The organism is Tunturiibacter gelidiferens, assembly GCF_013410115.1.
Taxonomy (GTDB): Bacteria; Acidobacteriota; Terriglobia; order Terriglobales; family Acidobacteriaceae; genus Edaphobacter; species Edaphobacter gelidiferens.
The window spans coordinates 1-57,098 of sequence record NZ_JACCCV010000002.1 but is presented as its reverse complement, the minus strand read 5'-3'; the positions used below and the strand labels follow the sequence as shown (position 1 = coordinate 57,098).

Below are 57,098 nucleotides of genomic sequence, written 5' to 3'. Positions count from 1 at the left end.
AGCGACACGCCTCCGCCGGCGCTGGTGGACAGGATGGCGAACGCTTTTGTCGCGAGCGGGGGAGATATCAAAACGGTGCTGCGGACGATGTTCGATTCGCCTGAGTTCTGGTCGCCGGAGGTTTACCGGGCGAAGGTGAAGACGCCGGAGGAGTTTGTGGTGTCTGCCGTGCGGGCGAGCGGGGCCGAGGTGACGACGGCGATTCCGTTGTTCCAGGCGCTGGAGAAGCTGGGGATGCCGATGTATGGGATGCAGACTCCGAATGGTTATAGTTGGATGGCAGAGCCGTGGGTGAACTCGGGTGATCTGGTGAACCGACTGAATTTTGCAGTGTCGTTGAGTAATGACCGCATCGGGGGAGTGCAGACGGATTGGACGCGGTTGCTGGGAGAGCCTGGAGCGGCGCAGAGTTCGGGAGCGGGCGATTCGGCTGCAGAAAAAGAGAGGAAGCTGGAGGCGGTGCTTCTTGGTCAGGCGGTGAGCGACCGTACCCGCGAGACGGTGCTGGCGCAGTTTCAGGATCAGACGACCCAGCAGCAGGCAGAGAAGAGCTTTGGGATACGGGCGAACGAACAGGAACCGATGGCGCAGGTGTTGAATATCTCTTCGCCGAAGCAACGGGTGAGGCCGCCACTGGACCGCGAGGCAGCTGGGATGGCGGGACTGCTGCTTGGATCGCCGGAGTTTCAGCGGCGGTAGGCTGATTGCTCACGAAACGGCGGTCTCTTTGAGTGAAAACGAGATTGTGCAACTTCCTGACGGCAATCGCGTTTGTAAATGCAGAGATGTGGAGAGCGCAGTTGATCTGCGAAAGCAAGGACAAAGCAGATTCCTTCCCCTTCGGCTTCGCTCAGGATGCGGAATGACAAACAAAAGTACAGACAAAAGAAGACAACGGCTTTAGATAGGGGTCTAAGATGGCGAACATGAAGAATATGGCGGATCAGAGCGATTGGGGTTGCGATCTTCATGGGCGGGATCGAGCGCGGCGTGGGGTGACTCGGCGCGGGTTTATGAAGGGTGGGGCGCTGGCGCTGATCGGGACTTCGACGATTCCGGCGTTCCTGTCGCGAAGCGTTTTGGCCGAGGTGACGACGGCGGCGGCAAATAAGAAGAAGCTGGTGGTTCTGTTTCAACGGGGCGCGGCGGATGGGTTGAACGTCGTGGTTCCCTACAAGGAGAAGAACTATTATGCGATGCGGCCTTCGATTGCGATTCAGGAGAAGGACGTTCTGGATCTGAATGGATTTTTTGGGCTGCATCCGGCGATGTCGGCGTTCAAACCGCTTTATGAGCAGGGGCATCTGGCGATTGTTCATGCGGCGGGGTCGCCCGATACGACGCGGTCACACTTTGACGCGCAGGATTATATGGAGAGCGGGACGCCGGGGGTGAAGGTTACGTCGGATGGATGGTTGAATCGCGCGTTGCAGGCGGAGATTATGACGGGAAAGCCTACGGCGTTTCGCGCGGTGGCGCTTGGAACGCAGGTGCCGCGGACGTTGCAAGGTAAGGTGCCGGCTATCGCGGTGAGTAATCTGGCGGATTTTTCCGTGGCTGGGAAGGGACCGCAGACTTCGCAGATCAGCAACGCGTTTCAGGCGATGTACGACAAGAGCTCGGATGCGGTGCTGCATGGGACGGGGCAGGAGACGTTCGAGGCGGTGAAGATGTTGAAGTCGGCGGACCCGGCGAAGTATCAACCGGCGGCGGGGGTGGTGTATCCGAACACGCCGTTCGCCAACAGCATGAAGCAGGTGGCGCAGTTGATGAAGGCGAACCTCGGGGTGGAGGCTGCGTTCTCGGATGTTGGCGGTTGGGATACGCACCAGAATCAGGGGAGTGTGAATGGGCAGCTGGCGAATCGGCTGAAGGAGTTTTCGGACACGATTGCGGCGTTCTGGAAGGACATGGGAGACGATGCCGAGAATGTGACGCTGGTGACGATGTCGGAGTTTGGAAGGACGGCGCGGCAGAACGGCACGGGTGGTACCGACCATGGGCATGCGAACGTGATGTTTGTGCTGGGCGGCAGGGTGCGGGGCGGCAAGGTGTACGGCAAGTGGCCCGGGCTGGCGAATGAACAGCTGAACGAGGGGAGGGATCTGACGGTGACGACAGACTTCCGACGCGTCCTGGGCGAGGCGGCCTATAAGACTTTAGGGGTGAGGAATCTTGAGCTGGTGTTTCCGGGAGCTCGTGTGAATCCGAGCGAGTTTTTGAACTTCTCTCAGGGGTAACGGGACTCCAGGGTTGCGGATATATCTAGTGTGTCACTCTTCTGTTTATGGAATGTAAAAATCAACAAAATACAAAATAGTGGAAAAAGAACGGCAACTTTTCTTTAGATACTGCGTCTTATTGGATGTAACACACGACAGTCGGGCTTGCAGTTCCCACAGTTCCGGCTTCCCATATCCGCAACAAAAGAACTCCCCACCACAATGTAAGGCTCCCAGAATACCGGGAGCCTTCTCTCCGTTTGGGCAACTGTTTCTGACCTCATGAAGGCGTTTCAGTTGTAAGTGTTTCCGCTAGGCGAGGCCGATCTTGCGGTCGAGGGCCATGGCTCCCGCTCCGTAGAAGAGCAGCATGATGGCCAGGACGGCCAGGGCGAGGATGTAGTTGTAGAAGTCGAAGCCCTGATGGATGCCGACGGTGACGAAGGCTACCAGCATGTTGATTGCGACCAGAGCTGCGGTGAGGCGGGTGAGAAGACCCAGGATGAGGAGGATGCCGCCGATGAACTCGGTGTAGGCCGAGACGTATCCGAGCCAGTAGGGCAGGCCGAGGGTGGTGACGTAGTGGGCGTAGTGGTGCAGGGCGCTGAGAGGCAGGACCTTGTGGTAGCCGTAGACCGCCATGGAGACGCCGAGAATGAGGCGCATGAGGAGCGCGCCGGTGGGCTGCAGGCTGTTAAGCCATTTCGTCATAAAGATCCCTTTCAAAAATGGTATCGCGGAGGCGACGAGGGTGTGAGGGGATCTTAGTGGGTGGGTGCCGGGGAAGGTACGAGTTGTTGGGTTGGGGCGGGCGGGAGGTATTGGTCGAGAAAGCGGGCGAGGCTCTGGCTGTAGAGTGCGTCGGCGGGTGACGGGAGTTCTACGGTGAGTTTGGGATCGGCGGCGGTGCGAAAGCTTTGGTCGGGTGGGGCGGCGCGGGTGAGGAGAAGCTTGGGAGTTCTGAGGGCGGAGAGCGGTGCGGCGAGGGGGAAGTGCTCGTGAAAGATGAGGCGGACTGGAAGGAGGCGGGCGCGGGGGTCGTGTTGGGCTAGTTCGAGGAGGTCGGCGCGTGGAGAGTCAAGGATGAGGGCGGGAATGGTGTTGTGAGATGCGGCGAGCTGGGTGGCGAGGGAGGCTCCTACGCCGGTTCCGTAGGGAATGATCTGTTGCGGTGGGAGGGCGCGGGAGGTGGTGAGGTATTGCCAGGCGGAGTCGACGTCGTGGGTCATGTTTTGCTGGCTGGGGCGGGTTGCGGCGCTTTGGCCGTAGCCGCGGTAGTCGAAGGCGAAGACGTTGAGGCCGAGGTTGTGGAGGCTGGCGAGGGTGGGGATGGAGTCGGCCAGGGAGCCGTCGGCGCCGGGCAGGAAGAGGATGGTGGCGTGGGCATAGCGGGCTCCGGGTGAGGAGGGGATCCACCAGCCGGTGAGCTGTGGGGTGGCGGATTCGTCGGGGCCGAAGTGGATGAGTTCGTAAGGGATGCCTGCTATAGAGGTTGGTGCGGCGGAGGTGCGGATTGGGTGGAGGACGAGCTGCCACTGACCCTGGTAGAAGAGGAGGCAGAGGGTGAGATAGCCGCAGACGAGCGCCGCGATGATGGTTAAGGCGATGGCTTTGACGAGCCAGAGGGGGCTTACGACTTCAGGCTGGGCGTTGGTTGGCTGGGTGCGCTTGCTGGACTTCGGAGTGGGGCGGGGCATGAGTCGGGCTTCTGTATCGACTTTAGCATTCGAGGTGGAGGTGGTGAGTCGTTTGGGAAGCCCGAGCCTCTAAGATGTAGTTGGCGGAGGATTCGAGTGGCGCAGTGGGTGAGGTTGTGCGGGATGGCGGAGGCTCCGCCAGCGGGACGGGTGATGGAGGCAGAGGTAGAGGGTGTCGCGGTTTGCCTGGCGAATGTGAATGGAGAGTTGTCGGCACTGGATAACGTTTGTCCTCATCGGCAGGGGCCGCTGGGGCAGGGCTGGATCGAGGGCGAGGCGGTGGTTTGTCCGTGGCACTCGTGGGCTTTCAACGTGAAGACGGGGCTGGCGGAGTATCCGGCGCATGAGCGGGTGGAGGTGTTTCCGCTGCGGGTGGAGGGCGAAGACGTTCTGGTGGATATCGAATAACGGACCGATTGGGGAATCAAGGTCGGAACCTCGCTTCGATTGAGGAAAAATATGTCCCTTACCTACTGGAGGACGGGTTACGCTGCCACTTAGCTACACACCATTCGAAAGAGTGGCTAATCGAGAGGGAGTTTGTCATGAAGCTGCGTTCGTTATTTCTTGCTGTAGTTGCCTTCGTCGTTCTTGCCGGTGCGGTAGTACCTGCTAACGCGTCTACCTATCATCATCATCGTCACCATCATCATCACCACCACAGCTAGAGTTTGAACAGAATGTGAAAGGGCTCGGCGATTGTGCCGAGCCCTTTTTGCGTGCGAAGGGATTTGCCTGCGATCGGCGTTTTGCAGCGCGAATGCTGATAGAATCTATTAAATCCACTCCAGGCAGGAGAGGCAATGCAGGCAATACTGGCGCTAGAAGATGGGCGCGTTTTTCGGGGTAAGAGTTTTGGCGCGCGGGCGGAATGCTCGGGCGAGGTGGTCTTCAATACATCACTGACCGGCTATCAAGAGATCTTTACCGATCCTTCCTATGCGGGTCAGATCGTGGTTCTTACAAATCCACATATTGGGAACTATGGGACGACGCCGAGCGATGCGGAGTCGAAGAAGCCGTTCATCGAAGGATTGGTGACGCGCGAGTTTTCGCCGATGAGTTCGAACTGGCGTTCGACGCAGGTGGCGGATGAGTATCTCGAGCGCTATGGCGTGCCGGTGATTGCGGAGATTGATACGCGTGCGGTGGTGCGTCATCTGCGGGCCAATGGCGTGATGCGCGGGGTGATTGCTTCGGGGGAGAATCTCGATGTGGATTCCCTGGTTGCGAAGGCGCGAGCGATCAAGAAGATGGAAGGAACCGATCTCGCAAGCGTCGTGAGCACGAAGGTAGCTTATGAGTGGGATGCGAATGAGCCGAAGAATCAGACAGGCGATACGTTGCTGACTGCGGCACTCGGTGAAGACGCGAAGCAGATGCATGTGGTCGCGTATGACTTCGGGATCAAAGAGAATATTCTGCGGATGCTGACGCGGGAGAACTGCCGCGTGACGGTGGTTCCGGCGAAGACTTCGGCGGCGGATGTGCTGGCCATGAAGCCGGATGGGGTGTTCTTCTCGAATGGGCCGGGGGATCCGGAGCCGTTGGAGTATGCGGTTGAGAATGTGAAGCAGCTGCAGGGGAAGGCACCGATCTTCGGGATCTGCCTTGGCCACCAGATCTTTGGGCTGGCGCTGGGCGGTACGACCTACAAGCTGAAGTTCGGGCACCACGGCGGAAACCACCCGATCATGAATCATCAGACGGGGAAGGTTGAGATTACCGCGCAGAACCATAACTTCGCTGTCGATCCGAAGTCTCTGGATGAGAAGACGGTGGAGAAGACGCATACGAATCTGAACGATCAGACACTGGCTGGTTTGAAGCATAAAACGGACCCGATGTTCAGTGTGCAGTACCATCCGGAGGCTAGTCCGGGGCCGCACGACTCGCATTATCTCTTCAAGGATTTCCGGAAGATGATGGAAGAGTGGAAGAAGTAGATGATTTTGCGAGGTGGCACTTTTCTCATGGTGCTGCTTCTGTTTTCTTCTTCTGTTTTTGGAGTCAAGAGAAAGACAAAAGCTGTGTACTGCACCCGCGCGATGAACGGCGCGTGGAGCTTGCAGCGGTTTCAGCCACTGATCAATCCAAGGGCTGGGACAGTGTTTGCGGAGCTTTCCTTTGCGGGAACCGTGCTCGAAGCGGCTCGATTGCGGCAGTTTTATCCGGATCATGAAGTTGTCTTTGATTACAAGTTCGACAGCGCTGGGAAGCTGACCGCGTTGCTTGGAAGTGTGGAGATGTGGGGCCAGTGGCTGGGCGAGGCTAATCTTTACCCAGAAGCCGATGGAACGGTTGGAAGTTTTCACGTGAAGTACTACAAGCCGGATTCGCGGGATTTGATCAGCCATCCGGATGACGCCGAGGAGTATGCGGCAGAGTTGAGTCATGTACCGATTTACAGAACTATCGAATCGTTGCCTTGTGGCGGTTCGTTGCAAGAAGCGGAGAAGATGAATGCCACGCAGGAATGACATTGCGAAGATTTTGGTGATCGGCTCGGGGCCGATTGTGATTGGTCAATCGGCGGAGTTCGATTACTCGGGGACTCAGGCTTGTAAGGCGCTGAAGGCCGAGGGCTATGAGGTCGTGCTGGTGAACTCGAATCCCGCGTCGATCATGACCGATCCTGAGGTTGCGGATAGAACCTATATTGAACCGCTAAATGCCGCTTATCTCGAAGAGATTCTCCGCGTTGAGAAGGAGATGCTGGACCGGGATGGTCTTGGGGGCAAAGGAAAATTTGCTGTGCTGCCTACGGTGGGTGGGCAGACGGCGCTGAATCTTGCGGTGGATCTGGCGGACTCCGGTGTGCTGGATAAGCTGGGGATTGAGCTGATCGGCGCGAAGCTAGAGGCGATCAAGAAGGCTGAGGACCGGCTGCTGTTCAAGGACGCGATGACGAAGATCGGGCTGGATATGCCGCGGTCTGCGCTGATCAACAATATTCGCGATGGGTTGGAGTTTGCGACGAAGATTGGATTTCCGGTGGTGATTCGGCCTTCGTTTACGCTGGGCGGTTCGGGCGGTGGAATTGCTTACAACCGCGAAGAGTTGATGGAGATTCTTTCGCGCGGGCTCGATCTTTCGCCGGTGCATGAGTGTTTGCTTGAAGAGAGCGTGCTCGGATGGAAGGAGTATGAGCTGGAGGTGGTGCGGGATCTGAAGGATAACGTCATCATTATTTGCTCGATTGAGAACTTCGATCCGATGGGTGTGCATACGGGTGACTCGATTACTGTTGCTCCGGCGCAGACGCTGACGGATCGCGAGTACCAGGCGATGCGGGATGCGGCGATTCGCGTGATTCGCGAGATTGGTGTGGAGACGGGCGGGAGCAATGTGCAGTTTGCGGTGAATCCGCTGAACGGGCGCATGACGGTGATTGAGATGAATCCGCGGGTGTCGCGTTCGTCGGCGCTGGCGAGTAAGGCGACGGGTTTTCCGATTGCGAAGATTGCGGCGCGGTTGGCGGTCGGGTACACGCTCGATGAGATTCAGAATGACATTACGAAGGCAACGCCTGCCTGTTTTGAGCCGACGATTGACTATGTCGTGGTGAAGATTCCGAAGTGGCAGTTTGAGAAGTTTCCTGGCGCGGATGAGGTGCTGGGGCCGCAGATGAAGTCGGTTGGCGAGGTGATGGCGATCGGCAGGACCTTCAAGGAAGCGATGATGAAGGCGGTGCGGTCGCTGGAGACGGGTAAGAAGGCGACGGCGGATGAGATTGAGCCGCGGCGGTTGACGCAGCGTTTGGTGACTCCACATCCGGAACGATTGAACTATATTCGGTACGCGTTTGAGCGGGGGATGACGGTGCGCGAGGTTGCACGCATGACCTCGATGGACCCGTGGTTCCTGTATCAGATGAAGCAGATTACGGATGAGATCAAGGCGGTTGGCGGAGTGCCGATGGCGGAGGTGACGGCGGAGCAACTGCGGGCGGCGAAGCGGATGGGGATCTCGGATGAGAGGTTGGCGGCTAGCTGGGGTTTGACCGGCGCTGAAGGAACGGCGGCTGTGCGGGCGTTGCGGAAGAAGCTGAACGTGGTGCCGGTGTACAAGATGGTGGATACGTGCGCGGGTGAGTTTGAGAGCTACACGCCTTATCTGTACAGCTGCTATGACGAGGAAGATGAAGCGGCGCCGACGAAGAAGAAGAAGATTCTGATTCTGGGGAGTGGGCCGAATCGTATCGGGCAGGGAATTGAGTTCGATTACTGCTGCTGCCATGCGGCGTTTGCGCTGCGTGAGGATGGTTACGAGACCATCATGGTGAACTGCAATCCGGAGACGGTGTCGACCGACTATGACACGAGCGACCGGCTGTACTTCGAGCCGCTGACTTTGGAGGATGTGCTTGGGGTGTATGAGCACGAGGCTTCTTCGGGTGCGGAGATCGGGATGATCGTGCAGTTTGGCGGTCAGACGCCGCTGAATCTTTCGCTGCCGCTGAAGAAGGCTGGTGTTCCTATTATTGGGACGTCGCCGGAGTCGATTGATCTAGCGGAAGACCGAAAACGGTTTGGAAAACTGATTGAAGAGTTGAAGATTCCACAGCCTGAGGGCGCGATGGCGACGAGCGTGGAAGAGGCTGTGGCTGGCGCGAATCGTGTGGGTTATCCGGTGCTGGTGCGGCCTTCGTATGTTCTGGGTGGACGCGCGATGGTGATCGCGTACGACGATGAGGCAGTTGTGCGGTATATGTCGACGGCGATCGAGTACTCGCAGGAGCGGCCGGTGTTGATCGACCACTTCCTGGAAGACGCAGTCGAGTGCGATGTGGATGCGCTGTGCGATGGCGACGATGTGGTGATCGCTGGGATCATGCAGCACATCGAAGAGGCGGGGATTCACTCGGGCGACTCGTCCTGCGTGCTGCCTGCGGTTGATCTGAGCGATGACGTGCTGCGGATGATTCGCGAGTACACGCGCAAGCTGGCGATGGCGTTGAGCGTGCGCGGGCTGGTGAATATTCAGTTTGCGATTCAGCGCGGGATTGTTTACGTGATTGAGGTGAACCCTCGGGCTTCGCGGACGGTGCCTTATGTTTCGAAGGCGACGGGGATTCCGCTGGCGAAGATTGCTTCGCGGATTATGGTGGGACGGAAGTTGAAGGAGTTGTTGCCGGAGCAGACAGCCAGTGGTAAGGATCTGGAGACGGGCTCGCATTACTTTGTGAAGTCGCCGGTGTTTCCGTGGGGCAAGTTCCCGGGCGTGGATACGGTGCTTGGACCGGAGATGAAGTCTACGGGCGAGGTGATGGGGGTTGCGGATAACTTTGGCGAGGCGTTTGCGAAGGCGCAGATCGCCGCGGGGCAGGTGCTTCCGTTGCAGGGGACGGTGTTTCTGAGCGTCAATGATCACGATAAGGAAGGCGCAGTGTTGCTGGCGCGGGATTTTGTGGAGATGGGATTTCACCTGGTAGCTACGCATGGCACGGCTCTTGTGCTGGAACAGGCTGGGCTGCAGCCGGAGCGCGTCTACAAGGTGAAGGAGGGTCGGCCGAATGTGGTTGACCTGATCAAGGGAGATCGGATTCAGCTGATCGTGAACACGCCGCATGGGCAGGATACGTTCTTTGATGAGAAGGCGATTCGGCGCGCGGCGGTGATGGCGAGGATCCCGACGATTACGACGCTGGCAGCGGCACGGGCAGCGGCCGAGGGGATCTCCGCGTTGCAGGACGGTACCTTGAGTGTTGTGGCGTTGCAGACGCTTCACGCGAACAGGATTGCGGGCGAGGTCAAAGCGGTTGCGGTGGTCGACTAGAAGATATCAGGTGGGTTAGTAGGGCTCGCGGGCGATCTTTGCGCCGATGGCGTAGCTGATCATTGACAGGGGGAGCCAGGTGCCGATGAGGAGGCCGTCCCCACCCATGAGCCCGCTGCCATGGCGGAAGGTGAAGAAGGTGCGCCAGAGCTTTTCCACTGCTCCGCAGCCTTCGCAGAGACCTTTGCCGGTGGGCAGGTCGAGCACCCAGACACATACGATGGAGAAGATGACCAGACCTGAGATCCAGGTGTAGGGCGCGATGTCGTTTTGCAGGAGGCGAGTGACGATCGCTCCGCCGAAGAGGGGGATCAGGGCGGCCAGAATGGTGGCGAGCACTTTGGGAGTCGCTGAGTCTGGGTCTGGGTGGTTGAGCGAGATGACTACTATGACGATGGCGAGCATGAGGACGGCGATGAGGGTGTGGGTGAGAAACCAGGAGGCTTCGCGGCCAAGGTCGCCGAGAGATTTGCCCTGCGAGATGTCTCGTCCGTTGGTCATAGGTATCAAAAGGTTAGATTACTGCAATGGGGTTTCGTCGAGACGGCCCGTGGTTACGTCTTTCGGGGTATGGGGCACGGCTTCGCATGGTTTGGGCATTCGCTCTTAGAATAGAGAGATGCTGCTTGATGGGCTTCAACTACCGCTGACTACACCGTTCTATCCCGACGGACGCCTTAATCTCCATAAGCTGGAACACAATGTGTCTCGCTACTCGAAGACGCCTGCCGCCGGGCTTGTTGCGCTGTGTGATGCAGGGGAGCCGACTCTGCTGTCGGAAGAGGAGACACGACATGTGTTGCGGACTGTTGTTGCGGCAGCTGCGGCAGAGAAGGTGCTGATTGCAGGTGTGTCGCGCGATAGCGTGGTGGGAACGCTGGAGTTGGCGGAGTCCGCTGCTGAGTTTGGATATGATGTTGTGCTGGTGAAGCGGCCTTTGATGCTTCGGGGTACTGGAGAACGGACGAAGGAACTGATGAGCTATTTCCAGGCGGTGGGCGACCGGTCGGCGCTGCCGGTTGTGTTGTATTGCCCGGCGTCAGATGAGGGCTCTGTGTTGCCGGCGGAGGTTGTGATCGAGCTGGCGGGACATTCGAAGGTACTCGGGATGGTGGATGGTTTGGGCGACCGCGAGCGGATGGAGGCGATTAAGACGGGAACTGCGAGGTACAAGCGGGACGTGACGGTGACGGGGGTGTTCGCGGCCGTGACTGGGAGGATGCAGAGTCGAAGTGAAGGCGCCGAGGCAAAAGATTTGATTTTGGCGACTGCATTGACGGACGGGGGAGCTGCTGTGGCGACGCCGTCGAAGACTGTGGCGAAGACGCGAACGAAGGTGGTGGGATTTCAAGTATTGGCTGGAAGGACTGATGGGATGTTTGAAGGCCTGAAGAGTGGCGCAGTGGGAGCGATGCCGGCGTTTGCGGCGGCGGCTCCGCAGGCCTGCTATGAGGTGCTGGCGGCGTGGAAGGATGGGGATGAAGGGTTGGCACAGGAGAAGCAGATGAGGTTGCAGGATGTGGCGGCAAGGATAGAGAAACAGATGGGGGTTGGAGGCATCAAGTTTGGGTGTGATTTGAATGGGTACTTCGGAGGGAGGCCGCGTCTGCCTTGGCTACCGCTTAGCGGGGAAGCACGGGCCGAGATTGAGGCTCTGATGCAGGGGATACGTAACTGAGGCTTAGTGCTTGGGTGTGACGGGGATGCCCATGCCGCTGAGTTTGCTGCGAGCCTGCATCGACTCCGGCGCATTGGGGAAGCGTTGGATGAGGGCGCGGAGCTCGCGGGTGCCGGCTTCGTTCTCCTTGAGATTGAAGAGGGCGATGCCTTTGTGAAGGTGGGAGGCGGGGACCTTGTTGCTGTCGGGATACTGCTCGAGGACGGCATCGTAGGACTTGATGGCGGCGGGGTAGCGGCCGTCGCGGAAGTCGATCTCCGCCTGGTAGTAAAAGGAGTTTCCTGAGAGGGGATTGTCGGGGTAGTACTTGACGACGTCGCCGAACTCAGAGGATGCGAGGGGGTACTTGGCGGCCATGTAGTCGCCGAGGGCGGTCTTGTAGAGCTCGTCGGCGGGAGGGACGGCGGGACCGGGAGTGTCGGCTGCCTGGGGGATGTTTGCCGAGGGTTTGCCTTTTCTCACGATGGGGGCCGGGCCCGTTGGAGGCGCGGTTGTGATCGGTGCGGAGTTCGAGGGTTGGGGGGCCGCTGAGCCTGTCGGCTGCGGCATTCCGGCGCTCATGGACTGCTGCTGGCTCTGGACATCCTGCATGAGCTTCTGGAGGGTTGCGATGCGTGCCTTGATCTCGTCGACGGAGTCGTTGAGGGATTGAATCTGGCCGGAGACCTGGTCGACCTTTCCGCCTTGCGCCTCCTGCTGGGTCTGTAGCTGCTTGCGCATTGCGTCGACGTTTGCACCCATCTTGTTGATGGAGTCGGCGCTTTGTTGGATGAGGTCTTTCATGACGCCCATGCGCTCATCGTTGGACTGCTGAAGCCGGGCTACCGCGTCCTGCAGCTCCTGAATCTGGGTCTGCAGCTGCACCATGTCTTTGCTTACGGCGAAGGCTGGGGCGGAGGAGAATAGGATGACCGCGAGGAGAGCGGCTAATGGAATCGTCGGGATGGCAAATTTACGGTGAACGGGTTGAATTGGTTTGATCATGTCAGAGGCACTCGGCTTTCTGTCTTCCATCGACCCTCAGCGTGGTGGGCCGCGCGAGGAACTAAAAAGAGTTGGGGTCAGGTTAGCAGAAACCCCTGTCCTTGAATCAGGACAGGGGAAGGGATGGTTTTTGATTGGTTGCGTTGAGGCTAGCGGTCGAGGGAGAACTGGGCGCGGCGGTTTTGCTGCCAGCAGCTCTCGTTCTCTTCAGTGCAGAACTGCTTCTCTTTGCCGTAGCTGATGACGCGAAGACGGCTAGCCGGTACACCAGCGGAGACCAGAGCGGTGCGAGCGGCGTTGGCGCGGTTCTCGCCGAGGGCAAGGTTGTACTCTGCTGAGCCGCGGTCGTCGCAGTAACCCCCGATGACGACCCTGATGGCGGGGTGAGCGGTGAGGTACGCTGCTGCTTTGGATGCAGCTGACGTTGCGTCGGGACGAAGATCGAAGCTGTCGTAGTCGAAGAAGACGTCCTGAACGTTCTGGTGGAAGGCGGCTTCGGTGCCCATGTCCGTGTCTGCCGGAGGAGGCGCAGTGGGGGCAGCAGGTACGCGGACGGTTACGCGCACGCTGGCTTCGGTGGTGCCGCCGTCACCTTTGGCAGTGAGATGAAAGTTGGTGGAGGTGGACGGAGCGACGGTCTGGGTGCCGTTGGTGCTCACGTCGCCGATGCCGTCGAGGGTGACAGAGGCTGCGTTCTGTGTGCGCCAGTTGAGGACGACGGATTGGCCGACATCGATGGAGAGCGGATCTGCGGTGATGGTGGCAGTGGGGGCGGCCGCTGGAGGAGCAGGCGCCGGGCCGAGCGCATTCGGGTCAATGCCGCTGGCCTTCTTGTGGCAGCCGGTGACGGCGCCGATGGAAATGAGGGTTACTGCAATCACCAAGGTCTTGCGAATTCCTATTTGCATCGCGTTCATTTGATATCTCCTGCCAACGTTAGTGGATCAAAGATCAAGTTGCCTGCGAAGCGCTTCCGCAGAGACGATAAGAATGTTTACTTCCAGCTCCAGTTGGGCATGTCTGCGCCAGCGCCGGTGAGTTCATGTTTTTGCGTGCCGTCGGCCAGCATGGTCATGATCTTCATGTGGGTGGCTTTGCCATCGGGTGAGTTGGCGTAGACGATGTGACGCCCGTCTGGAGACCAGGAGGGGAAGTCGCAACGACCGCCGTCGTGGGTGAGTTGAATCCAGCGTTTAGTGGCGATCTCCATGACGTAGATATCCTGTCCACCGGGAGCGCCTGGGCCGTACTTGCGATCCCAGGCGAAGGTGAGGAACTGTCCGTTGGGAGACCATGAGGGGGACGTTGCGTATCCACCGTCGGTCATGCGCTGGATATTGGAGCCGTCAACGTCCATGACGTAGAGTTGGGGCAGATTGGTGCGTCCGCTGATCCAGGCGATCTGCGAGCCGGTGCGGGGGTTGAAGACGGGTGAGACGTCGGGGCCGCGGAAGCTGGTGACGCGGCGGGAGGTGCCTCCGTTGGTGTCGGAGATCCAGATCTCAGGGTCGCCGCTGCGGGAGGAGGAGTAGGCGATGTCCTTGCCGTTGGGCGACCATGCCGGCGAGAGATTGGTCCCGCCGGTTGCGGAGAAGTTCACCATGCGGTTGAGGACGAGAGAGAACATGCGGATTTGAAAGCCATCGCGGCCTAGTGAGGAGAAGGCCAGGCGGGAGTTGTCGGGCGAGATGCGAGGAGATAGGGAGACCGTGCCGAGGTGTGTGAGAGGGTGCTGGTTGGCTCCGTCGTAGTCCATCTGCCAGATCTCTTTGTCGGCGCCTGTGAGCTTGACGTAGTAGATCTTGGATTCTGCGATACCCTGACTTCCTCCGCTGAGACGGAAGATGATCTCGTCGGCGAAGCGATGGGCGATCTGGCGGGCTGAGTCGTCGGTGGCGTCCTCGTTGTACTGCTTGGCGAGGACCTGTGGGTACTGGAGATTCTTTGCGTCGAAGAGGAAGCCGTTGCAGGTGATTCTGTTGCCCTGAACGCTGAAGTTGCCGAAGGCCACCATGGCCGCGGACGTCGGTGCATCGGCCCACTGCTGAATCCTGATCTCGGCGGGTGCGCCTGGAGTGGATTCCGGGAGGAGACTCTTCGAGACGATGTCGAAGATGCCAGCGTTCGCCAGGTCCGCGTAGAGGGTCGCGTCGAAGGTGTGTTTGAAGGCGGAGGTTTGCGGATCTGCGGAGGCGGGTTTGAAGTCGGCGACTGCGATGCGGATGTTGGAGACTCCGCTGGAGGTTTCAGTCTTGAAGCCTTCCTGCGCTTGTAGGGCGAAGGCGCATGCAAGAAGAAAGAGCAGAGCTACTATATTGTGCCAATAAGAGTGCCGACTGACTGGCGTTCGTTTCGGTCTATGCATTATGTCTTATGTTAGACGCAAAGTTGTCTTGATGGGGTGCTTGGCGCAGGTTGCTCAGCGGAATCAAGGGAAGCACTCCAACAGGCGCAACTTTTTTCACTGGGGATGAAGGTGGAAGGTGTATTCGACGGTGATGTGATCGCCTTGCGGCAGAGGACCGAAGCCGTCGACTCGCTGCACGGCGCGCATGGCGGAGAGGTCTAGCGAGGGTGAGCCGCTGGGGGATTCGACGCGGGGGTTGGAGGGAACTCCTTCGCGATTGATATCGAAGATGATGGTGGTGCTTTTCCCAATGGAGGTACGCGGATCAGCCTCGGCGGTGTACCAGTTTTGCGCGACCTTGCTGTTGACGATGTTGACGTAGTAGGCGAAGCGCTGGCCGAAGGTACGGTCTTCGACGGAGACACTTGCGGTCCCGTTTTTTACCTCCAGCGTCGATTGCGCGATGCGGACGCCTGCGGTTTCGCCTGTGACTGCTTTGGTTGGCGGAGGGGTGACGGGCTGGATGTGTTTTGGTGGCGCTGGCGTGGGCTTTTCAGCTTCTTTGATTGGTTTGGTGATCTTTTCAGGGATCACTACTTCGTTGGGTGTAGGCGGCGGTTCGGTTCTTTCCTTGGTGATGACGGGCGCGGGGCTTGGCGCTTCCGATGTGAGGACGCCGGTGTCGAGGGTGCGTTGTGTGGGTGGAAGCGGGAGCGAGGAGACCATGGTGGCCTGAATGGCTCCTGCGTTGGAGGCGTTCTCGCCCCAGTCGTGGCCTCGTGTGTGGAAGAGAAAGGCCCAGCCCAGGATGGCCGCAGCGATGAGGCCGTGCAGCACGATGGAGCCGACGAAGTTCGCGCCGAGCTTATCGGGATTGCCATCGCTGTCGCGACCGATTGTGAGAGACGTATTTATGTCACCCTCCTCACTTCTGGATTGGTTGGGTGACGATGCTGATGTTGGTGATGCCGGCCTGCTTGACCGCATCCATAACCGAAGCGAATGCGCCGAAGGGCACGCGCTCGTCGGCTCGCAGGTAGATGATGCGCTTGGAGGGCTCGGCTTTGCCGGTGGATCTCAGCAGCGTGGGGAGCTGGTTGACGTTGACGGGCTTGTCCTGGAGGAAGACGTTCTGCTCGCGGTCAATGGTGACGACCATGCGTTCTTCGGTGAGCTGGTTGACGGAGCGCGTCTTGGGGATGGCAACCTCGACACCGGACTGGAGAACCGGGGCGGTGAGCATGAAGATAAGCAGAAGGACAAGAACGACGTCGACCAGCGGAGTGATGTTGATCTCGGCGAGCGCGGTCTGGGTGCGTCCCTTTGCAGAGAAGGCCATGGCTAGAAGGTTCTCCTGCGAACTTCTTCGGCTTGCGGCTGCGGCGAGCTGGGAGGACTGATCATGGCTGCGTTTTCGATGGCGTTGAGTAGCTCGCGTCCGAAGTCGTCCATCCGCGCGCCGAACTCGCGGAGACGGGCGGTGAGTTGGTTGTAGCCGACGACGGCGGGAATGGCGACGACGAGGCCGGCGGCGGTGGTGATGAGGGCCTCCGAGATGCCGGGGGCGACGGCGCGGAGGGTCGCGGCGCCAGCGGTGCCGAGGCCGTGGAAGGCGTCGATGATGCCCATGACGGTGCCGAAGAGGCCGATGAAGGGAGCGATGGCGGCGATGGTGGCAAGCCAGGTCATGCGGCTTTCCATCGCGGTGAGGGCTTCGCTTGAGGCAGTTTGAGCGGCGCGTTCGAGGGCGACTGGATTGCGGGGGAGGCCGCGTCCGCCGTTCTGACGCTGATACTCGTCGTGGATCTCCGTGAAGACGGCGACGAGTGGGCTGGGCCTGAACTGGTCGGCTACGGCGGCGATTTCGCTGAGGCGAGTCGATTTGCGAAAGGCCCGGACAAAGCGCTGGCTTTGAGTGTGGGCTCTGCTGAAGCTCGACCACTTGGAGAACATGATGGCCCAGGAGAAGATGCTGGCGAGAAGCAGGATGACCAGGACGGCAAAGGCAACGGGGCCGCTGTTATGGATCATCTCTACCAGGGCGCTGGTGTTGGAGGCCGCGGGGGGCGCGGCGGCAGAGGGGTCTTCCTGAAAAAAGTAGAGAGCTAAGGAAAGGGTCCAGACCATAGTTGTTGTGTACCAGAACTTAGTGTAAATCGTGGTTGGGGCAATGTGGCTGGCAATCGGGGCGGGGCATCTGCTGTGGTGCGAGTGTGTGCCCTGTTTTCTGGCGGAAATGGTGGGTGGGAGCGAGGTTTGCTATTCTCGCGATACGTGTTTGCCTGAGGGCCTTATGCTGCTGGAGTTGCGCGCGGAAAACTATGCTGTGATCGACCGTGCGGTCGCTACGTTCGGGCTTGGTCTTAACCTGCTGACTGGCGAGACGGGCGCAGGGAAGTCGATCTTGATCGACGCCCTGGCGCTGCTGCTGGGAGGAAAGGCATCGGCTGATTTCGTTCGCCATGGGGAAGAGAAGGCGGTGGTTAGCTGCGTCTTCGAGCTGACGCAGGGGGCGGCTGCGATTCTGGAGGCGAATGGGATCGACAGTGAGTCGGATCATCTTTTGCTGCGACGGGAGATCCTGGTGAATGGCAAGGGGCGGGTGTTTGTTAATAATCAGCCGGCGACGGTAGGCGTGTTGCGACAGCTTGCGCCCGAGCTTGCGCTGGTCCACTCGCAAGGGGAGACGATGGGCTCGTTTGACCAGGCGCAGCAGCGGATTCTGCTGGATCGCTTTGGTGGAGTGAATATCGATAGTGTGGCGGAGGCGTTTGCTGCGTGGCGTGCGACTACGGACAAACTGGACGAGCTGCAGTCTGCCGAGCAGGACCGTTTGCGGATGGCGGATCTGTGGCGCTTTCAGAGCAAGGAGATCGACCAGGCCGGGTTGACTGCGGAAGATGAAGACACGCAGCTTGAGGCAGAGAAACGCGTGTTGGGAAATGCGGAGAAGCTTTATACGGCTGCCATGAGCGCGCATGAGCTGCTTTATGAATCGGAGAGCTCTGCGGAGGGCGCGCTGGGTGCGGCGTTGAAGCATGTGGAGGAGCTGGCTCGGTACGATGCACGGTTTCAGGAGCCTGCGCAACAGTTAGCGGCTGCGAAGGCGATCGTTGAAGATGTAGATGCCGAGGTGCGGGATTTTGCTGACAATGTTCACGCTGCGCCGGGGCGCTTGGAAGAGATTGAAGATCGGCTGGCTGCGCTCGATCGCTTGAAGCGGAAGTATGGGCAGAGTTTGAAAGAGGTCATCGACTTTGGTGCCGAGGCGGCGCGGCAACTGGCTGAGGTTGAGAATCGCGATGCGCTGCTGATTGAACTGAAGGCGAAGCAGGAGCAGGACGCGGAGGCTTACAAAGTTGTCGCGACGAAGCTCACCGCTGGACGTGCGGAGGCTGCGAAGCGGCTGGAGAAGCTGGCCGAGGCGCAGATCAATGACCTGGCAATGAGCACTCGGTTTCATGTTCGGGTTACGGCGGAGAAGTCTTCGGAGAACTGGACCGCGCATGGATGGGATCAGGTGGAGTGTCTGATTGCGACCAACGCCGGAGAGCCGATGAAGCCGTTGCATGAGATCGCTTCGGGTGGTGAGATGTCGCGGGTGATGCTGGCGTTGAAGGTGACGGTGGAGGAAGCAGCGTCGGGAGGGGCGGGGAGGAAGAAGAAGTCGGCTCTTCCGCGGACGCTGGTTTTTGATGAGATCGATATTGGCATCGGCGGACGAGCGGCGGAGGCGGTTGGGCGGAAGCTGAAGACCTTGTCCAAAGGCCAGCAGGTGCTGTGTATTACCCATCTGCCGCAGATTGCGGCGTTTGGGGATCAGCACTTCCTGATTGAAAAGACGGAGAAGCGCGGCCGCACGCAGACCGAGGTTCGTCGGATGGAGAATTCGGAGCGAACCCACGAGATTGCACGCATGTTGAGTGGGGCGAAGCTGACGGAGACCAGTCTCAAACACGCAGAACACCTGTTGGAAAGCAGTCGATGATGGTTTGCCGCACATCTTGTGAGAGCGTATACGCATCCGAGTGAGGAGATGCTATCCAGGAGGATGAGATGTCGGACGATTCCAAGAAGTGCGCTATGAAAGGTTGTCTATGCACCCCACCTGCAGGACAGAAGTACTGTTCTGCGTACTGTGAAACAGCAAAGGGTGAGACAAAGCTGCAGTGCGACTGCGGTCACCCGGCCTGTGCTGGCCAGAAGCTCTAAGTTTTGGACGCATAGGAGGACGCCAGGACGATGCCGGAGACCTTGAGAAGGTTCCATTATTTGTGCGACTTTCGTTGCTTTCTCGATTTAGAATGCTGCACCTAGAATGGTTCAATTCTGTGCTTATGTGGGATTGAACGCGGTATACTAGGGACGTGACTACAACCACCCTTGATCACGCCGTTGTAACCGATAGCGGCAACAAAACGAAAACTAAGCGGGTTCTCCTCCTCAAGCCTCGCGGCTTCTGTGCCGGCGTCGTGCGTGCGATCGATATCGTGCAGATTGCGCTGGAGACCTTTGGCGCTCCGATCTATGTTCGCAAAGAGATTGTTCATAACAGCTATGTTGTGACCGACCTGGCGAAGAAGGGCGCTATCTTCGTCAACGAACTTGATGAGGTTCCAGAGGGCGCTCGGGTGATTTACTCGGCTCATGGAGTTTCGCCGGCGGTTCGTGACCGGGCTAAGGAACGCGGCCTGAAGGTGGTGGATGCTACCTGCCCGCTGGTGACGAAGGTTCACGTTGAGGCGATTAAATTTGCGAAGCAGGGGTACTCGCTGGTGCTGATTGGTCACCGTGACCATGACGAGATAGAGGGTACACAGGGTGAGGCTCCGGATGTGACTCAGGTTGTCTCGACGGTGCAGGAGGTTGCGGACCTTGTTGTGCCAGATCCGAATCGCGTGGCTTATCTGACGCAAACGACCTTATCGCTCGATGAGGCCCGGGATATGATTCAGGCGCTCAAGAATAAGTTTCCGAACATCGTTGGGCCGCACTCGCAGGACATCTGCTATGCGACGGAGAACCGGCAGGTTGCGGTGAAGAATGTTGCTCACGGAGCGGACCTGGTTCTGGTTGTCGGGTCGACCAACAGCTCCAACTCCAATCGCCTGGTCGAGGTTTCAAAGAATCTGGATACGAATTCATACCTCATCGACACGGCGGATGCTATTCGTCCGGAGTGGCTTGATGGGGTTGACACGGTTGCTGTGACGGCTGGTGCTTCGGCTCCAGAGGTTCTGGTAAAGGACGTTGTCGAGTATCTGCAGACGATGGGGTATGGTTCGGTCGATGAAGTTGAAGTGATGCCGGAGAACGTTCGCTTTGGCTTGCCGCCGGAGATCGTTCAGGCGATTGCATCTGCTCCACCAGTAAACCGGTAACGAATTTCGTATCGGTAACTAGTTTTGTAGACAGAGAGTTTGTTTTTCATGGGGATATCTGCAAGTAATACGAAGGGCGCCGATCAGCTGGCCCAGCCACGCTTTGGCCGGATGGATGTTGGCCTGGAGCGCATTGCCGAAGGTGTGACGCGCGCCAAAAAGTGGCTGTTCGAACAGCAACATCCCGATGGTTACTGGTGCGGCGAACTCGAAGCAGACAGCATGCTGGAGTCTGACTACATCTTCATGCATACGCTGCTGGGAACCGGCGAACCGGGCCGGATGGAACGCGCGATCAATGAGATTCTTCGTCATCAGAATGACGACGGGGGCTGGGGACTGTTCCCAGGTGGGCCGTCGAACATCAGTTATGGGGTCAAGGCCTATCTTGCTTTGAAGCTGATGGGATGGTCGAAGGATCATCCGGTGCTGGTGAAGGCCCGTGAGTGGGTGCTAGCGCACGGCGGCGTCGTCGAGTGCAACACGTTTACGAAGATCTATCTGTGCGCGCTGGGGCAGTACGATTACGACGCAGTACCGGCAATTCCACCGGAGATTGTTCTTTTTCCAAACTGGTGCTACTTCAACATCTATGAGATCTCTTCGTGGTCGCGCGGCATTCTTGTTCCGCTGTCGATCATTTATGCGAAGAAGCCGTTCAAGAAACTGGCTCCGGAGCAGGGGATTGAGGAGCTTTTCGTGGGTGGGCGCGAGAATGCCAATCTGCATCTTCGCTGGGATAAGAAAAAGCCATTTGGCTGGCGCAACGTCTTCCTTGCTCTCGACCGGATTGCGCACCTGGCGGAACGGGTTCATATTCGTCCGTTGCGCAAGATTGCGCTGAAGCGGGCGGAAGAGTGGATGCTGGAGCGTTTCGAGAAGTCCGATGGATTGGGTGCGATCTATCCGGCCATGTTGAACTCGATCGTGGCTCTGCGGTGCCTGGGACGGTCGGTGGATGATCCTCAGTTGATTCGTGCGCTTGATGAGTTTGAGAAGCTTGGTATCGATTGTCCTGATGGAACGGACGACTATTCGACGCCTACATTTCGGATGCAGCCCTGCTTTCCGCCGGTGTGGGATACGGCGCAGGCGATGTACGCGCTTGGTGAGGCAGGAGTTCGGAGAGACGATCCGCGTATGTTGAAGGCTGCGGATTGGATCCTGTCGAAGGAAGTGCGTCAGAAGGGCGACTGGGCGGAGAAGGTCAAGAATGTTGAGCCGGGCGGCTGGTACTTCGAGTTCAACAATGAGTTTTATCCGGATGTGGATGATACTGGACAGGTTCTTCTTGCGCTCAACTGCGTGGAAAACCCGCGCGAGCGGTATCAGTACGACGCTTGCCAACGGGCGCTGAACTGGATATGGGCGATGCAGTGCAAGAACGGTGGCTGGGCGAGTTTTGATCGCGACAACACCAAGATGATCTTCCAGTACATCCCATTTGCGGACCATAATGCGATGCTCGATCCGCCGACGGTCGATATCACAGGGCGCATGTTGGAGATGCTGGCGCTGTATGGCGTGACAAGAAGTGATCCTCGTGTGGAGAAAGCTATTCAGTTCATCCTGAAGGAGCAAGAGCCGGACGGGAGCTGGTTCGGGCGCTGGGGCGTCAACTATCTCTACGGAACGTTCCTGGTGCTGCGCGGGCTTGAGGCGATGGGCTTCTGGAATCATGAGCCAGCCGTGCAACAGGCCGCCGAGTGGATTCGCATGGTGCAGAACGCGGACGGCGGATGGGGCGAGACCTGCGGCACCTACGACGATCCGAATCAGCGTGGCATTGGACCGAGTACGCCCTCGCAGACGGCGTGGGCTGTGCTTGGATTGCTGGCTGCGGGGGATACACGCTCTGATTCCGTGGCGAAAGGTATTCGCTGGCTGGTGGATCGTCAGCATGAAGATGGAAGCTGGGATGAGCTGGTTCCCGGACGCAATGGCGAGAGCTACTACACGGGTACCGGTTTCCCACGTGTGTTCTATCTCGGATACCACCTTTACAAACAGTACTTCCCGCTGCTGGCATTGACAACCTACGAACGTGCGATGAAGAGCGGTACGGCTCACTAACCCAGTAAGTCGCGTGACAAGAATTTATCTGGAAGTTATCTGGAGGAGACATCGATGGCAGTGCCAGTCTCGCAAGCCTGGACGGTTGCAACTTATGTTTTGAAGCAGAAGCTGATGGGCCGGAAGAAGTATCCGCTCGTGCTGATGCTGGAGCCGTTGTTTCGCTGCAACCTGGCGTGTGCCGGTTGCGGAAAGATTCAGTATCCCGCGCACATCCTAAAGTCGGAGCTTTCGCCCGAGGACTGCTTCAAGGCTGTGGAAGAGTGCGGAACGCCGATGGTTTCGATTCCCGGTGGGGAACCATTGCTGCATCCTCAGATGCCCGAGATCGTTGCCGGATTGGTAGCGCGCAAGAAGTACGTTTATATGTGCACCAATGCGCTGCTTTTGAAAGAGAAGCTGCACTTGTTCAAGCCGAGCAAGTATCTTTCTTTTTCAGTCCATGTGGATGGTCAGCGCGAGCATCATGACTTTTCGGTTTGCCGCGAAGGTGGATACGACATTGCGATGGAGGGCGTGCGGGCTGCGGTTGCGGCTGGTTTCCGTGTTACGACCAACACCACCTTATTCGATGGGGCAGATCCGAATAGTGTTCGTGCCCACTTCGACGAGATGATGGCAGCCGGCGTCGAAAGCATGATGGTATCGCCGGGATATACCTATGATAAGGCGCCGGATCAGAATCATTTTCTCGGCAAAGCGAAGTCCCGCAGAATGTTTCGCGCCATACTCTCCAATCGCAAAAAAGAGTGGCAGTTCAATACTCATCCCCTCTTTTCCGAATTTCTGATGGGGAAGCAGAACTTTGAATGTACGCCGTGGGGAATGCCGACTTTCAGTATCTTCGGCTGGCAAAAGCCATGCTACCTGCTGCAGGATGGCTACGCGGATACCTTTCAAGAGCTGCTGGACTCCACAAAGTGGGAGAACTACGGCGCGAAGAGCGGTAATCCCCAGTGTGCGAACTGCATGGTGCACTCCGGACACGAAGCTTCTGCGGTGGACTATAACTTCGGCTCTCTGAAAGGCTTTTTGACCACGGCCAAGAGATATATGTTTGCGTCTCTCTATCCTGATGAGGGCGCACAGAAGCTGCTCAACGAGTGGCGGCCGGAGCACACCAGTCCGCTGATTCAGATTCAAGCTCCAGTCGGGACAACGAAGACAGAACTGCAATCGATCTCAGGAGACTAGGTGTCATGGCTACGGAACAACAGGAACATCTAAAGATCGAACAGTTGCGGCATCAGAGTGCTGACGAACTCGAGCACATTGCGGGTCGCGACCGCGAACAACTTGAAGGCTGGATTCCGACGCTTGCGACCGATCAAGAGATCACCGAGGCGTTGGAGAAGGCCTTTGACTATCGCGGCGATATTACAGTCACCCGTAAAGATGGGTCTCAGGTGATTGGCTACCTTTTCGATCGACGGACAGGTTCCTCTCTCGCAGACTCGTTTGTCCGCATTATTCCAGTGAATGAGAAGACGAAGGTAAGTATCGCTTACTCGGACATTGCGGCGATTGCGTTCAGTGGCCGCGATACGGCGGCGGGCAAGACCTTCGAAGCTTGGGTGAAGAAGTACTGGGAGAAGAAGGCAGCCGGCGAACAGAACATCCAGATCGAGCCGGAGAAGCTGGACTAAGACCGCGGTCGGGCGTAGAGTTTGCCGGGTAGCAGGTTGGTGTTTTTCCAGGGTTATCTGCCAGTTTGGCTGGAAAGAGCGAGAGTGCGCGTATTTATTACGGGAGCGACGGGCTTCATTGGAGGCCATGTGGCCAGGTGTTATGCGGCAGAGGGCGCCAGCCTTCGGTTGCTGACTCGGCAGACCAGCCGGCTGGACTCCCTTGCTGGCATTGATGCCGAGATGGTGACAGGGGATCTTCGTGAGCCGGAGAAGCTGCGATCTGCTTTGCTGGGCTGCGATGCTCTGGTTCATGTTGCCGCGGATTATCGTCTGTGGGTGCGTGATCCGGACCAGATGTATGCAGCCAATGTGACTGGTACGCGGGAGTTGCTAAAGCTTGCTTGCGAGACTGGGGTGCAACGTGTGGTCTATACCTCGAGCGTGGCGACGATGGGGTTCAAGAAAGATGGGACGATCGTAGACGAGGGGTCTCCGGTCTCGTTGTCGGAGATGATTGGGCATTACAAGCGGTCTAAGTTTCTTGGAGAGCTCGAGGCCATCAAAGCGGCGAAGGCTGGCCAGCATGTGATGATCCTGAATCCTACAACGCCGATTGGTCCTGGCGATTCGAAGCCTACGCCGACGGGAAGGATCATCGTCGATTTCCTGAATCGAAATTTTCCTGCGTATGTGGATACCGGATTGAACTTGGTTGATGTGGCCGAGGTGGCGCGGATGCATGTCGTCGCGCTCGAGCGTGGAACTCCGGGAGAGCGATACATTCTTGGCGGGGAGAATCTTACGCTGAAGCAGATTCTGGATCGTATGTCGGCGATCACTGGACTGCCTTCTCCGACTGTGAAGGTGCCGCATGCAGTGGCGATGGCCTTTGCGTTCTTCGATGAAAACTTTACCGGCAAGTTGAGGGGCAAGGAGCCGCGTGCGACCGTAGAAGCCGTCCGGATGGGGCAGAAGATGATGTTTGCTTCTTCGGCCAAGGCGGAGCGGGAGCTGGGATTTCAGGTGTTGCCTGTTTATAGTGCGCTGCGAGCAGCGATCGAGTGGTTCGTTGCACATGGTTATGCGCCGCCACTGGATGGGCTGGTGGCATGAAGGGAAACATTGCGATTATTGCTGCTCTGGAAGGCGAGCTGAAACCGTTTGTGCATGGTTCGGGTCCGCGAAATTGGAAGCGAATAGAGTCGGGTAAAGGGTGTTCGGTGTGGGAGTACCGCCACGCGGATGGGTGTTGGATTGCCGCTTGTGCGGGCATGGGTGAAGTGAGGGCGGCTGTGGCCTTTGTTGAGGTTGAGAAGGTTGCTGCGGTTGACGCTGTTTGCTCGGTGGGATGGGCGGGTGCTCTGGATGGAGCTGTTGCGGCGGAGTCTGTTTCCGGTGTCTCTTTGGTCGTCGATACGAAGACGGGAGAACGATTTCGTCCGGCGGATTTTCAACCCGCATGGCCGGTACTGGCAACTACGACGCATGTAGCTGATGAACGTGAGAAGAAGCGGTTAGCTGCGAGTTACGGGGCGGGGCTTGTAGACATGGAAGCGGCGACGATTGCCCGGATCGCGTTGGGGAAGAGCATTCCGTTTTATTGCTTCAAGGCGGTGTCGGATGATGCGGATGCGCAGTTGCCAGACTTGAATCTGTTTGTTGCAGAGAATGGGCGGTTGAAGATGCTGCCGTTCCTCGCGCACGTTGCGGTGCGGCCGGGCTCGTGGTCGGGTTTGATGAAGTTGGGAAGACATAGTTCTGCCGCGGCTAAGAATTTGGCAGAGGCGCTCTATGGATGGTTGGATGAGAGCGGTTCGGTGCGCACATCGACGGGCGACTACACTGAGAAGCGGAGATAAATAAGGATCGGTTGATGTCACAAATAATTCCTGAGACGATGCGTGCTGCGGTCTATCGCGGTATAGATGATGTTCGGGTTGAGACGATCGCAGTGCCGGAGATTGGTGACGGTGAGGTGTTGGTAAAGATCCACACCTGCGGGATCTGCGGGACGGATTTGAAGAAGATCCACACTGGTTCGCATGATGCGCCGCGTGTCTTTGGCCATGAAATGGCGGGGACGATTGTGCGAGTGGGCGCTGGAGTTGAGGGATTCGCTTTAGGCGATCGGGTGATGGCTTATCATCACATTCCTTGTGGTGAGTGCTACTACTGCCGGAAACAGACGTTTGCGCAGTGTGAGGTCTACAAGAAGGTTGGGTGTACGGCGGGTTTTGCTCCTTCCGGCGGTGGCTTTGCCGAGTACATTCGCGTGATGGACTGGATTGTGCGGCGTGGGTTGGTAAAGATTCCGGAGGATATTCCCTTTGAGCAGGCGGCATTTCTGGAGCCCGTGAACACCTGCTACAAGGCGGTCCAGTTGCTCGATTTGAAGGCAGATGAGACAGTGCTGGTGATTGGGCAGGGGCCGATTGGGATTTTGCTGGCGGCGCTGGCAAGACTGACAGGAGCTAATGTGTTGACCAGCGATCTTTATAAGGAACGCCATACTGTGGCGGCGAAGTTCGGGCTGGATCATCCAATTGACGTTGGTACGGATGTGGTGGGGGCTGCGAAGGCGGCTACTGAAGGGCGCGGGGCGGATGTGGCTTTGTTGGCGGTTGGAAGCGATGCGCTGATCAAGGTTGCCATGGAGGCGATTCGGCCGGGCGGGCGAGTAATGCTGTTCGCCTCGACGCAGCATGGAGAGGCGCCGTTCGATCCTGCGGCTGTATGTATGGACGAGAAGACGTTGATGGGGTCTTATAGTGCGTCGGTGGCGATACAGGATGAGGTGACGCGGTTGGTGTTCGATGGCTATCGTGACGGGTTCGACCTGACCAACCTGATCTCGCACCGGTTTTCGCTGGAGGATGCGGTGGCGGCGATCGATCTGGCGTCGCACCCCCAGGCGGACTCGATGAAGATTGTGATTCAGCCTGGCAGTTAGTCGCGGGTGCGCTTCTTGACCTCTACGCTGAGACGCTTGATCTTCTGGTTGAGAGTCGAGAGCGGAATTTTGAAGTACTCCGCGGCTTCGGTCTGGTTCCAGTGGCAGCGCTCGAGGCGGTCGGAGATGATGCGGCGCTCGATCTCCTCCATCAGGTCGAAGAGGCTGGCGTTGGGCTGGTGATCGAGCAGGCTGGCCGAGTAGGTGCTGCCGGTGAGTTGAGTTGGCAGCAGGTCGGGATTGATGCTGCGCGAGGTGGAGAGGACGACGCCGCGTTCCATCGCATTTTCCAGTTCGCGAACGTTGCCGGGCCACTCGTAGTCCATGATGATTCGCATCGCCTCGGGTGATAGAGAGCGAGTCTCAGTGCCATTCTCTTCAGCGTAAAACTTGAGAAAATGCGCAGCGAGGAGGGGGATATCTTCGCGGCGGGAACGGAGTGGTGGGAGTTCGAGACTGATGACGTTGAGACGGTAGAAGAGGTCTTCGCGGAAGCGGCCTGCGCGGACTGCATCCTGTAAGTTGACGTTGGTGGCGGCGATGATTCGGACGTCAACCTGAATCTCCTGCACACCGCCGAGATGCATGAAGCGGCGGTCTTGAAGGACGCGTAGGATCTTGGCCTGCATGTCCATGCCCATGGTGCCAATCTCGTCGAGGAAGAGGGTGCCACCGTTGGCGACTTCGAAGAGGCCCTTTTTCGCTGTGACTGCGGAGGTGAAGGCGCCTTTGACGTGCCCGAAGAGAGTGGATTCGAGCAGCTCGGATGGTACGGCGCCGGTGTTGACGGGCACGAAGGGGCGATCCCTGCGTGGGGAGTTGGCATGGATGGCCTTCGCGATGAGTTCTTTACCTGTGCCGCTTTCGCCCTGGATGAGAACGGTTGAGCGGCTAGGTGCGACCTGCGCGATGAGGTCGAAGAGGCGAAGCATCGGCTCGCTCTTGCCGACGATATTTTCAAAGTTGTAGCGCTGCTTGAGGGTGCGCTTAAGTTGAACGACCTCTTCTTCGGCGCGATGGCGGGCGACGGCGGCGCGAATATCGGCGAGCAGCTTCTCGTTGTCCCACGGCTTCTGGACGAAGTTTTCTGCGCCGGCGCGGATGGCGTCGACCACGTTGCCGACCGTTCCATAGGCCGTGATCATGATGACGGGAAGGTTCGGCTGCATCTCGACGATGCGAGGGAGGAGATCCAATCCGCTTTCGCCAGGCAGGGCGAGGTCGAGGAGGAGCAGGTCGTACTCGTTGCGTGAGAGAAGTTCGAGGCCGGAGGGGCCATCGCTTGCGATACTGACCGTAAAGCCTTCGAGGGTTAGCAGGGTATCGAGCGATTCACGGATGGCTGCTTCGTCATCGATGATGAGGATGCGGGGATCGCCGACGACTCGGGCGGTGCGTTGGAGATGGAGGGTTTCGGCGGCGAGCTCGGAGGTTTCAGACATGCATCGCCTTCCTGTCAACAATTGCAGACTCGCTCTTCGGTCCATCCGCTATCACGGCGGGGCGGGCGGCTGAGGTGGGGAACTCCAACTGGAAGGCGGTGCCAACGCCGATTTCGCTCTCAACGTGGATCTTGCCGGCGTGCTCCTGCATGATGCCGTAGCTGACAGCGAGGCCGAGGCCGGTGCCCTTATGCTCGCCCTCCTGGGGTTTGGTTTTGGTGGTGAAGAAGGGATCGTAGATGCGGTGGAGGTGCTCCTTTTCGATGCCGTTGCCGGAGTCCTGAATGCGGACGACGACGCGGCCGGCGCCATTGAAGGTTGCGATCTTGAGCGTTGCATTGGCGGTCCCGAACATCGCATCCTTTGCGTTCAACATGAGGTTCAGAATGACCTGTTGGAGCTTGCCCTGGTTGCCGTGAATGCGGGCCAGGTGCGGGTCGAAGTTAGTTTCGACGCGGATCTGAGCTGTTTTGAACTGATGCTCGAGCAAGGTTACGGTGTCGCGAAGAAGGTCGTTGAGGTTGAGGGGAGTGAACTCAGCTCCACTGGTACGGGAGAAGTTGAGCAGGCCGTTGACGATCTCGGAGGCGCGGAAGGTCTGCTGGGTGATCTTCTCGAGAACAGGCGCGAGGCGTTCGTCGTCGCGCATGTGCTTGGTGAGCATCTGGGTGTAGCTGGAGATGACTGCGAGAGGTGTGTTGACCTCGTGGGCGACGCCGGCGGCGAGCAAGCCGATGGAGGAGAGTTTTTCGGCCTGGGTGAGTTGCGCCTCGAGCTGGATGCGGTCGGTGATGTCATCCACAAGGATGATGCGACCTACGGCGACGAAGTTACGGGTGACGAGTGGGGCGATAGCGATGTTGGCGATGCGGACCTTTCCGTCGGGAAGGACGAGGCGGAATTTATAGAGTGTGTGGGTGCCATGTTCCTCGCGCACGCTGTTGAAGCGGGCTACGAAGTCCGGTGGGAGGACCGCCGAGATGGGTTGCCGCAAGACTTCGGTGCGGGACTTCGAGTACATGCCCTCCATCTGGGTGTTCCAGCTTTCGATACGGTCGTCTAGGTCGACGGCGAATACGCCGATGTTGATGGACTCGACGATATTTTCGTGGAACTCCTTGAGACTTTCGAACTCGGTAATCTTTTGCTCGAGGCGGCGGTAGAGCTGCGCATTTTGAATCGCGATACCGATGTACCCGGCGAGGGATTCGAGCAACTCCATGTCTTCGCTGGAGAGGAAGTCTCCATCGTCGGTTCGGCCGAGACCGATGACCGCGACGGTACGGGTTCCGCCACCCTCGCGATTAGCGACGCGGCAGGGGAGGTAGTAGTTGAGATCGAGGCGTCCGGCGCTCTGACGCTGGGCTTCGGGGAGGCGGAGAACCTGTTGGGGATTCTCGAGGAAGATATGGTTGTTTGCACCGGGACGGTCGAAGTCCAGGAAGCGAACGTCCAGGCTGCGGAGTTCGGCGGAGTGGAGGTTGGTGAGACCGTGGGAGGCTGCTAGATCAAAGTGACGCGGGGTAGAGCTGCCTTCACTCTCCGAGGCGAGAAAGACCGCGACGCGAGTGACGAGGAGAGTCTGGGGAAGACGTTCGACGATGGAGTCCAGCAGGGCACGAAGATCGGTTTGGGCGTTGATGCCGCGGCCAAATTCAACGAGGGTCTCGCGGTAGTCGAAGCGCTTCTGATCGAAGACGCGGTCGACTCGTGCTTGAATCATGCGCTTGAGCGGATCGAAGACGATTCCGGCGATGATGATGGCGGCGAGCAGGCCCCAGACGCCGAGGCTGGAGAGCCGTGTGTGAACGATCTCGCCGGTGAGCGCGATGATGCCGAAGTAGACGCCGACGAGAGAGGCGGTGGCCAGGGTGTAGGTGACGCCACGTTTGAAGATGAGATCGACGTCCATGAGCCGATAGCGGACGATGGCCCAGCTGAAGGTGAGAGGAAGGACGACGAGAGAGAGACCGGCGATCTTGGCGATCTGGCTGTTGACCGACCAGTCGGCCAGGTAGGGAATGACGTAGAGGAGAGTGAACGGCGTGACCGCGATGAGGGTACCGCGGGTGAGCCATTTGAGTTGCTGGCGCTCCAGAGCAGACTCGGCCCAGCGATAACGGAGGCGGAAGACGATGGCGGCGATTACATAGTAGAGGGCCAGGTAGCCGAGGGCGATCTGATCGAGCCGGTGGAGTAGGACCTCAGTCGCAGACCAGGAGCGGATAGCTGTGTACTGCAGACCGATGAGAAAGACCCCCGGGAGGTAGAGCAGCACACAGGCAATGCGGCGACCCAAACGTTTGCGTTGGTCGGAGGCGAAGTTGTCGGAGAAGCTGACTGCGAAGTGCAGAAAGAGCGCTGGTTGAAGCGCCTGCGCCGCCATGTTGCCCCAGTAGATATACCAGTCGAAGGTGCCCGGCTCGCCGGTAGATCGGAAGCTGTAGAGGACGAACGAGGCAAGACAGAAGACGTAAAAGTGGACAGACTTTGGAGCGGTCCAGCGCCGGAACAGGACGTAGATGCCGATGCAGAGATAGACCAGAGCGATGAAGCGTAGCCCCTGATTGATGGTGCGGTCTTTGGGTTCGAGGATGACCTGAATGTCGAGCTTAGTCGCTCCATGCAGATCAATAGACTGGGGAACCGGGCGGAGGATGGAGTAGGTGGCGTGGGCCCAGATGCCGCTGCGAAACATCTCCCGGGTGAGAGAGGCGACACGGGGGGTCGGCTGGTCGTCAACGCTGACCAGAATGTCGCCAGTGCGTATGCCGGCCCGGTGACCCGGGGAGACTGCTGGAACACGCTCGGCCCGGAGGCCCGTGGCAGCTTCGACCCACCAGATGCCATCAGTTGGGACGTCGAATCCACTCTCCCGATCAAAGTTCATGGCTGCAAGGACGCAGGCGGCGACGGTCGCTACGGCGAGCACGATTGCCAGAATGCGAGTTTGGGAGGCGTTTTTCATGAAAATCCGACAATCTGGAACATCATCAGCACATCAAGGACCAAACGATTTAGGCCTTTATGCACCACGGCGAAGGCATTTGCAGTCTCGGAGCCTACAAAAAATCATAACCTATTCCCTAATAGTCGAAGTTATTTGAAAGCTTACGCTGCCGATAGTGAATTTGTTCACATCCTACTCATCTATGTGATTGACCGGCCAAATCTCCAAACGGAACACGGGCAAGGGGAGATGGATTTACGGTGAAGGAATCTCTGGAGTGAGAATTAATACTCCTGTAATATTGTGAGATTGCGCTGGGATGAATTTGCTAATGAATGAGGCCGCCGGACAGTGACACGAAGAGATCTCAATCAGATTGCCGAGGGGTTTGTTGTGGTGGACGGGGTGAAGGTCCACTACGAACGCGCGGGTTCGGGACGGCCGCTCCTCCTGCTTCACGGCCTAGTGGGATCGGCCAAGAATTGGCGGCGAAACATCAGCTTTCTTGCGCAGAATTCCGAAGTGTATGCGATCGACCTGTTCAATATGGGGGAGTCGGAGCGGGTCCCCGGACTAGATGCCGGGCTTGAGGCTACGGCAGACCGGCTAGCGGCATATATGGACGCGCTTGGTTTGGACGAGGCCGATATAGCCGCCCATTCGCACGGCGGAGCAGTGGCTATGATGTTTGCCGCACGGCACTCGGATCGAGTGCGCAGGTTGATCCTGTTCGCGCCGGCAAATCCTTTCTGCGACCTGGGACACCAGTTGATTAGGTTCTATCAGACGAGATTCGGGATTTGGGTCGCTCGGCAGATTCCTTCCTTGCCGAGGATGTTGAAGGCGACAGCGCTCAGCCGCATGTATGGGGATCCCTCGCGGGTTTCGGACGGAGCTCTTGAGGGGTATATCGAAGGTCTGCATGTTCCGGGAACGATGGATCACGTGCTGCAGATTGTGCAGCGTTGGTTCGTTGACATGGGGTTGCTGCGATCTGTCCTTGAGCGGTTGGTGGCGAAGCCTATGTTGCTGATATGGGGAGATCGGGACAGAGCGGTTGGATTGAATTCTGCGCGGGAGTTGCAGCGGATTCTTCCGCAATCGAGTCTGATGGTGCTTCCGGGCGTGGGCCACATCCCGTTTGAAGAGATGCCTGAGATCTGCAACAAGGCGATGCGAGATTGGCTGCTAAAGCCGCTGCCCTCCGAAGCGCGCGTCACTGTGAGCCGGCATGCGGAGCCTGCCACGTTTGCCAATCACGTGGCGAAACGAGGCGCGGCTTAGCTCGCTAACTCAAGCTAAACACGCTCTGCAACCAGAGACGAATCTCGGCCTGCATCAGATCGAGCTTTGGGTTGGGGGACTCGGTGGTTCCCTGAAAGAAGTGGTCAGCGTCTGCGATCCAAACCAGACGCTTTGGTTCGGGCGCTCTGGCAAAGACGCCTTCCAGAGTGTCGCGTGGACCGTATCGGTCGTGGTCGCCGCTGATGAAGAGCTTAGGCTGGGTGCATTTAGGCAGAAACTTGTAGGTGTAGTCGCGACCCTCTGCGTGGACTGGAACGCCGAGGCCGACTAGACCCTTCACCCGGGGATCTCCACAGCATGCGCGCAGACCGACGTTGGAGCCGAAGGAGAAACCGGCAAATAGGATTGGTCGGTCGAGGTTGTGTTGCATCCAGTCGAGAGCTGCGAGAACGTCGTCCTGTTCTCCGAGCCCGTCATCGTGAGCGCCTTCGCTTAGACCTACACCGCGGAAGTTGAAGCGAAGGACGGGAAGACCGAAGGATGAGAAGGCCTTCATGGCGTGATAGACCACTTTGTTATGCATGGTTCCGCCGCCCGAGGGGTGGGGATGGCAGACGAGCGCAGCGTATGGGGCGTCGTCGCGGCCGGTGTTGAGAAGTGCTTCGAGGCGACCGGCGGGGCCGCGAAGATCGTCGATCGAACGGATCTGGGAGGTATTCGTTTGCGTCATCTTCTTCAGTTTATCGGGTGTGTTCGTTATCCGTTCTTTATGGGGGATATCGTATGCTGGAGGGCATGGCGATTGACCCTATCGAACTGACGAAACAGCTTGTAAATATTGAGTCCACTACGTATCACGAGGGTCTTGCCGGTGCTTTTCTCTATGAATATCTCGGGGCACAACGTTACGAGGTGGAGCGGACGGCGGTCGAGCAACCGGACCGCACCAGCACGCCGGGAGCGGGCGGCGGCGAGCGTTTCAACGTGTACGCCGCATTGCCCGGGGTTACTCCGGATGTGGTGCTCTCGACCCATATGGATACCGTCCCTCCCTTCTTTGGGTGCATAGAAGACGATGAGTTTTTATATGGCCGCGGGAGTTGCGATGCGAAGGGAATCATTGCGGCGCAGGTAGCTGCAGCGGACCGGCTTCGCGACGGGGGTGTGAAGGTTGGGTTGTTGTTTGTGGTGGGTGAGGAACGAGATTCGGCGGGTGCGGCCAAGGCTAACCTGTCTCCGAAGGGATCGCGGTTTCTGATCAACGGGGAACCGACTGACAATCGGCTGGCGCTAGCATCGAAGGGCGCGTTGCGGGTTGAACTCAGGGCGAAGGGGCGCATGGCGCACTCTGCTTATCCTGAACTGGGTGAGTCGGCTATCGATAAGTTAATAGAAGCGCTGCATGATGTTTTAGCGCTGCCTTTACCGATCGAGCCGGAGATCGGCCCTTCCACGTTGAACATTGGATTGATCGATGGTGGGCGTGCTCCGAACGTGATCGCGGACACAGCAGAGGCGCATATTCTGGTTCGTCTGGTGGGGCCGTCGGATGAAGTGAGGAGATCGATTGTTGCGACCGTCGGCAATCGGGCTGATGTTGAGTTCAGTTTAGATCTACCGTTCGTCAGGATGAGGAAGGTCGGGAATCTGCCGACGATGATTGCAAAGTTTACGACGGACATTCCCAAACTGACGGCCTGGGGCGAGCCTTTTCTGTTGGGGCCCGGGTCGATTCACGTGGCGCATACGCCACAGGAGAGGGTTGCGAAACGAGAGCTGTTGGACGCAGTTGATCATTACGTGGAACTTGCCACCAGTCTTGTTCAGAACGGTAGCTAAGCCTAAATGCAGTCGCTAAGAAGGATTCTGATCGTTTTGCTGGCAGTGGTCTTCGTCGTGATTGTCGACGCCGCGTTCGTGTATAGGAATATTCCGAATTCCAACACCGAGCTAAGGCATTTCGACGCTCTCATTGTTCTGGGAAATCCCGCCATGCCGGACGGAACACCTTCACCAGAACAGAGGGAGCGCACTTTGGAGGCGGTTCGCGAGTATAAGGCTGGCGTCGCTTCTCATCTGATATTTACTGGCGGGGCGGCGCATAATCGCTTTGTGGAAGCTGACTTGATGAAGCGTTTAGCGGTTGCGCAGGGTGTACCGAGCAGTGACATTACGGTAGAGGATCAGGCGCAGAACACCGTTCAGAATATTTACTTCAGCGACCAGATCATGGAGGCTCATCATTGGACCAGTGCGGAGGTCATTAGTTCGCCCAGTCACCTTCCTCGTACTGGGCTGATTCTTTCGCACTACTCCTTTGCTTGGCGGACGCAAGCGGCACCATGGCCGGCTGAATATACTTTGCTGCAGAGGGCGATGCATTTTTGTGTCGAGGCTGAGTATTGCCTAAGACTGCAAGTCTTCGGATTTCCGGCTTCGCGGTTCCTGCCGAAACCGGCCTGACTAGGGTCCGTGCGGGGGTTCACCCGGAGACTATACGGAAGGGTAGAGTGCCCTGGTTGTCTTCGGCGAATACGGCTGTCTCGTCTGGATTGGCAGGGTTATAGCGGATGTTTACCAAAGGGTTGCCGGTGGCCTTTGACTCTGCCTCGTGGTGAGTGAGAGCTACGCTGCGAAGATAGCCGCCGTAGTACTCCCCGTTGATCTTGAAGTGGAAGCCGGCTTCGATCTGGTAGGTGACTCCAGGTGAGGCGACGTCTTCGTCGGCGGAGAGGACTTGCCAGTGGTTGATTTCGGCCTGTGCGAGCGGCCATTGGGTGGCGAGGCGAAGTTTCTTCTCGCGATTTTTGCGGCGGAGCCTGCGACTGATTGCGTCGATGAGAAAGATGCCGGCCATACTTGGGTAACGATTCTAATACGGCAATTTGGTACGTGTTTTCCTACGGGTGGTGCGGCTCTAAACTAGAGAGATGGCAGCAGAGTTTACCCACCTTCATCTTCATACTGACTACTCCCTTCTTGATGGCGCGTGCGACGTCGATAAGCTTGCCGGGCACCTGAGCAAGATTGGCCAGACTGCGGCTGCAATGACCGACCACGGAAATATCTATGGGGCGGTGCACTTCTTCGACGCGATGCAGAAGAAGGGAATCAAGCCAATTCTCGGGTGCGAGCTTTATATCTGCAAGAACGAAGATCATCGCGCCGCGCCTGAAGGAGATAAGTATAACCATTTGTTGGTGCTGGCTGAAAACCAGGAAGGCTATCGCAATCTGGTTCGACTGACGAGCGAGGCGGCGTTGCATGGGTTCTATCGAAAGCCTCGCGTGTCGAAGGATTTTCTTGCGAAACACTCGGAGGGCTTGATTGGATTCTCGGGCTGTCTCGCGGGTGAGGTGAATCAGTTTCTGATGGACGACAAGTACGACGAAGCCAAGCGTACGGCTGGTTTCTACCAAGATCTCTTTGGGAAGGGCAACTACTTTCTCGAGATTCAGGACCACGGACTTGCGCCGGATAAGGACGTCTGCGATGCATTGTTCAAGATGGAGCGTGAGCTTGGTATCCCTCTGATCGCGACCAATGATAGCCACTATGTTGCTGCTGATGATTCGCGGGCGCATGAGATTCTGCTTTGCGTGCAGACGGCCGGCAGCATGAACGACCCGAAGCGATTCAAGTTCGACACGCAGGAGTTTTACATCAAGAGCGCGGAGGAGATGCTTCGGACGTTCTCGCAGAATCCTGAAGTATGCACGCGAACGATGCAGTTTATCGAGCGCTGCAACGTGAAGATGATGAAGGTCGACAACCCGTTTCCAGACTTCATTGTGCCGGAGAGAGAGACGCTTGACACCTACTTTGAGCAGATATGCCGCAGGGGTCTGGAGATGCGGCTGGAGACCGCGGTTGCCCACCTGCGTTCACGCGGGTTGCTGAAGAAGACGATTCCGGAATACCATGAGCGTCTGGACCGCGAGCTAAACATCATCAAACAGATGAAGTTTCCTGGGTATTTCATGATTGTCTGGGACTTTATCCGATATGCACGCGAGCAAAAGATTCCAGTGGGGCCTGGGCGTGGATCGGCTGCGGGATCGCTGGTGGCTTACGTGATGCAGATCACCGATATCGATCCACTGCAGAATGAACTGCTGTTCGAACGGTTCTTGAATCCGGAGCGTGTGTCGATGCCGGATATCGATATCGACTTCTGTATGAACCGGCGCGGTGAGGTGATTGAGTACGTCAATCGCAAGTATGGCCGGGATCAGGTCGCGCAGATTATTACGTTCAATACGATGGCGGCGAAGGCTGCGATCAAGGACGTGGGACGTGCGCTGGATATGCCGTATGGCGAGGTCGACCGGATTGCGAAGATGATTCCGCCTACGATTGGGATCACGATCGATCAGGCTTTGAAGGATTCGCCGACGTTGGCTGGGGCGTATGAGGGCGATCCGAAGATCAAGGAGTTGATCGATGCCGCGCTGCGGCTCGAGGGACTGGTTCGAGGTGCGGGCGTGCATGCGGCGGGCGTTGTGATTGCGCCGAAGCCACTAACAGAGCTGGTTCCGGTGACGCGCGCAAAGAACGACGATATCGTCACAGCGTATGACATGAAGGCCGTCGAGAAGATGGGTCTTCTCAAGATGGACTTTCTCGGACTGACGACGCTGACGGTGATCGATGATGCTTTAAAGCTAATTAAGTCTACGACGGGGACGGATGTCGATATGTCGACGATTCCGCTCGATGATGCGACTACGTATGAGCAGGTCTACCACCGCGCGTTGACCTCGGGGGTGTTTCAGTTTGAGTCGGGTGGGATGCGGGATGTGTTGCGACGATATAAGCCGAATACCGTGGAAGATCTTACGGCGTTGAACGCGTTGTATCGTCCGGGGCCGATTCAGGGTGGAATGATTGATGATTTCATTGAGCGCAAGTGGGGACGGCGTGCGGTGAGCTATGAGCTGCCTGAGCTTGAGATGATTCTGCGTGAGACGCTGGGGGTCATCGTGTATCAGGAGCAGGTGATGCAGATTTCAAACGTGCTGGCTGGGTACTCGCTGGGCGACTCGGACCTGCTGCGTCGAGCGATGGGTAAGAAAGATCCTGCGGAGATGGCGAAGCAGCGCGATCGCTTTATGAGTGGCGCTGCTGCGAATAAACATCCAAAGGATACGGCGGGGAAGATCTTCGACCTGATGGCGCAGTTTGCAGGGTATGGGTTCAATAAGTCTCACTCGGCTGCGTATGCGCTGCTGGCGTATCACACGGCGTGGCTGAAGACTCACTACCCGGTGGAGTTTATGGCGGCGCTGCTGACGAGCGAAACGTCAAAGCCGGAGAATGTGGTCAAGTACATCTCAGAGTGCCGCGAGATGAATATTTCGGTGGTGCCGCCAAATGTGCAGGTATCAGATGCGAACTTCACGCCGATCAACGGGGCGATCGGGTTTGGATTGGCGGCGATCAAAAACGTGGGTCATAACGCGATTGAGTCGATCATCGCGGCGCGGACAGCCCTACAGGCTACGGGAAAGAAGGGGTTCTCCAGCCTTTGGGAGTTCTGCGAGAAGGTCGATCTGCGACTGTTGAATAAACGCGTGTTGGAGTCGTTGATCAAAGCGGGCGCGATGGATGCCTTTGGCGGGCGGGCGGCGCTGTGCGCTGCTCTCGATAAAGCAATGGAGCGAGCGCAGAAATCTCAACGGGATGAGGCGGCGGGGCAGCACGGACTGTTTGGGATCTTCGATGCAGATATCCATTCTCCTTCTTCGAATAACGGAGAGGAGGCGCTGCCCAGCGTGGCTGAGTGGGACGAACACACTCGACTGCAGAACGAAAAAGAGGTGTTGGGATTCTTTGTGTCGGGGCACCCGATGGACAAGTACCGGGAGAAACTTCGAAACATGAAGGTCGTCGATACAGTGACAGCCTGCGAGATGAAGCCTGAGCCGCAGGTATTTCGACGCGGACGAAATGAAGAGCCTCAGAATGAAATATCCATCGCGGGCGTTATTACAGGCTTAAAGGTCGCGAAGTCCAAGCGCTCGGGGGAGATGTATGCACAGGCTTCGCTCGAAGACACCGTGGGCAAGATCGAGTTGATCGCGTTTCCGCAGTCGTACGAGAAGCTCGCGGAGAAGTTGAAGATTGATGTTCCCGTGGTGGTTCGGGGGGTGCTGCGTGGGGAAGAAGATTCAGCGCCGAAGCTTGCGATCTCGAGTATTCAGGCGCTGGAGGACGTGAAGATCAAGCTGCCGGATTCGCTGCGAATCAAGGTGCCCCTGCATAATCCGGACGCGGCGTTGCTTGAGAAGCTGCATGCCATCCTAATAGGCGCTCCCGGGAAAGGAAAGCTGCTGCTCGATCTCGAAGAGCCGGGGGAGTTTTGTGCGGTGCTGGAACCTCACAACTGTCTGGTAGCTGCAGATCGGCTTTTCATCGATCAGGTGGAGGAACTGGTTGGCCGAGGAGGGGTTCGGATCATCGACTAGCCCTCGATGTCATACAATCGTTATAGAAATTAGCGAAGCATACCTAGACAATGGCAGAACACGAAACCGGAAGAACAGCGCATTCCCAGGCAGCATCCGCACCGACTCCCGAAGCGTGGATTAAGACGGAGCTGGCGCGGCACCCTCAACGTCCCTACCCGATGGATTTCATTGCAGGATTGTTCACCGATTTCAGCGAGATCCACGGCGATCGGGCCTTTGGCGACGATGCAGCGATGAGCTGTGGCATGGCGCTATTTCATGGCGAACCGGTACTGGTGGTGGGAAATCTGAAGGGGCGGACACTGAAGGAGCGGGTCGCGCGGAAGTTTGGAAGCCCCGATCCTGAAGGGTATCGCAAGGCTTTACGGGCGATGAAGATTGCTGAGAAGTTTGGGCGTCCCGTCTTTACGTTCCTCGATCTGGCCGGGGCGAATCCTGGCATCGGAGCCGAAGAGCGCGGGCAGGGGGAGGCAATCGCACGGAATCTATTAGAGATGTCTCGGCTGCGGGTACCGACCATCGCCACCATTACCGGCGAGGGCGGTTCTGGGGGTGCGCTGGCACTGGCGGTTGCCGATCGTGTGCTAATGCTCGAAAACGCAATTTACTCGGTGATCTCCCCTGAAGGATGTGCGTCGATCATGTGGAAGGACGCCAGCAAGAAGCAGCAAGCTGCAGCGGCTTTGAAGTACACAGCCGTGGACGTCAAATTACTTGGTTGTGTCGATGAGGTGTTGCCTGAGCCGTGGGGTGGGACGCAAAACAATCCGGAAGAGGCCATGGTGCTCGTCGACGAAAGACTGCGGAACAATCTCGCAGATCTTCGCGCCTTGCCGCTCGAGTTGCTGATGGAGCAGCGCTACACCAAGTTTCGTAATATTGCCCAGTTTTATACCACCGCTTAACGGTACGACCGTTTCTGGAGTAGCCAGCGTTGCAAGCCTTCAATTCGACACACTCAGGCCGCTCTGAGCGCACCTTGCAACTGGCGCTCTTCGTAACATCTGCGACTTGGTTCGTCGCTTCGGATGTCCTGGCGGGACGCTCAGCGCGTGGTCTTTCGGAGCGATTTGGCCTTGACGCAGAGAGACCCTTGCTTGCCGCGCTATTTCTTCTTTTCTTGCTGGCTGTGGGGTTTTCGATCCTCCAGGCAATTGCGCATCGACACTCAACCCTTCGCGAGGTTTTGGGCCTCCCGAAGCGGCCGACATCGGTGCGGGAATGGACCCTGGGGGCCGCTGTTGGCTGGGGTTGCGTGGTGCTGGCCGTCCTTCCGATGACGCTTACCGGAAAGTTGGATGTCCAGCTATGGATGCAGCCGCGGGCGATCTGGCTGTTGCTTTTGAATCTTCTGACTCTTGGGATCGCGGCGCTTGCGGAAGAGGTCGCGTTTCGCGGCTACCCTTTCAGGCGTCTGATTGAGGCGATTGGGCCGGTAGCGGCGACTATTGGAATGTCTCTACTCTTTGGGCTCGGACACGCAATGAATCCGGGGGCAACATGGACGGGCGTGTTGGTGACGATGCTAGCCGGTCTGCTGTTTGCGGTGGCGTGGTTGAGAACGCATGGGCTGTGGCTATCGTGGGGACTTCACTTTGCCTGGAATGCCAGCATTGGGGTTCTGTTTGGCCTTCCAATCAGCGGAATCAGTGATTTCGCCAGCGTGGTGCAGACGAGGGCCTTCGGGCCCCTCTGGTTGACTGGAGGGAACTACGGACCTGAGGGGGCGGCCTTCACGGTTGTTGTTTTGCTGATCGGGGTCGGGGTTGTGATACGTATTACCCGTGACTATGCATGGAATTACACCCATAAGCCGATCGTCGCGGGTGGCTATGCCATTGAAGTTCAGCCGCCGCCAGCACATGTAGCGATGGAACAGGAAGCGAAATCGGTGCCTGCGTCCTCGCTGGTCCAGATTCTGCCTGTGACCCCTCAGGCGCGCTCAGTTGGCGAGGAACCGAAGCTCTGATCGCGTCAGACTAAGCCGCTTTTGTTCTAATTTTGGACTCAAAGGCCAGTTCTATGTGGTCTGATCAAAATTCGTGAACCGGCTCTTGTCAAAAGGGGAAGAGAAGGCGCAAGCTGTTGTGTATCTGAGGTGCTTCCATGGCACTTTTCGAATACAGATCGGCTCTCCTCCTGGGTACTCTTGCGTTGTCGCTAGGGACGGCTCCTTGTCAGGTCTTTGTGGTTGGGGAAGGCACTGCAACTGCTGACATCTCAACGGATTTCTCCCCCACGCATGTCTCGCTTCCAGATACTCCAATGACGGAGCGTGGACGTCGGGAGCTGGTTCGAAATCTTGAGGCGGAGCAGGGCTTTGCTCATCGTGCGCTGCCGGTGAGTGCGAGTGTGACGCTCCGAGCGAATGGGCCGATTAGTCCCGGTGGAGCGGAGTACAGAAAGCTGATCTACCAGAAGGGTGAGGCTGCGGCGCTTGGGGATCGTGTCATCATTACGTCGATGGAGATCAAGCCGGATCGGATTGTACTGGATCTCAACGGCGGTCCCTATCTAAAGCATCGCTTTCTAAGTCATGTTCAGATCAATGATGCACCCGTTGCACAAACGAACGCGGAGAGGGCTAGCGGCTCGCGGATTACGCTGATCTTTGAGGGGCACGTCCCGGAGATCTCGGCACCAGAGGTAAAGGCCCTGCTGGAGCCGGTGATCGATTTTGGGGTGAAAACTTCAGAGCAGGCCTACGCGGATACGTTGCCGCCCATGTTGAAGGAAGCGATTGCTGCTCATGAGGTTTTAGTAGGAATGAACCATCGCATGGTGCTGGCTGCGCTGGGCGCTCCCGAGAACAAGATGCGTGACCAGCCTAGCGGGGACGCGAGCGGCGGCCGATATGAAGAGTGGATCTATGGGCATGTTCCGCAGACCATCCGGTTTGTTCGGTTTGTAGGGGACAGGGTGACGGTCGTGGAGATTGCTGCGCTGGGTAAGCCGATAGAGATTCATGACAAAGATGAGATGGGCGGCTATAACTCCACTGCGCCGACGCGTGAGGTTGCGATGGGAGACAAGCCCGCTGATGGAACTGAGAAGACGAATGGGCCTCCAACATTGCTAAAGCCTGGAGAGGCAGTATCCGCCGGTCGTTCCGACAATAAGGTTCAATTTCCCGACGATAACAAGGGGGGAGCGTCTGCTCCCGCATCTCCCACGCCGCCTCCGTCGAACAACCTTGCGTTGGCCCAGTAGCCACGGTAAGGCCGTCGTCGTGTAGACTTGTAGGAGAGCTTCAATCGCAGTTCTTCTCCCCCGATTCCCGCCGTGGTTCGTCCCGGACAATCTTTACGAGAAGCACCGGATGATGAGATTCTGCTTGCCTGCAAGGGTGGTAGCCGATCGAGCCATCCAATGCGTGGGCCGAGATATTCGTAACGTTCGTATTAGGGAGAGCAAGCATTATGGCGAAGATTGCCAAGACCGGCGACCGTAAGAAGGTCATGGATACTAACAAGAGCACGGATTGTCCGAAGTGCTCCAAACCAACTCGCATTGTGAAGCGCGTGAAGGACCGCGAGCGCGGTACCCCCGGCGGAGTGTATATCTCCTGCTCAGCGTGCGATTTCTTCGAGAAACTTTAAGCGAGCGATTCCACGCAAAATCACAGGATAAGGAGCCCTACGTGGGCTCTTTGTCGTGTGTGGGCCTGCATTTTGCAGTGTCTTCCCAAGAGCTAAGTTTCGTAGCGGACTATGCACCAAAGTTGTACAGATAATTTACGGGCAAGGACTTGACGATCGTTGCTTGAGACGGGCAGACTCGTCGCTGGAAAGTAGGAACCCCGTTTTATGATGACCAGCAGCTCTGCACTAACGTCCTCTGCTTTTGCGCCTCTCCCGCACTTCAATCGCCCAACTTTTCTGATGTGTCCACCTGAGTTTTATGACGTGAATTACGTCATCAACCCGTGGATGGCGGGGAATCTACACCAGCCGTCGCGGGATACTGCGTTTATGCAGTGGAAGAATCTCTATCGGCAGTTGCAAAGGGTGGCGGATGTTCGGCTGTTGCATGCTCGGGAAGGCTCGCCGGATATGGTGTTTGTGGCGCATGCGGCGGCGGTTCAGCATGGAGTGGCGGCGGTATCGAGTTTCGCACATCCGCAGCGGCAGACGGAGGAGGGGCATCTGCGAAAGTGGTTGCAGGAAGCAGGTTTTCTGCTGTGGGAGACGCCACGGGAGACTTCGTTCGAGGGTGAGGGAGATGCGCTTTTCGATGCGAATGGTGGGCATCTGTGGGCTGCGCATGGGGTTCGAACCTGCCGGTATAGCCATAAGCATGTGGCAGATGCCTGGCATACGCGGGTGACTTCGCTGCATCTTGTGGATCCGCGGTTTTATCATTTGGATCTTTGTTTTGCGCCACTTAGCGGGGGCTATCTGGTTTACTTTCCCGGGGCGTTCGATGCGGCTTCGCTGGCCAAGATTCATGCGGCGTATGGGGCGGATAAGCGGATTATTGTCAGCGAGTTAGAGGCTACACAATTTGGATGCAATGTGATCAATGTCGGCCGGGATATTTTGATGGGGGCGGTGGAGACGGACCTGGCTAAACGGTTGATGGAGAGCGGGTTCGATGTGACTGAGATGCCATTGGGCGAGTTTCAGCGCGGGGGCGGGTCGGCGAAGTCGCTGGCACTGCGGTTGAGTGATTCGGCGTTGGCTTTGGGGGAGGTTCGGACCGAATCGGCGATCTGATTTCTACGGTAGGCGCGAATTTTTCCTGAGTGTGGTGGAGGGGCGTTTTTGCTGGGGGTTTTCCAGAAAAACGCCTTTTTCATGTGGTGTTTTGGTGGTGAAGTTGTGGTGTTTTGCGTGGTGGATGTGGTGTTTTAGCAGCGCTCTTTTTGGCTGCTAAAAATACGCCAACTTTTTAGACTTTTTTTTCGGGCGCCCCACCCAGCCACCTAACCGAACCCGTTCCTCGATTGAGGTTCTACATCTCACCCTTCGCAAGGGCGCGAAGGATGGGGCACCCGATCGTTTTGGGTGTGTCAGATTTTAGGTGGGCACCGCTTGTGTTGGGGTGGCGTCCGAACAGGATGCCTATTTACTGTTTGTTTTCGCCTGAATCTTCTCCATCGCGAGCTTCTCTGCAGTCGTCAGTGCATCGGCCGCCGGCACTTTCACATCCGGTTCCACGCCGGTCCCCTCCCAGTTTGTTCTCGTCGCTGGATCGAGCGACTTGGCAAACGGCACACCAATGGTGAAGTAGTCGGCAACCGTGTGCCCGATACCGGGTGCGCTCCGCCGCCGGTCGTCTCGCCAACAATCGTTGCGCGCTTTTAGTTCTTCAGATCAAATGCAAACTCGTCGGCTCCTGAGAATGTTCGCTTCGACGTCAGCACAAACACGGGCTGCCTGGTCAGCCTCGGTCCCGGCAGGTATGACAGGGTCCAGTTCTGCGTGGTCGAGTCCTCCTTGCGGTTGTATATGTCGATCAGGTGCGTCGGCTTATCGAACAGGTAGCTCGCAATCAGCGTGACCATCGTCGGTTGGCCGCCGCCGTTCTGCCGTAGATCGAAGATGATCGCATCCGTATGCGCTACAAAGCCCATGGCCTCGAAGGATGGGGCACCCGATTGTTATGGGTGAGTCAGAGTTTGGAGGGGCAGCCGGGCTTTAGCTCGTTCTGGATCTGCTCATGGGTCTGCTCATGGATTTGCGGTGTCGGAGTGTGGTGATTGCTCCGAGGATTCCGGTTGCCATCAGGGCCAAGGAGGAGGGTTCGGGAACGGTTGAGTTGGTGAGAGGTTCGATGGTGAGGGTACCGGGGTAAGGTGGGAGAAATGGGACGTCGATCTTGTACACGCCGTTGAAGGTTCCGGTGAGAAAGGTAGGAGCGTCAACGGGACCGGTCAAGAGAGCGGTTGTGAAGTAGATCTGCGTGAAAGCCCTTGCCGGGGGGATAGGGCCGCCCACGTAAAAGGCGTACCCGATTAACGTTTCGGTGGGCGATAGCTCGCCGATCTGGACGAGGTAGTCAACGGAGCCGGACTGGCCGAGAAAGAGGCCGCTCACGAAGGGCAGGTAGGGTTGAGGGGAGGCGGGGAGGTCGATGGTGAGGACGCCTGGGTGGCCGTCGGAGATGTGGGGGAAGTCGAAGGAGAGCTGGTCGATGGTGTCGGCGTGAGCGGTTAGGGGGATGGACAAGGCAGAGGCAAGGAGGGCAAGAGCGAAGAGAGTTTTGCGCATAAGTGGATCCCTTCTCGAATTTAAGTGAGATAAGGGTGCGCCTTGGTTTGGGGGGCGTCAAGTGAATTCCTGGCGTTGGAGGGTCGCTTCAGGTCAGTGCGCGGCTCTCGTTCTAGACCCTCACGTCGATTGAGGTTCTACACCCCACCCTTCGCAAGCGCGCGAAGGATGGGGCACCCGATTGTTATGGGTGAGTCAAATTCTGGATGGCTTCGGCGATCTCGTCGAGAATTGCCTGGGCGGCGGCGGGGGGGGCTGTGGCCTGGGTGATGGGGCGGCCTACGACCAGCATGGAGGCTCCTGCGGCGATGGCCTGGGCGGGGGTGGCGATGCGCTTCTGATCGCCGATGGCGGTGCCGGTGGAGCGGATCCCGGGGATGACGAGGAGTGTGTCGGGGCCGGTGGCTGCGCGGACGGCGGCGACCTCTTCAGCGGAGCAGACGACGCCATCTATGCCGGATTGCGTTGCGAGCTTTGCGAGGCGGAGCACCTGGTCGGCTGGAGAGGCGGTGATGCCTGTGCCTGCCAGTTGTGCGGCGTCCATGCTGGTGAGGACTGTGACGGCGAGGAGGCGGGGGGAGCCGGGGGCGCAGGCGGCTTCGGCTGCGGCGACCATCATGGCGGCTCCTCCGCTGGCGTGGAGGGTGAGGAGGCTTGCTCCTGCCTGTGTAGCGGAGCGGACGGCGCCGGCGACGGTGTTGGGAATGTCGTGGAGTTTGAGGTCGAGGAAGACGTCGAAGCCGCGGTCTCGGAGTTGGTAGATGATGGTGTTGCCGGCGGCGTAGTAGAGTTCCATGCCGACTTTGAACCATTGGCAGGTCTGGCCGAGAGTGTCGACTAGTCTGAGGGCTTGCTCGGCGTCGGGATAGTCAAGGGCTACGGCAAGGCGAGCTTTGGGACCGGGCATGAGGTGAGTGTAACTTTTTGCTTCGTTGGATGCGTGGAGAAAGTTAAGAGCAGACGATTTGTGCGGGCTCTAGGTTGGATGCGCGGGTTTGATTTAAGAAGACCGTCCGCGCGGGGCGCGAATGATCACATCTGTACACGAGAGGCATTTGGGGCGCATTCGTGATGACTTCAAGAGAGCGCAGGATCTCCTTTGCTTCATCACGAGATCGACACACTGACCAAAGCATCGATCCGACAATTCCGGCGTTATCCTCTTCGGGTGGAAAAGTTGCTTAGGTTGTCTGACTGGTCATGCCTAAATATCTAGTAGCCGGTACAGGAAAAAATAATCACCTGTCCTGGTGTGGTCTTACCTTGAAATGTGGCGGTGGTTGTCGTGAAGCCGGTTTCTATCCATGACGAAGTACCCGTGGAAATATTAATTGGCTGCGGGCAGACCCACCCATGAGGGGCTTTAACATTCCCACCCATTGTTACCGTTACGCTACAGGTGCCAGTAGCACCTGAGACAAATTGCCCTGCAGTAGAGCCACCGATGGCGCTTGTGGCTCCGCATCCGGCTATAGTGAAGGTTGATCCGCCAGATACGACGGCTGGAACACTTAGTACTTTGTTGCAGTCGATCGTCGCAGCCACGGTGCTTGTGTCGGACTGATTCGCTGCAGTCTTCTTCTCTGTATAGAAGTCAATGGATGAGCTGTAGGCTGTGTTGTCGCAGTTTCTGCCGATGAACTTGGCGTGGGTGTAACCCGACAAATCTGGTGTAGTGACTGACATCAAATCGCTGGACCGCAGGTACATTCCGGTTCCGGCCTGAGAGGTAGCGGTGTCCCTAACGTGAACGCCGCCTCCAGGCAGGAAATCGTAATAGCCTTGAACCGCTGTAGGGCTCTCAGCGTGGTACGCGTAGTTCCTGCCACCGTCAACTACAGACTTCTCAGAACTCGTGTCGTGAATCAGGGTTACTCTGGACCCAGAGGGCCCGCTTAGCGATAAGGGGGGACCTCCTATAATCCTTCCATCTCCAGACGAGGAATAAATATAGGTGCAATCGCACCCAAAGGCGTCTACGGCTTCCGTGATTAAAATTCCAGATGTCACACTGATGTATGCGTCAAGAGGAGCCGTCTTATGATTGCCAAAGAAGCTAGGCGTATCAAGCGATAGGTTGCCTCCTCTCACAACCAGCGGATAGGTTGGCCACGGGATTGCCCCTGGATCTTCAAAGTGGGTGGAGTCCATTTTTATCTGGCCACCAGCGACAACTAATTGCGTATTGTCGAAGGAGCACGAACCACATTTAAGATTGAGACCGGGCCCTGAAGCCCCCCCGCCGAAAACAACACCGTTTGCAAAGACACCAAAGCCGCCACCACCGAAAACTACACCTTCGATGTCGATGTTCTCTCCAGCATTGATGCTACCCGATGTAGCAAACTGCTGAACTCCACCCTGGAGATAGAGGTGAGACATGAGCACGTGCCAAGTGTTATTGCCGATTCCCATCGTCAGCGCGCCACCGAAGAACTTGCTGTCACGAATTACAGCTCCTTCAGCTCCATTCGAACCTCCAAGAAACAAGAGTGTCGCGGAAGAGCTGGAAGCGGCAAAGTCGCAGTCCCGAATTCCTGAGCCTACTGGTCCGCTGGGAACGGTCGCTGGGCCGGTATTGATCAAGATTCCTGTCCCGCTTCCCGTATATGTCAGCGTCTCCTCTCCATTTCCTGATGCGCCGTAGCACTGGAGAATGGCGGGCTTGTGGGGATTGTCGAAGACTATTGAGGTGCCGAATTTCTCTCCCCCGACCGCTGGTTGATAAAAAATTATGCCACCGTTCGCTGGCAGATCAGCATAGGCCGCGTTGATCTTTGCGCCTGCATCTGTTCCAGGGTAGAGGTTGGCATGCTTCCATCCTGTCGGTGAACTAAAGTTTGTATTGGTGCCAGGGGTGTTGACGATGTTTTGGGTTGCGGACGGTGTAAGGTTTACGCTGCTCGCGGGCGTACCAACGGGTTTCTGAATGGGGGTAGCAAAAGTCTGGCCAAAGGATACGGCAATCAGCATCGATGTAAAGATGCTAAACAAGAGGCCCTTCTTCATGATGTTTCTCCCGCAGAGAGTTATATCCTCACTTCGTAACTGTAACCTGTGTTCAAGACGCCACAACGAAGCCTGGAAAGCCTTCCAAAACCCAACTGTTCTTAATTTTAATGTCGAGTAGTAGATAACCTTCTGGAACTTGTGCGCCAAGGCGGAAATTTACTTCTCCTCCTTCGCGGTGCCGGGGGCCTCGTTTTGTGAGGGAATATTGGCGATAATAGAGGTCTATGTCGAAACGTGAATTTCAAACTGAAGTTAGTCAGCTGCTGCAACTGATCATCCACTCGCTTTACTCTCACCCTGAGATCTTTCTTCGTGAACTGGTCTCGAACTCTTCCGATGCGCTGGATAAGCTTCGGCATCTGACGCTCACGGATGAGGTCTATAAGGCGCTCCAGTTCGATCCGCGTATCGAACTGGAACTGGATGAGGAGAAGAAGACGCTTACGATTAGCGATAGCGGGATTGGGATGAATGAGGAGGATCTGACTTCGAATCTGGGTACGATTGCGCGGTCGGGTACGAAGAGCTTTCTGTCTCAGCTGTCTGGAGATGCGAAGAAGGATTCGAATCTGATTGGGCAGTTTGGTGTTGGGTTCTATAGCGTGTTCATGGTTGCGGATCGCGTCGAAGTGGTATCGCGCAAGGCTGGAGAGGAGCAGGCTTGGCGCTGGGTGAGCGATGGCAAGACAGGGTTCGATATTGAACCTGCGGAGCGACCGGTTGCTGGGACTACGCTGGTGATTCACTTCAACGAAGAAGGGAAGCAGTACGCGAATAGCTGGCGGCTGCAGGAGATCGTTAAGAAGTACTCGAACCACATTGCGTTTCCGATCTTTCTGACTTACGACAAGAGCCAGTGGAATGAGGCAGAGAAGAAGTCGGATAAGGTTCGCACGACCGAGCAGGTGAATGCGGCGAGTGCACTGTGGCGACGTCCGAAGAGCGAGCTGACGGATGAGGACTACAAGGAACTTTATAAGTCCGTGTCGGGTGGGTGGGATGATCCGCTGTTCTGGTTCCATACCAAAGCGGAGGGGAGTCTCGAGTACACGACGCTGTTCTATATTCCGGCGAAGGCTCCTCTGGATCTGTACAACTCGGAGTACAAGGTGGGGGTGAAGCTGTATGTGAAGCGCGTCTTCATTATGGATGATGCAAAAGAGCTTTTGCCGCAGTACCTGCGCTTTGTGCGGGGGATCATCGACAGCGAAGATCTTCCGCTGAATGTGAGCCGCGAGATTCTGCAGCAGAATCGCGTGCTGACGAGCATTCGTACGGCCAGCGTGAAGAAGATTCTCTCTGAGTTGAAGAACATTGCTGCGAATCAGCCGGACGAGTATTTGAAGTTTATTGCGGAGTACAACCGTCCTCTGAAAGAGGGCCTGTACGGGGATTATGCGAATCGCGAGACTCTGCTGGAGCTGGTGCGATTCAAATCGACCAAGGTGGATGGGCTGACGAGTCTTGCGGATGTGAAGTCGCGGATGAAGGATGATCAGAAGAGCATCTACTACATCACGGGGGGCGCGGAGTCTCTGCTGCGGACTTCGCCGTTGCTCGAGATCTACAAGAAGAAGGACGTTGAGGTTCTGATTCTTGATGATGACTTTGATGAGGTGATCTTCTCGGGTGTAGACAAGTATGGCGAGATCGATCTGAAGGCAGTGAATAAATCTTCTACGAGCGAAGATCTGAAGGGCGGGGAAGAGCCGGATAAGGCAGAGGGACTGAAGCCGCTGATCGAGATGCTGAAGAAGACGCTTGGGGACCGCGTGAAAGACGTGCGAGCTTCGGTGCGGCTTGCGGATAGTCCTTCGTGCATTGTGTCGGATGAAGAGGAGCCGTCGCTGAAGATGCAGCAGATGATGCGTGCGATGGGACAGAAAGATATTCCTGCACTGAAGCCTACGCTGGAGATTAATCCTGATCATGAGATTGTGAAGAAGCTGCTGGCGCGGTCGGATGATTCGGTGGCGCAGGATGCGGCGTGGCTGCTGTTTGATCAGGCGCTGCTGATGGAGGGCGTGGCGCTTCAGGACCCCGCGGCGTTTGTGCAGCGGCTTAATCGTGTTCTGAATCTTTCTGTCTAGGGTGTTTCGTGGCGGCTGTGGGTGCAGGCAGCCGCCACGCGTTTCAGTTCCGAGGACGTGCGGGCTGACGGACTAAACGTTTCATTTCGTTGAAAGCGCGAATGTGATCGGTCTGTTGCAGCAGCAGTAAGAGCGGGAAGGGCCGGAGTACCGGGGTTATGGTTGATTGCTGTGTCGCTTCGGCATTTGCATCAAATCAGCGAGAGGGACATCTGGTTTAAGTATGAAGAAGAAGAATTCCAGCGCGGAGATGACCCTGTCGGATGATCAGTTTCAGGCGATCGCTCGTGCGCTGAGTGATCCGCGGCGGTTTGCCATCCTTCAGCAGGTGGGCGCCTCTGAGGGGATGGAGTGCAGCGCGCTGCAGGAGCATGAGTGTATTAGTCCGGCTACGGTGTCGCACCATATGAAGGAGTTAAGCGAGGCAGGGCTGATTGAGATAAAACGCGTGGGTCGAGGCGCGAACCTTTATTTGCGCCGGCCAGTATTCGACGCTTATGTCAGGCGGCTTGCTTCTATTTAGTTTCGGTAAATCGCGAATCAGATTCGACCGTCTCCGCATCTATTTGAGAGCTGCACTGTTCGATAGATATCGAATAAAGGAGATTGAGATGGGAAAGCTTGCAGGTAAGGTAGCGGTTGTGACCGGTGCGTCGAAGGGTATTGGCGCGGCCATTGCCAAGGAGTTGGCGGCGCAGGGTGCGTCTGTTGTGGTGAACTACGCGTCGAGCAAAGAGGGCGCCGATAAGGTGGTTGCAGAGATCGTGAAGGCGGGCGGGAAGGCGATTGCCGTAGGGGGCAGCGTCGCGAAGGCCGCGGAGATTGAGACGCTCTTTGCTGAGACGAAGAAGGCTTATGGCAGGGTGGATATCCTGGTGAACAATGCCGGGGTGTATGAGTTCGCTCCGCTGGAGGGAATTACGGAAGAGTCGATCGACCGGATGCTTGACATCAATGTGAAGGGATTGTTGCTCGCCACCAAGGCTGGCGTGGCTCTGTTTCCGGCAGAGGGCGGCAGCGTGATCAATATTGGGTCGGTCGCGAGTGAGCAGACGCCTCCGATGTCGGCGGTGTACAGCAGCACGAAGGGCGCCGTGGATGCGATTACGCGCGTGTTTGCGAAGGAGCTGGGGCCGAAGAAGATTCGCGTCAACGCGGTGAATCCTGGGCCTGTTGTAACGGAGGGCTTCAAGTCGGCTGGTGTGGAGGGAAGCGACTTTGAAAAGCAGATGCTGCAGGGCACGCCGCTCGGCCGTATCGGACAGCCGGATGATGTGTCCACCGTGGTTGCGTTCCTGGCCTCGGACGATGCCAAGTGGGTGACCGGTTCTCTGCTGCAGGCCGCGGGTGGGATGCGATAAGGGGAGTTGCTGAAGAGCGCTTCGGGCTTTGGAAGGAAGCTCGGAGCGCTTTTTTTTGTTTGCAGGTGGGGGAATAGCAGCGTAATTACGTTGGTCAGGTTCACAAAACGCAACTTCAACCGTAATTTCAAAACAAGGAGCAGAAGATGTCTACGATGTCCAACACGGTAGCGATTCCGGCCGACGACCTGCAACGGAGTCTTGTGGTGGCAAATCCGGATAACAGCAATGCGCAGCATCTCGGAGTCGTGGGCGACACCTACACGATCCTGCTGTCCGGAGCAGATACTGCAGGTCGATTCACCCTGATCGATATGCATGTTCCTCCCGGAGGCGGACCTCCCCCGCATCGTCATGATTTCGAGGAGAGCTTTACTCTTCTCGACGGTGAACTCGAGGCTACCTTCCGAGGGGAGAAGCGTATTGTGCGCGCTGGAGAGACTATCCACATTCCAGCGAACGCTCCACACCAGTTCCATAATGGCTCGCCGGAACCGGTGAGGATGCTTTGCATCTGCTCGCCGGCAGGCCAGGAGGAGTTCTTCAAAGAGTTGGGAACAGTGGTTGCGATGCGTACCACTCCGCCTCCCGCGGTCGATGCGGCACAGGGAGCAGCGTTCCTCAAGAAAGCGGTGGAACTGGCTCCGAAGTACCGAACCGAACTGCTCAAAGAGGCGAAGTAGAGCCGATTCGAGGCGAAGCATGGCGTGATCGTTGACCGGTGCTCGCCGGCATCGTCCTATGAGATGGAGAGAATGTAACAGCGTTTGGATCTCATAGAGAACATAGACGAGGAACTCCGGCATGTCCGGAAGGCCATCGAGGAACGTCCCCTTTTCTTCCCCATGGAGGAAAAGCGCAGCACCCGCTGCTGCTTTCGCTCGGCAATGTCCGAGATGCGACAAACCGGGGCAAGAGAATGGTGAACGCTGGAGATTTCCCGGTGCTTTTCAGCTGCTAGCCCCGGGGCGGAGCCAGAACCGCCTGGAGACGGCGCGCCCGCGCAGGCTGGGATTTAGGCCAATGGAGCCAGAACCCCGTGGAGGCGGTGCGCTTGAGCCAGAGCGGACAAACGGGGCGCAACTATGGCGCGCGGGCGGGGATTTAGGCCACGGAGCCAAAACCGCCTCGAGGCGGTGCGCTTGAGCCAGAGGGGACAAAACGGGGCGCAACTATGGCGCGCGGGCGGGGATTTAGGCCAACGGAGCCAAAACCGCCTGGAGGCGGTGCGCTTGAGCCAGAGGGGACGAACCGAGGCGCAACTATGCCGCGCGGGCGGGAATTTAGGCCAATGGAGCCAAAACCGCCTGGAGGCGGTGCGCTTGAGCCAGAGGGGACGAAAAGGGGCGCAACCATGGCGCGCGGGCGGGGATTTAGGCCAACGGAGCCAAAACCGCCTGGAGGCGGTGCGCTTGAACCAGAGGGGAGGAACTGAGGCTCAGCCATGCCGCGCGGGCTGCCCAAACCGCGAGCCACATGAATGGGTGCACGTTTTGTTGCTCCGCTGCCGTGTGGTGAGTTCATCATTCTACTCTGTTGAATGCTAAGGAGTATCCTCTCAACACGTCGATCATTTGTACTGGGATCTCTGTGGTGAGTGGCACATCTTCATACTTGTGACCCGGATGACCAGCCGGACCAACTGTTATCGCTGTTGTAAATCACGAAGTTGCGGTCATCCTGCATCACCGCAAAAGCACCCCAATGGCCTTGCGTGTTTGTCGCCAAAAGAGGCCAGCCGTCGTACGTCTGCCACACTAAGTTGCCGTCGCCCTGCATGACCACCTTATTGATCAAATGGTATTGATCGTAAAAGTTCGAGACAGCCCAACCTGAAAAATTCCCAGCTGAGCCATAGATGACAAAATTGCCGTCCGTCTGCATGGCGACATAAAATTGTCGGTCGAACGAAAATAGCCGGTCCCCTCTTACCATCGTCCCATTCGTCGGGCTCGCGAGGCCGCCCCCCGGTGGGGGATCATACCAAACCCAAGGAGCTAGGATGCCGCCCGAAATATCTGCCATCTTCCACCTCCCGATGTATTTTTGAAAGGCTTCTTGGGACTAGCCCGGCGCGATTTTCGATGGAAAATTGGCCTGCCTGCTAGCCCTCTCCACGGCGTCCAGAACGCATCGCGTTACCTACCGGACGCTGACGCTACGCCTTCTACTTAGGCGTTGTCAAGCGAAACCAATCGACAAAATAGTACGTTAACGCACGGAAATTCCGCTAACTCTATAAGGCTTTATTAATTCACGTTCTGCTTGCGTTCCTGTGCTTGTCGCCGACCGCGTAAGTGCCAAAAAACACAAGGTTCGCTGATCGTTGGCGTACGATTTCTGACGTTCTGTATGGTGACCCATGATTCATGGTCCTCCTTCAAAAAATTACGCTTCGTCACAGAATTATCGGTAGAACGCGCGCTTTACGCCACTGTGACTCCCGGATCTCCGGTTAGTCGGAAGCTGCGCGCTTCTTCCTTTATGCTGAAGGGAAGCGAATGATGCAGACAGTTTTGACGATCGCTGGATTTGATCCGTCTTCGGGTGCGGGTGTGACCGCGGACCTGATGGTGTTTGCGGTGCATGGGCTGTTTGGGACTTCGTGCATTACGAGTTTGACGGTGCAGTCGACGCAGGGGGTGCGGGATAGTCTGCCGGTGCCGGTGGAGATGGTGAGGGCTACACTCGATTGCCTGGAGAGCGATCTGCCGGCGGCGGGGATCAAGATTGGAATGCTGGCTACTGCGGAGAACGTGGTCGCAGTGGCGGAGTTTCTGGAGGGGCTGCGCGGACGCGGGTTGCGGGTTCCGGTGGTGCTTGATCCGGTGATCCGGTCGAGCTCGGGAAGGGAACTGCTCGATGCCGAGGGTGTGGGGGCGCTGCGGGAGAGGTTGCTGCCGCTGGTGGATTGGGTAACGCCGAATCTGGAGGAGCTGGGGATTCTGGCGGGGCGGATTGTGATGCAGCGGGGGGATCTGCCGGAGGCGGCGCGAGATCTGCAGGCGATGGGGACTGGATTGAACGTGGTGGCGACGGGTGGGCATCTGATGCCGCCGGACGATCTGCTACTGCGAGCGAATGGTGAGTTGGACTGGCTGCAGGGGGAGCAGATTGTGAGCCGGTCCACCCATGGGACGGGGTGTGCGTTTTCGAGCGCTCTGCTAAGCCGGGTGGTGCTGGGAGATGATCCGCTGGGCGCGGCGAAGATGGCCAAGCGGTATGTTGCGGAGGCGATTCGGACGGCTGAGCCGAGAGGCAAGGGGCTGGGGCCGGTGAATTCGCTTTGGCCGCTGCGGGATGAGTAGTGGTCTTCGGGTGGTGGGGTGGGCTTTCCGTCGCGTCGAGATTTCCATTGTGCTGAATCGGGAACCGTGGAGTGGCGGTACGGTTTCTGGGTGGACGATGGCGGGGAATAAAGACAGTTAAGTGCAGAAACTACATCGATTGGGTCATTGCGACGTTCTTCCTGGACTGTTTCGATATCGGTGAGGGTTTTCAGGTTGAGTTGTCGTCATCGGAACATTCCGGATAATGCCGCGGTGGGGTTCGCCGATAGGGATTAGGACGGAGGATTCAGGTCCATGTCCACAGTAGCTTTTCCCGGGGTCTTTCGACCCGAACTCGTAAACCAGAACGCCTCGAGCGTTCCAACTCTTTCGCCTGGGAACCCCCAGCCGAAAAACGCAGACCTGACGATTCATCGGATCAGCCAGACGCATCACGGGCGCACGCTGCTGACGCTGGGACATGCAGCCGAGTACCTTGCGAACTCGCGGCGTTATTCGATCCAGGCGTTCGACAATAAATCTGACGATGAGGCGATCCACATCCTGATGGGGCTGAGCCGGAGTGTGTTCGAAGACCTTGCCCAACCAGCAGCGCTGACACGCCGGATCTGGAACTGGTTGATCGAACGGGTGGTGCGTTTGTTGGCTTAGACGGCGATGCTGCTAGGCTGGATGGGTATGGCACTTACGGTGATTTTGAACGGCCAGTCCCGCAGCTTTGACGCACTTGAGGAAGCTGCCAACCTTGAACAGCTTGTCGTGGAGCTTGGATTGAAGGGCGACCGGGTAGCGATCGAACACAATGGCGAGATCGCTCCTCGGTCGAGTTGGTCCCAGACAGCTTTACATGGAGGGGATCGGCTCGAGGTGGTTCACTTTGTCGGCGGCGGGGTGTGATGGGTCGGTTCGTTCGCTGTCTCTCTTGCTACCAGATGCTTTAGGAGCGACTCCCAGCGGTCGCCGTAGTCGTCCCAGCCTCCGAGAAGCTGGACGCGACGAAGGGCGGCCTCGCTCATCTGCGATTGGAGGGCGGGGTCGTCGGCGAGTTGCTGCATGCGCTCGGTGAGGGCGGCTGCGTCGCGGACAGGAACTACAAAGCCTTCGACGCCGTTGGTAAAGAGATCTTCGCCGCCTGTGTTGGTGGAGCAGAGAACGGGACAGCCACAGGCGAGGGCCTGACCCTGCACGAGTGCCAGACCCTCTTCGATGCTGGGGAGGACCATGACGTGACTGGTGCTCATGAGGTGGGCGAGTTGCTCCTGCGGGAGCGGGCCGAGGAACTCGACTTGTTGTTGAGGGAGGCGGTCGAGAACGGACTTCATGTCGGGATGAATGGAGCCGGCCAGGCGCAGGCGTTTTGCGGGGTGGCGTAGTTGGGCGAAGGCCTCCAGCAGATAGGGAACTCCCTTACGCAGGGTGACGGAGCCGGCGAAGAGGACCTCGAAGCGATCGGTGGGGGACTCTCCAGTGCGGGTGAATTTTTCGAGGCGAACGCCGTAAGGGATGACGTGGACCTTGTCGGTTGGGATGCCCATTTCGACGAAGGAACGGGCTGCGAAGCTGGATGGGACGGTGATGGCGTCGGCAAGGGCGTAGATCTTTTCTTCGCGGACGATGTCGCGAATGTCGGTGACGGGGCGGTCTACGTTCCAGCGCTGGTACTCCTCGGAGACGATAGTTTCCTGGTAGCGCTGGTGGGAGGAGCCGCGGTCGCAGATAAGGCCGCCGCCGCGGGACTGTATCTCGTGACCAGTCTTGAGGCTGGAGCCGGAGATAGCGATGACGGCGTCGGGCGTTGCGGCGGCGCGGACTTTGCGCAGGGTCCACTCATCGAATGAGAGCGCATTCGCATAACTTATTTGATCCATTAGCCATGGATGGTGGATACCAAAGCGTTGCATGAGGATTTCAGGGGTGTGGACCCAAGGGAACGTCTCGACGATTTCGTGGGGGAGGCCTTCGCGTTTGAGGCGTGTCCAAGGCCAGGTAGAGTAAATGCGCTGGAGATGACCTCGGCGATGCAGCTGGCGGGCGAGTTCAAAGTGATGAAAGACACCGAAGACCGTCTGAACGATTTGCATAGCGCCGGTGGGCGATTGACCTCGGTTCATCGTAACAAAGGTCTTTGGCGGACTAGGGAAAGGGTGTTCTGGGCGGGTGGCAGCAAAGTGCTGTGCCCACCGCCGCAGTGCCTGTTCCGTCCCGTTAGAAATGTCAGGGAAGACTGCTCTTTAGAAATGTCATTCTAAACACGTAGCCGTCGCCGTGCGGTGGGAATGTGGTAATAC

General features: G+C 57.6%; 50 protein-coding genes (1 of these 50 running past the window's edge). 31 read left to right on the top strand and 19 right to left on the bottom strand.

The features are described from left to right. Positions 1-699: the 3' portion of a DUF1800 domain-containing protein gene (locus HDF12_RS12315; protein ID WP_257025633.1), read on the top strand. It extends 1,533 nt beyond the left edge of the window; the window shows 699 of its 2,232 coding nt (coding positions 1,534-2,232); the start codon falls outside the window, past its left edge; it ends in the stop codon at positions 697-699. Between the two features lie 218 nt (positions 700-917). Beyond that, on the top strand, positions 918-2,240 hold the full coding sequence (locus tag HDF12_RS12310) for a DUF1501 domain-containing protein (RefSeq protein ID WP_179583820.1): 1,323 nt from the start codon (positions 918-920) through the stop codon (positions 2,238-2,240). 294 nt (positions 2,241-2,534) lie between these two features. Here HDF12_RS12310 and HDF12_RS12305 read toward each other — a convergent pair whose 3' ends face one another. Then, the gene (locus tag HDF12_RS12305) at positions 2,535-2,933 is read right to left on the bottom strand and encodes a DoxX family protein (protein ID WP_179583818.1); all 399 of its coding nucleotides are present in this window, start codon (positions 2,931-2,933) and stop codon (positions 2,535-2,537) included. Positions 2,934-2,986: 53 nt separating this feature from the next. Then, positions 2,987-3,919, bottom strand: coding sequence for an alpha/beta hydrolase (locus tag HDF12_RS12300; protein ID WP_179583816.1), 933 nt, complete (start codon positions 3,917-3,919; stop codon positions 2,987-2,989). A gap of 96 nt (positions 3,920-4,015) precedes the next feature. Between HDF12_RS12300 and HDF12_RS12295 the strand changes: the two genes are divergently transcribed. The 4 genes from HDF12_RS12295 (at position 4,016) to carB (ending at position 9,697) form a co-directional block, all read left to right on the top strand. Next, positions 4,016-4,327, top strand: coding sequence for a Rieske (2Fe-2S) protein (locus HDF12_RS12295; protein WP_179583814.1), 312 nt, complete (start codon positions 4,016-4,018; stop codon positions 4,325-4,327). Positions 4,328-4,722: 395 nt separating this feature from the next. Continuing rightward, positions 4,723-5,865: a glutamine-hydrolyzing carbamoyl-phosphate synthase small subunit gene (gene carA, locus HDF12_RS12290; protein ID WP_179583805.1), complete on the top strand. Its 1,143-nt coding sequence runs from the start codon at positions 4,723-4,725 to the stop codon at positions 5,863-5,865. Beyond that, positions 5,866-6,399 carry a hypothetical protein gene (locus tag HDF12_RS12285; protein WP_179583797.1) on the top strand — a complete coding sequence of 178 codons (534 nt, stop codon included), beginning with the start codon at positions 5,866-5,868 and terminating at the stop codon, positions 6,397-6,399. It abuts the gene before it with no gap. After that, positions 6,383-9,697, top strand: coding sequence for a carbamoyl-phosphate synthase large subunit (carB, locus tag HDF12_RS12280; protein ID WP_179583795.1), 3,315 nt, complete (start codon positions 6,383-6,385; stop codon positions 9,695-9,697). Before HDF12_RS12285 ends, carB begins: the two co-directional genes overlap by 17 nt. A 15-nt stretch (positions 9,698-9,712) precedes the next feature. Here the strand turns inward: carB and HDF12_RS12275 are convergent, their stop codons facing one another. Continuing rightward, on the bottom strand, positions 9,713-10,198 hold the full coding sequence (locus HDF12_RS12275) for a hypothetical protein (protein WP_179583784.1): 486 nt from the start codon (positions 10,196-10,198) through the stop codon (positions 9,713-9,715). A 118-nt stretch (positions 10,199-10,316) separates the two neighbouring features. Between HDF12_RS12275 and HDF12_RS12270 the strand changes: the two genes are divergently transcribed. Next, positions 10,317-11,375, top strand: coding sequence for a dihydrodipicolinate synthase family protein (locus HDF12_RS12270; protein WP_179583782.1), 1,059 nt, complete (start codon positions 10,317-10,319; stop codon positions 11,373-11,375). Positions 11,376-11,378: 3 nt separating this feature from the next. Here HDF12_RS12270 and HDF12_RS12265 read toward each other — a convergent pair whose 3' ends face one another. The 6 genes from HDF12_RS12265 to HDF12_RS12240 all read right to left on the bottom strand — a co-directional run bounded on the left by HDF12_RS12265 (position 11,379) and on the right by HDF12_RS12240 (position 16,833). Then, positions 11,379-12,389 carry a tetratricopeptide repeat protein gene (locus tag HDF12_RS12265; protein ID WP_257025632.1) on the bottom strand — a complete coding sequence of 337 codons (1,011 nt, stop codon included), beginning with the start codon at positions 12,387-12,389 and terminating at the stop codon, positions 11,379-11,381. Between the two features lie 119 nt (positions 12,390-12,508). Beyond that, positions 12,509-13,267, bottom strand: coding sequence for an OmpA family protein (locus HDF12_RS12260; RefSeq protein WP_179586797.1), 759 nt, complete (start codon positions 13,265-13,267; stop codon positions 12,509-12,511). Positions 13,268-13,353: 86 nt separating this feature from the next. Continuing rightward, positions 13,354-14,724, bottom strand: a complete 1,371-nt coding sequence (locus tag HDF12_RS12255; protein ID WP_179583780.1) for a DPP IV N-terminal domain-containing protein — start codon at positions 14,722-14,724, stop codon at positions 13,354-13,356. 96 nt (positions 14,725-14,820) lie between these two features. After that, positions 14,821-15,693, bottom strand: coding sequence for a TonB family protein (locus tag HDF12_RS12250; protein ID WP_179583778.1), 873 nt, complete (start codon positions 15,691-15,693; stop codon positions 14,821-14,823). Continuing rightward, entirely contained in the window at positions 15,632-16,045 is a 414-nt protein-coding gene (locus HDF12_RS12245) for an ExbD/TolR family protein (RefSeq protein WP_179583776.1), read from the bottom strand. Before HDF12_RS12245 ends, HDF12_RS12250 begins: the two co-directional genes overlap by 62 nt. 2 nt (positions 16,046-16,047) lie before the next feature. After that, positions 16,048-16,833, bottom strand: a complete 786-nt coding sequence (locus HDF12_RS12240; RefSeq protein WP_179583775.1) for a MotA/TolQ/ExbB proton channel family protein — start codon at positions 16,831-16,833, stop codon at positions 16,048-16,050. A 166-nt stretch (positions 16,834-16,999) separates the two neighbouring features. Between HDF12_RS12240 and recN the strand changes: the two genes are divergently transcribed. From recN to HDF12_RS12200, 8 genes are all read left to right on the top strand, one after another. Continuing rightward, on the top strand, positions 17,000-18,694 hold the full coding sequence (recN, locus tag HDF12_RS12235) for a DNA repair protein RecN (RefSeq protein WP_179586795.1): 1,695 nt from the start codon (positions 17,000-17,002) through the stop codon (positions 18,692-18,694). A 379-nt stretch (positions 18,695-19,073) separates the two neighbouring features. Continuing rightward, entirely contained in the window at positions 19,074-20,087 is a 1,014-nt protein-coding gene (locus tag HDF12_RS12230) for a 4-hydroxy-3-methylbut-2-enyl diphosphate reductase (protein WP_179583774.1), read from the top strand. A gap of 48 nt (positions 20,088-20,135) precedes the next feature. Then, complete coding sequence (gene shc, locus HDF12_RS12225) at positions 20,136-22,160, top strand: squalene--hopene cyclase (protein ID WP_179583773.1); 2,025 nt, start codon at positions 20,136-20,138, stop codon at positions 22,158-22,160. A 54-nt stretch (positions 22,161-22,214) separates the two neighbouring features. Then, complete coding sequence (hpnH, locus tag HDF12_RS12220) at positions 22,215-23,354, top strand: adenosyl-hopene transferase HpnH (RefSeq protein WP_179583768.1); 1,140 nt, start codon at positions 22,215-22,217, stop codon at positions 23,352-23,354. Positions 23,355-23,359: 5 nt separating this feature from the next. Then, positions 23,360-23,806 (top strand): hypothetical protein, encoded by a 447-nt coding sequence (locus HDF12_RS12215; RefSeq protein WP_179583764.1) that lies wholly within the window; start codon positions 23,360-23,362, stop codon positions 23,804-23,806. 84 nt (positions 23,807-23,890) lie between these two features. Continuing rightward, entirely contained in the window at positions 23,891-24,901 is a 1,011-nt protein-coding gene (gene hpnA, locus HDF12_RS12210) for a hopanoid-associated sugar epimerase (RefSeq protein WP_179583761.1), read from the top strand. Next, positions 24,898-25,647, top strand: a complete 750-nt coding sequence (locus HDF12_RS12205) for a phosphorylase family protein (RefSeq protein ID WP_179583758.1) — start codon at positions 24,898-24,900, stop codon at positions 25,645-25,647. The genes hpnA and HDF12_RS12205 overlap by 4 nt, the downstream gene beginning before the upstream one ends. Positions 25,648-25,661: 14 nt before the next feature. Continuing rightward, a complete protein-coding gene (locus HDF12_RS12200; RefSeq protein ID WP_179583757.1) occupies positions 25,662-26,738 on the top strand; it encodes a zinc-dependent dehydrogenase in 1,077 nt (358 codons plus the stop codon). Here the strand turns inward: HDF12_RS12200 and HDF12_RS12195 are convergent. Together HDF12_RS12195 and HDF12_RS12190 are read right to left on the bottom strand one after the other, a co-directional pair. After that, positions 26,735-28,180 (bottom strand): sigma-54-dependent transcriptional regulator, encoded by a 1,446-nt coding sequence (locus HDF12_RS12195; protein WP_179583756.1) that lies wholly within the window; start codon positions 28,178-28,180, stop codon positions 26,735-26,737. The two genes, HDF12_RS12200 and HDF12_RS12195, sit on opposite strands and share 4 nt — an antisense overlap. Continuing rightward, positions 28,173-31,148 carry a GAF domain-containing sensor histidine kinase gene (locus HDF12_RS12190; RefSeq protein ID WP_179583755.1) on the bottom strand — a complete coding sequence of 992 codons (2,976 nt, stop codon included), beginning with the start codon at positions 31,146-31,148 and terminating at the stop codon, positions 28,173-28,175. The genes HDF12_RS12195 and HDF12_RS12190 overlap by 8 nt, the downstream gene beginning before the upstream one ends. 333 nt (positions 31,149-31,481) lie before the next feature. Here HDF12_RS12190 and HDF12_RS12185 point away from each other — a divergent pair, with 333 nt between their 5' ends. Next, the gene (locus tag HDF12_RS12185) at positions 31,482-32,414 is read left to right on the top strand and encodes an alpha/beta fold hydrolase (protein ID WP_179583754.1); all 933 of its coding nucleotides are present in this window, start codon (positions 31,482-31,484) and stop codon (positions 32,412-32,414) included. Between the two features lie 4 nt (positions 32,415-32,418). Here the strand turns inward: HDF12_RS12185 and HDF12_RS12180 are convergent, their stop codons facing one another. Continuing rightward, entirely contained in the window at positions 32,419-33,105 is a 687-nt protein-coding gene (locus tag HDF12_RS12180; RefSeq protein ID WP_179583753.1) for an alpha/beta hydrolase, read from the bottom strand. Positions 33,106-33,170: 65 nt separating this feature from the next. Here HDF12_RS12180 and HDF12_RS12175 point away from each other — a divergent pair, with 65 nt between their 5' ends. Next, the gene (locus HDF12_RS12175; protein ID WP_179583751.1) at positions 33,171-34,214 is read left to right on the top strand and encodes a M20/M25/M40 family metallo-hydrolase; all 1,044 of its coding nucleotides are present in this window, start codon (positions 33,171-33,173) and stop codon (positions 34,212-34,214) included. Between the two features lie 6 nt (positions 34,215-34,220). Beyond that, entirely contained in the window at positions 34,221-34,838 is a 618-nt protein-coding gene (locus HDF12_RS12170) for a YdcF family protein (RefSeq protein WP_179583749.1), read from the top strand. 19 nt (positions 34,839-34,857) lie between these two features. Here HDF12_RS12170 and HDF12_RS12165 read toward each other — a convergent pair whose 3' ends face one another. Further along, a complete protein-coding gene (locus tag HDF12_RS12165) occupies positions 34,858-35,232 on the bottom strand; it encodes a DUF3592 domain-containing protein (protein ID WP_179583747.1) in 375 nt (124 codons plus the stop codon). Positions 35,233-35,305: 73 nt separating this feature from the next. Here HDF12_RS12165 and dnaE point away from each other — a divergent pair, with 73 nt between their 5' ends. The 6 genes from dnaE to HDF12_RS12135 all read left to right on the top strand — a co-directional run bounded on the left by dnaE (position 35,306) and on the right by HDF12_RS12135 (position 43,560). Continuing rightward, positions 35,306-38,842 (top strand): DNA polymerase III subunit alpha, encoded by a 3,537-nt coding sequence (dnaE, locus tag HDF12_RS12160; protein ID WP_179583745.1) that lies wholly within the window; start codon positions 35,306-35,308, stop codon positions 38,840-38,842. A 50-nt stretch (positions 38,843-38,892) separates the two neighbouring features. After that, complete coding sequence (locus HDF12_RS12155) at positions 38,893-39,750, top strand: acetyl-CoA carboxylase carboxyltransferase subunit alpha (protein WP_179583743.1); 858 nt, start codon at positions 38,893-38,895, stop codon at positions 39,748-39,750. A 188-nt stretch (positions 39,751-39,938) separates the two neighbouring features. Beyond that, a complete protein-coding gene (locus tag HDF12_RS12150; protein ID WP_246373440.1) occupies positions 39,939-40,814 on the top strand; it encodes a CPBP family intramembrane glutamic endopeptidase in 876 nt (291 codons plus the stop codon). Positions 40,815-40,951: 137 nt separating this feature from the next. Then, positions 40,952-42,055 (top strand): hypothetical protein, encoded by a 1,104-nt coding sequence (locus tag HDF12_RS12145; protein ID WP_179583739.1) that lies wholly within the window; start codon positions 40,952-40,954, stop codon positions 42,053-42,055. 209 nt (positions 42,056-42,264) lie between these two features. After that, positions 42,265-42,444, top strand: coding sequence for an Rcat domain-containing protein (locus HDF12_RS12140; RefSeq protein ID WP_020713649.1), 180 nt, complete (start codon positions 42,265-42,267; stop codon positions 42,442-42,444). A 207-nt stretch (positions 42,445-42,651) separates the two neighbouring features. Further along, entirely contained in the window at positions 42,652-43,560 is a 909-nt protein-coding gene (locus HDF12_RS12135; protein WP_257025631.1) for a dimethylarginine dimethylaminohydrolase family protein, read from the top strand. A 587-nt stretch (positions 43,561-44,147) separates the two neighbouring features. On the opposite strand, the gene HDF12_RS12130 is transcribed toward HDF12_RS12135, so the two are convergent. The 4 genes from HDF12_RS12130 to HDF12_RS12115 all read right to left on the bottom strand — a co-directional run bounded on the left by HDF12_RS12130 (position 44,148) and on the right by HDF12_RS12115 (position 48,216). Further along, a complete protein-coding gene (locus HDF12_RS12130; RefSeq protein WP_179583737.1) occupies positions 44,148-44,420 on the bottom strand; it encodes a S41 family peptidase in 273 nt (90 codons plus the stop codon). A 64-nt stretch (positions 44,421-44,484) separates the two neighbouring features. Beyond that, positions 44,485-45,057 carry a PEP-CTERM sorting domain-containing protein gene (locus HDF12_RS12125; RefSeq protein ID WP_179583735.1) on the bottom strand — a complete coding sequence of 191 codons (573 nt, stop codon included), beginning with the start codon at positions 45,055-45,057 and terminating at the stop codon, positions 44,485-44,487. A 184-nt stretch (positions 45,058-45,241) separates the two neighbouring features. Beyond that, on the bottom strand, positions 45,242-45,964 hold the full coding sequence (gene pyrF, locus HDF12_RS12120) for an orotidine-5'-phosphate decarboxylase (protein ID WP_179583733.1): 723 nt from the start codon (positions 45,962-45,964) through the stop codon (positions 45,242-45,244). Positions 45,965-46,269: 305 nt separating this feature from the next. Beyond that, positions 46,270-48,216 carry a hypothetical protein gene (locus tag HDF12_RS12115; protein WP_179583731.1) on the bottom strand — a complete coding sequence of 649 codons (1,947 nt, stop codon included), beginning with the start codon at positions 48,214-48,216 and terminating at the stop codon, positions 46,270-46,272. 77 nt (positions 48,217-48,293) lie between these two features. Here HDF12_RS12115 and htpG point away from each other — a divergent pair, with 77 nt between their 5' ends. The 4 genes from htpG to HDF12_RS12095 all read left to right on the top strand — a co-directional run bounded on the left by htpG (position 48,294) and on the right by HDF12_RS12095 (position 52,203). Continuing rightward, positions 48,294-50,159, top strand: a complete 1,866-nt coding sequence (gene htpG / locus HDF12_RS12110) for a molecular chaperone HtpG (protein ID WP_179583729.1) — start codon at positions 48,294-48,296, stop codon at positions 50,157-50,159. A 223-nt stretch (positions 50,160-50,382) separates the two neighbouring features. Then, positions 50,383-50,682 (top strand): winged helix-turn-helix domain-containing protein, encoded by a 300-nt coding sequence (locus tag HDF12_RS12105; RefSeq protein ID WP_179583727.1) that lies wholly within the window; start codon positions 50,383-50,385, stop codon positions 50,680-50,682. An 88-nt stretch (positions 50,683-50,770) separates the two neighbouring features. Then, entirely contained in the window at positions 50,771-51,520 is a 750-nt protein-coding gene (locus HDF12_RS12100) for an SDR family NAD(P)-dependent oxidoreductase (protein ID WP_179583725.1), read from the top strand. A gap of 146 nt (positions 51,521-51,666) precedes the next feature. Continuing rightward, a complete protein-coding gene (locus HDF12_RS12095) occupies positions 51,667-52,203 on the top strand; it encodes a cupin domain-containing protein (RefSeq protein WP_179583723.1) in 537 nt (178 codons plus the stop codon). A 925-nt stretch (positions 52,204-53,128) separates the two neighbouring features. On the opposite strand, the gene HDF12_RS12090 is transcribed toward HDF12_RS12095, so the two are convergent. Continuing rightward, positions 53,129-53,545 carry a hypothetical protein gene (locus HDF12_RS12090; protein ID WP_179583722.1) on the bottom strand — a complete coding sequence of 139 codons (417 nt, stop codon included), beginning with the start codon at positions 53,543-53,545 and terminating at the stop codon, positions 53,129-53,131. 476 nt (positions 53,546-54,021) lie between these two features. Between HDF12_RS12090 and thiD the strand changes: the two genes are divergently transcribed. The 3 genes from thiD to thiS all read left to right on the top strand — a co-directional run bounded on the left by thiD (position 54,022) and on the right by thiS (position 55,707). Further along, positions 54,022-54,828 (top strand): bifunctional hydroxymethylpyrimidine kinase/phosphomethylpyrimidine kinase, encoded by an 807-nt coding sequence (gene thiD, locus HDF12_RS12085; protein ID WP_257025630.1) that lies wholly within the window; start codon positions 54,022-54,024, stop codon positions 54,826-54,828. A gap of 276 nt (positions 54,829-55,104) precedes the next feature. After that, a complete protein-coding gene (locus HDF12_RS12080; RefSeq protein ID WP_179583720.1) occupies positions 55,105-55,461 on the top strand; it encodes a hypothetical protein in 357 nt (118 codons plus the stop codon). Positions 55,462-55,488: 27 nt separating this feature from the next. Further along, positions 55,489-55,707 carry a sulfur carrier protein ThiS gene (gene thiS, locus HDF12_RS12075; RefSeq protein ID WP_179583718.1) on the top strand — a complete coding sequence of 73 codons (219 nt, stop codon included), beginning with the start codon at positions 55,489-55,491 and terminating at the stop codon, positions 55,705-55,707. Here thiS and HDF12_RS12070 read toward each other — a convergent pair. Next, complete coding sequence (locus tag HDF12_RS12070) at positions 55,683-56,921, bottom strand: glycosyltransferase family 4 protein (RefSeq protein ID WP_257025629.1); 1,239 nt, start codon at positions 56,919-56,921, stop codon at positions 55,683-55,685. The two genes, thiS and HDF12_RS12070, sit on opposite strands and share 25 nt — an antisense overlap. Between the last annotated feature and the right edge of the window lie 177 nt (positions 56,922-57,098).

Excerpts from the sequence above, each read along its gene's own strand:
- HDF12_RS12215 (WP_179583764.1), top strand. The coding sequence starts at position 23,360 with ATGGCTACGGAACAACAGGAACATCTAAAGATCGAACAGTTGCGGCAT.
- thiD (WP_257025630.1), top strand. The coding sequence starts at position 54,022 with ATGATGCAGACAGTTTTGACGATCGCTGGATTTGATCCGTCTTCGGGT.
- HDF12_RS12250 (WP_179583778.1), bottom strand. The coding sequence starts at position 15,693 with ATGCGGTCAAGCAGGCCGGCATCACCAACATCAGCATCGTCACCCAAC.
- HDF12_RS12260 (WP_179586797.1), bottom strand. The coding sequence starts at position 13,267 with ATGCAAATAGGAATTCGCAAGACCTTGGTGATTGCAGTAACCCTCATT.
- hpnH (WP_179583768.1), top strand. The coding sequence starts at position 22,215 with ATGGCAGTGCCAGTCTCGCAAGCCTGGACGGTTGCAACTTATGTTTTG.
- HDF12_RS12125 (WP_179583735.1), bottom strand. The coding sequence starts at position 45,057 with ATGCGCAAAACTCTCTTCGCTCTTGCCCTCCTTGCCTCTGCCTTGTCC.
- HDF12_RS12105 (WP_179583727.1), top strand. The coding sequence starts at position 50,383 with ATGAAGAAGAAGAATTCCAGCGCGGAGATGACCCTGTCGGATGATCAG.
- HDF12_RS12255 (WP_179583780.1), bottom strand. The coding sequence starts at position 14,724 with ATGCATAGACCGAAACGAACGCCAGTCAGTCGGCACTCTTATTGGCAC.
- HDF12_RS12090 (WP_179583722.1), bottom strand. The coding sequence starts at position 53,545 with ATGGCAGATATTTCGGGCGGCATCCTAGCTCCTTGGGTTTGGTATGAT.
- dnaE (WP_179583745.1), top strand. The coding sequence starts at position 35,306 with ATGGCAGCAGAGTTTACCCACCTTCATCTTCATACTGACTACTCCCTT.
- pyrF (WP_179583733.1), bottom strand. The coding sequence starts at position 45,964 with ATGCCCGGTCCCAAAGCTCGCCTTGCCGTAGCCCTTGACTATCCCGAC.
- HDF12_RS12240 (WP_179583775.1), bottom strand. The coding sequence starts at position 16,833 with ATGGTCTGGACCCTTTCCTTAGCTCTCTACTTTTTTCAGGAAGACCCC.
- HDF12_RS12070 (WP_257025629.1), bottom strand. The coding sequence starts at position 56,921 with ATGAACCGAGGTCAATCGCCCACCGGCGCTATGCAAATCGTTCAGACG.
- HDF12_RS12140 (WP_020713649.1), top strand. The coding sequence starts at position 42,265 with ATGGCGAAGATTGCCAAGACCGGCGACCGTAAGAAGGTCATGGATACT.
- HDF12_RS12190 (WP_179583755.1), bottom strand. The coding sequence starts at position 31,148 with ATGAAAAACGCCTCCCAAACTCGCATTCTGGCAATCGTGCTCGCCGTA.
- HDF12_RS12200 (WP_179583757.1), top strand. The coding sequence starts at position 25,662 with ATGTCACAAATAATTCCTGAGACGATGCGTGCTGCGGTCTATCGCGGT.
- HDF12_RS12270 (WP_179583782.1), top strand. The coding sequence starts at position 10,317 with ATGCTGCTTGATGGGCTTCAACTACCGCTGACTACACCGTTCTATCCC.
- HDF12_RS12130 (WP_179583737.1), bottom strand. The coding sequence starts at position 44,420 with ATGGGCTTTGTAGCGCATACGGATGCGATCATCTTCGATCTACGGCAG.
- HDF12_RS12180 (WP_179583753.1), bottom strand. The coding sequence starts at position 33,105 with ATGACGCAAACGAATACCTCCCAGATCCGTTCGATCGACGATCTTCGC.
- HDF12_RS12155 (WP_179583743.1), top strand. The coding sequence starts at position 38,893 with ATGGCAGAACACGAAACCGGAAGAACAGCGCATTCCCAGGCAGCATCC.
- HDF12_RS12305 (WP_179583818.1), bottom strand. The coding sequence starts at position 2,933 with ATGACGAAATGGCTTAACAGCCTGCAGCCCACCGGCGCGCTCCTCATG.
- HDF12_RS12095 (WP_179583723.1), top strand. The coding sequence starts at position 51,667 with ATGTCTACGATGTCCAACACGGTAGCGATTCCGGCCGACGACCTGCAA.
- shc (WP_179583773.1), top strand. The coding sequence starts at position 20,136 with ATGGGGATATCTGCAAGTAATACGAAGGGCGCCGATCAGCTGGCCCAG.
- HDF12_RS12135 (WP_257025631.1), top strand. The coding sequence starts at position 42,652 with ATGATGACCAGCAGCTCTGCACTAACGTCCTCTGCTTTTGCGCCTCTC.
- carB (WP_179583795.1), top strand. The coding sequence starts at position 6,383 with ATGCCACGCAGGAATGACATTGCGAAGATTTTGGTGATCGGCTCGGGG.
- HDF12_RS12285 (WP_179583797.1), top strand. The coding sequence starts at position 5,866 with ATGATTTTGCGAGGTGGCACTTTTCTCATGGTGCTGCTTCTGTTTTCT.
- HDF12_RS12265 (WP_257025632.1), bottom strand. The coding sequence starts at position 12,389 with ATGGAAGACAGAAAGCCGAGTGCCTCTGACATGATCAAACCAATTCAA.
- HDF12_RS12195 (WP_179583756.1), bottom strand. The coding sequence starts at position 28,180 with ATGTCTGAAACCTCCGAGCTCGCCGCCGAAACCCTCCATCTCCAACGC.
- HDF12_RS12145 (WP_179583739.1), top strand. The coding sequence starts at position 40,952 with ATGGCACTTTTCGAATACAGATCGGCTCTCCTCCTGGGTACTCTTGCG.
- HDF12_RS12170 (WP_179583749.1), top strand. The coding sequence starts at position 34,221 with ATGCAGTCGCTAAGAAGGATTCTGATCGTTTTGCTGGCAGTGGTCTTC.
- HDF12_RS12175 (WP_179583751.1), top strand. The coding sequence starts at position 33,171 with ATGGCGATTGACCCTATCGAACTGACGAAACAGCTTGTAAATATTGAG.
- HDF12_RS12165 (WP_179583747.1), bottom strand. The coding sequence starts at position 35,232 with ATGGCCGGCATCTTTCTCATCGACGCAATCAGTCGCAGGCTCCGCCGC.
- HDF12_RS12205 (WP_179583758.1), top strand. The coding sequence starts at position 24,898 with ATGAAGGGAAACATTGCGATTATTGCTGCTCTGGAAGGCGAGCTGAAA.
- HDF12_RS12275 (WP_179583784.1), bottom strand. The coding sequence starts at position 10,198 with ATGACCAACGGACGAGACATCTCGCAGGGCAAATCTCTCGGCGACCTT.
- HDF12_RS12310 (WP_179583820.1), top strand. The coding sequence starts at position 918 with ATGGCGAACATGAAGAATATGGCGGATCAGAGCGATTGGGGTTGCGAT.
- HDF12_RS12245 (WP_179583776.1), bottom strand. The coding sequence starts at position 16,045 with ATGGCCTTCTCTGCAAAGGGACGCACCCAGACCGCGCTCGCCGAGATC.
- recN (WP_179586795.1), top strand. The coding sequence starts at position 17,000 with ATGCTGCTGGAGTTGCGCGCGGAAAACTATGCTGTGATCGACCGTGCG.
- carA (WP_179583805.1), top strand. The coding sequence starts at position 4,723 with ATGCAGGCAATACTGGCGCTAGAAGATGGGCGCGTTTTTCGGGGTAAG.
- HDF12_RS12100 (WP_179583725.1), top strand. The coding sequence starts at position 50,771 with ATGGGAAAGCTTGCAGGTAAGGTAGCGGTTGTGACCGGTGCGTCGAAG.
- HDF12_RS12080 (WP_179583720.1), top strand. The coding sequence starts at position 55,105 with ATGTCCACAGTAGCTTTTCCCGGGGTCTTTCGACCCGAACTCGTAAAC.
- htpG (WP_179583729.1), top strand. The coding sequence starts at position 48,294 with ATGTCGAAACGTGAATTTCAAACTGAAGTTAGTCAGCTGCTGCAACTG.
- thiS (WP_179583718.1), top strand. The coding sequence starts at position 55,489 with ATGGCACTTACGGTGATTTTGAACGGCCAGTCCCGCAGCTTTGACGCA.
- HDF12_RS12300 (WP_179583816.1), bottom strand. The coding sequence starts at position 3,919 with ATGCCCCGCCCCACTCCGAAGTCCAGCAAGCGCACCCAGCCAACCAAC.